Origin of the sequence: Caryophanon latum (genome assembly GCF_001700325.1) — a bacterium.
Classification (GTDB): Bacteria; Bacillota; Bacilli; order Bacillales_A; family Planococcaceae; genus Caryophanon; species Caryophanon latum.
Window position 1 is genome coordinate 1 of sequence record NZ_MATO01000022.1, and the last position, 57,671, is coordinate 57,671.

General features: G+C 43.4%; 50 protein-coding genes and 2 other annotated features (1 of these 52 running past the window's edge). Of the genes, 44 read left to right on the top strand and 6 right to left on the bottom strand.

Translation table 11 applies throughout. The features are described from left to right. Nucleotides 1-60: 60 nt before the first annotated feature. Nucleotides 61-657: a class I SAM-dependent methyltransferase gene (locus A6K76_RS05310; protein ID WP_066463007.1), complete on the top strand. Its 597-nt coding sequence runs from the start codon at nucleotides 61-63 to the stop codon at nucleotides 655-657. Between the two features lie 17 nt (nucleotides 658-674). Here A6K76_RS05310 and A6K76_RS05315 read toward each other — a convergent pair whose 3' ends face one another. Further along, nucleotides 675-1,583 (bottom strand): MerR family transcriptional regulator, encoded by a 909-nt coding sequence (locus A6K76_RS05315; protein ID WP_066462845.1) that lies wholly within the window; start codon nucleotides 1,581-1,583, stop codon nucleotides 675-677. 243 nt (nucleotides 1,584-1,826) lie between these two features. Between A6K76_RS05315 and A6K76_RS05320 the strand changes: the two genes are divergently transcribed. The 7 genes from A6K76_RS05320 (at nucleotide 1,827) to A6K76_RS05350 (ending at nucleotide 10,647) form a co-directional block, all read left to right on the top strand. After that, complete coding sequence (locus A6K76_RS05320) at nucleotides 1,827-3,419, top strand: phytoene desaturase family protein (RefSeq protein ID WP_066462846.1); 1,593 nt, start codon at nucleotides 1,827-1,829, stop codon at nucleotides 3,417-3,419. 21 nt (nucleotides 3,420-3,440) lie between these two features. Then, on the top strand, nucleotides 3,441-5,654 hold the full coding sequence (locus tag A6K76_RS05325) for an MMPL family transporter (protein ID WP_066462848.1): 2,214 nt from the start codon (nucleotides 3,441-3,443) through the stop codon (nucleotides 5,652-5,654). Between the two features lie 394 nt (nucleotides 5,655-6,048). Next, a complete protein-coding gene (locus A6K76_RS05330) occupies nucleotides 6,049-7,248 on the top strand; it encodes an ABC transporter substrate-binding protein (protein WP_066462850.1) in 1,200 nt (399 codons plus the stop codon). Between the two features lie 93 nt (nucleotides 7,249-7,341). Further along, a complete protein-coding gene (locus A6K76_RS05335) occupies nucleotides 7,342-8,217 on the top strand; it encodes a branched-chain amino acid ABC transporter permease (protein ID WP_066462851.1) in 876 nt (291 codons plus the stop codon). Nucleotides 8,218-8,228: 11 nt separating this feature from the next. Continuing rightward, nucleotides 8,229-9,167, top strand: a complete 939-nt coding sequence (locus A6K76_RS05340; RefSeq protein WP_066462852.1) for a branched-chain amino acid ABC transporter permease — start codon at nucleotides 8,229-8,231, stop codon at nucleotides 9,165-9,167. Next, on the top strand, nucleotides 9,164-9,940 hold the full coding sequence (locus A6K76_RS05345; RefSeq protein ID WP_066462854.1) for an ABC transporter ATP-binding protein: 777 nt from the start codon (nucleotides 9,164-9,166) through the stop codon (nucleotides 9,938-9,940). Before A6K76_RS05340 ends, A6K76_RS05345 begins: the two co-directional genes overlap by 4 nt. Then, nucleotides 9,940-10,647, top strand: coding sequence for an ABC transporter ATP-binding protein (locus A6K76_RS05350; protein ID WP_066463008.1), 708 nt, complete (start codon nucleotides 9,940-9,942; stop codon nucleotides 10,645-10,647). The genes A6K76_RS05345 and A6K76_RS05350 overlap by 1 nt, the downstream gene beginning before the upstream one ends. A 298-nt stretch (nucleotides 10,648-10,945) precedes the next feature. Here the strand turns inward: A6K76_RS05350 and A6K76_RS05355 are convergent, their stop codons facing one another. Beyond that, complete coding sequence (locus tag A6K76_RS05355; protein ID WP_066462856.1) at nucleotides 10,946-11,644, bottom strand: pseudouridine synthase; 699 nt, start codon at nucleotides 11,642-11,644, stop codon at nucleotides 10,946-10,948. Between the two features lie 311 nt (nucleotides 11,645-11,955). Here A6K76_RS05355 and adh point away from each other — a divergent pair, with 311 nt between their 5' ends. The 3 genes from adh (at nucleotide 11,956) to A6K76_RS05370 (ending at nucleotide 15,699) form a co-directional block, all read left to right on the top strand. After that, nucleotides 11,956-13,476 (top strand): aldehyde dehydrogenase, encoded by a 1,521-nt coding sequence (gene adh / locus A6K76_RS05360; RefSeq protein WP_066462857.1) that lies wholly within the window; start codon nucleotides 11,956-11,958, stop codon nucleotides 13,474-13,476. Between the two features lie 19 nt (nucleotides 13,477-13,495). Further along, nucleotides 13,496-13,855, top strand: coding sequence for a DUF779 domain-containing protein (locus A6K76_RS05365; RefSeq protein ID WP_066462858.1), 360 nt, complete (start codon nucleotides 13,496-13,498; stop codon nucleotides 13,853-13,855). A gap of 416 nt (nucleotides 13,856-14,271) precedes the next feature. Next, on the top strand, nucleotides 14,272-15,699 hold the full coding sequence (locus A6K76_RS05370) for an aldehyde dehydrogenase family protein (protein ID WP_066462860.1): 1,428 nt from the start codon (nucleotides 14,272-14,274) through the stop codon (nucleotides 15,697-15,699). Between the two features lie 288 nt (nucleotides 15,700-15,987). On the opposite strand, the gene A6K76_RS17180 is transcribed toward A6K76_RS05370, so the two are convergent. Next, entirely contained in the window at nucleotides 15,988-17,292 is a 1,305-nt protein-coding gene (locus A6K76_RS17180; RefSeq protein WP_066462862.1) for a globin-coupled sensor protein, read from the bottom strand. Between the two features lie 206 nt (nucleotides 17,293-17,498). Between A6K76_RS17180 and A6K76_RS05380 the strand changes: the two genes are divergently transcribed. Further along, the gene (locus tag A6K76_RS05380; RefSeq protein WP_066462863.1) at nucleotides 17,499-17,795 is read left to right on the top strand and encodes a hypothetical protein; all 297 of its coding nucleotides are present in this window, start codon (nucleotides 17,499-17,501) and stop codon (nucleotides 17,793-17,795) included. A 51-nt stretch (nucleotides 17,796-17,846) separates the two neighbouring features. On the opposite strand, the gene corA is transcribed toward A6K76_RS05380, so the two are convergent. Beyond that, nucleotides 17,847-18,809, bottom strand: a complete 963-nt coding sequence (gene corA, locus A6K76_RS05385) for a magnesium/cobalt transporter CorA (RefSeq protein ID WP_066462865.1) — start codon at nucleotides 18,807-18,809, stop codon at nucleotides 17,847-17,849. 260 nt (nucleotides 18,810-19,069) lie between these two features. On the opposite strand from corA, the gene A6K76_RS05390 reads away from it, so the two are divergent. The 6 genes from A6K76_RS05390 to radA all read left to right on the top strand — a co-directional run bounded on the left by A6K76_RS05390 (nucleotide 19,070) and on the right by radA (nucleotide 25,788). Continuing rightward, nucleotides 19,070-19,375 carry a DUF4870 domain-containing protein gene (locus A6K76_RS05390; protein WP_066462867.1) on the top strand — a complete coding sequence of 102 codons (306 nt, stop codon included), beginning with the start codon at nucleotides 19,070-19,072 and terminating at the stop codon, nucleotides 19,373-19,375. Nucleotides 19,376-19,537: 162 nt separating this feature from the next. Next, nucleotides 19,538-20,002, top strand: coding sequence for a CtsR family transcriptional regulator (locus A6K76_RS05395; protein WP_066462868.1), 465 nt, complete (start codon nucleotides 19,538-19,540; stop codon nucleotides 20,000-20,002). A gap of 14 nt (nucleotides 20,003-20,016) precedes the next feature. Continuing rightward, nucleotides 20,017-20,538: a UvrB/UvrC motif-containing protein gene (locus tag A6K76_RS05400; RefSeq protein WP_066462869.1), complete on the top strand. Its 522-nt coding sequence runs from the start codon at nucleotides 20,017-20,019 to the stop codon at nucleotides 20,536-20,538. Continuing rightward, complete coding sequence (gene mcsB / locus A6K76_RS05405) at nucleotides 20,535-21,629, top strand: protein-arginine kinase McsB (protein WP_483772849.1); 1,095 nt, start codon at nucleotides 20,535-20,537, stop codon at nucleotides 21,627-21,629. Before A6K76_RS05400 ends, mcsB begins: the two co-directional genes overlap by 4 nt. Next, a complete protein-coding gene (locus tag A6K76_RS05410) occupies nucleotides 21,619-24,072 on the top strand; it encodes an ATP-dependent Clp protease ATP-binding subunit (RefSeq protein WP_066462870.1) in 2,454 nt (817 codons plus the stop codon). The genes mcsB and A6K76_RS05410 overlap by 11 nt, the downstream gene beginning before the upstream one ends. A gap of 339 nt (nucleotides 24,073-24,411) precedes the next feature. Then, entirely contained in the window at nucleotides 24,412-25,788 is a 1,377-nt protein-coding gene (gene radA / locus A6K76_RS05415; RefSeq protein WP_066462874.1) for a DNA repair protein RadA, read from the top strand. A 319-nt stretch (nucleotides 25,789-26,107) separates the two neighbouring features. Here the strand turns inward: radA and A6K76_RS05420 are convergent, their stop codons facing one another. Next, entirely contained in the window at nucleotides 26,108-26,758 is a 651-nt protein-coding gene (locus A6K76_RS05420) for an acetate uptake transporter (RefSeq protein WP_066462876.1), read from the bottom strand. Between the two features lie 308 nt (nucleotides 26,759-27,066). On the opposite strand from A6K76_RS05420, the gene A6K76_RS05425 reads away from it, so the two are divergent. The 25 genes from A6K76_RS05425 to A6K76_RS05540 all read left to right on the top strand — a co-directional run bounded on the left by A6K76_RS05425 (nucleotide 27,067) and on the right by A6K76_RS05540 (nucleotide 55,989). Continuing rightward, the gene (locus A6K76_RS05425) at nucleotides 27,067-28,110 is read left to right on the top strand and encodes a PIN/TRAM domain-containing protein (protein WP_066462878.1); all 1,044 of its coding nucleotides are present in this window, start codon (nucleotides 27,067-27,069) and stop codon (nucleotides 28,108-28,110) included. A gap of 14 nt (nucleotides 28,111-28,124) precedes the next feature. Further along, the gene (gene ispD, locus A6K76_RS05430; RefSeq protein ID WP_066462880.1) at nucleotides 28,125-28,808 is read left to right on the top strand and encodes a 2-C-methyl-D-erythritol 4-phosphate cytidylyltransferase; all 684 of its coding nucleotides are present in this window, start codon (nucleotides 28,125-28,127) and stop codon (nucleotides 28,806-28,808) included. Between the two features lie 366 nt (nucleotides 28,809-29,174). Further along, nucleotides 29,175-29,651, top strand: coding sequence for a 2-C-methyl-D-erythritol 2,4-cyclodiphosphate synthase (gene ispF, locus A6K76_RS05435; protein ID WP_066462881.1), 477 nt, complete (start codon nucleotides 29,175-29,177; stop codon nucleotides 29,649-29,651). 357 nt (nucleotides 29,652-30,008) lie between these two features. Next, nucleotides 30,009-31,469 (top strand): glutamate--tRNA ligase, encoded by a 1,461-nt coding sequence (gene gltX, locus A6K76_RS05440; protein ID WP_066462882.1) that lies wholly within the window; start codon nucleotides 30,009-30,011, stop codon nucleotides 31,467-31,469. A gap of 12 nt (nucleotides 31,470-31,481) precedes the next feature. After that, nucleotides 31,482-31,697 (top strand) — a binding site (T-box leader). A gap of 412 nt (nucleotides 31,698-32,109) precedes the next feature. Continuing rightward, a complete protein-coding gene (cysS, locus tag A6K76_RS05445; RefSeq protein WP_066462883.1) occupies nucleotides 32,110-33,510 on the top strand; it encodes a cysteine--tRNA ligase in 1,401 nt (466 codons plus the stop codon). 5 nt (nucleotides 33,511-33,515) lie between these two features. After that, nucleotides 33,516-33,929 carry a Mini-ribonuclease 3 gene (locus tag A6K76_RS05450; protein ID WP_066462884.1) on the top strand — a complete coding sequence of 138 codons (414 nt, stop codon included), beginning with the start codon at nucleotides 33,516-33,518 and terminating at the stop codon, nucleotides 33,927-33,929. A 2-nt stretch (nucleotides 33,930-33,931) separates the two neighbouring features. After that, nucleotides 33,932-34,795 (top strand): 23S rRNA (guanosine(2251)-2'-O)-methyltransferase RlmB, encoded by an 864-nt coding sequence (gene rlmB, locus A6K76_RS05455; protein ID WP_066462886.1) that lies wholly within the window; start codon nucleotides 33,932-33,934, stop codon nucleotides 34,793-34,795. Further along, nucleotides 34,796-35,314, top strand: a complete 519-nt coding sequence (locus A6K76_RS05460) for an NYN domain-containing protein (protein WP_281181418.1) — start codon at nucleotides 34,796-34,798, stop codon at nucleotides 35,312-35,314. It abuts the gene before it with no gap. Nucleotides 35,315-35,381: 67 nt separating this feature from the next. After that, on the top strand, nucleotides 35,382-36,017 hold the full coding sequence (sigH, locus tag A6K76_RS05465; protein ID WP_066462888.1) for an RNA polymerase sporulation sigma factor SigH: 636 nt from the start codon (nucleotides 35,382-35,384) through the stop codon (nucleotides 36,015-36,017). Between the two features lie 36 nt (nucleotides 36,018-36,053). Then, nucleotides 36,054-36,242, top strand: a complete 189-nt coding sequence (gene rpmG / locus A6K76_RS16490; protein WP_425393865.1) for a 50S ribosomal protein L33 — start codon at nucleotides 36,054-36,056, stop codon at nucleotides 36,240-36,242. Nucleotides 36,243-36,293: 51 nt separating this feature from the next. Beyond that, nucleotides 36,294-36,479 (top strand): preprotein translocase subunit SecE, encoded by a 186-nt coding sequence (gene secE, locus A6K76_RS05470; RefSeq protein WP_066462889.1) that lies wholly within the window; start codon nucleotides 36,294-36,296, stop codon nucleotides 36,477-36,479. Nucleotides 36,480-36,671: 192 nt separating this feature from the next. Next, complete coding sequence (gene nusG / locus A6K76_RS05475; protein WP_066462891.1) at nucleotides 36,672-37,208, top strand: transcription termination/antitermination protein NusG; 537 nt, start codon at nucleotides 36,672-36,674, stop codon at nucleotides 37,206-37,208. A gap of 191 nt (nucleotides 37,209-37,399) precedes the next feature. Continuing rightward, nucleotides 37,400-37,825, top strand: coding sequence for a 50S ribosomal protein L11 (rplK, locus tag A6K76_RS05480; RefSeq protein ID WP_066462896.1), 426 nt, complete (start codon nucleotides 37,400-37,402; stop codon nucleotides 37,823-37,825). Nucleotides 37,826-37,949: 124 nt separating this feature from the next. Beyond that, the gene (gene rplA, locus A6K76_RS05485; protein WP_066462898.1) at nucleotides 37,950-38,642 is read left to right on the top strand and encodes a 50S ribosomal protein L1; all 693 of its coding nucleotides are present in this window, start codon (nucleotides 37,950-37,952) and stop codon (nucleotides 38,640-38,642) included. 63 nt (nucleotides 38,643-38,705) lie between these two features. Then, nucleotides 38,706-38,850, top strand: a sequence feature (ribosomal protein L10 leader region). Between the two features lie 35 nt (nucleotides 38,851-38,885). Continuing rightward, a complete protein-coding gene (gene rplJ, locus A6K76_RS05490; protein WP_066462899.1) occupies nucleotides 38,886-39,389 on the top strand; it encodes a 50S ribosomal protein L10 in 504 nt (167 codons plus the stop codon). Between the two features lie 72 nt (nucleotides 39,390-39,461). Then, nucleotides 39,462-39,821, top strand: coding sequence for a 50S ribosomal protein L7/L12 (gene rplL, locus A6K76_RS05495; protein WP_066462901.1), 360 nt, complete (start codon nucleotides 39,462-39,464; stop codon nucleotides 39,819-39,821). 282 nt (nucleotides 39,822-40,103) lie between these two features. Next, on the top strand, nucleotides 40,104-40,703 hold the full coding sequence (locus A6K76_RS05500) for a class I SAM-dependent methyltransferase (RefSeq protein ID WP_066462902.1): 600 nt from the start codon (nucleotides 40,104-40,106) through the stop codon (nucleotides 40,701-40,703). Between the two features lie 243 nt (nucleotides 40,704-40,946). Beyond that, nucleotides 40,947-44,540 (top strand): DNA-directed RNA polymerase subunit beta, encoded by a 3,594-nt coding sequence (rpoB, locus tag A6K76_RS05505; protein WP_245671956.1) that lies wholly within the window; start codon nucleotides 40,947-40,949, stop codon nucleotides 44,538-44,540. Between the two features lie 133 nt (nucleotides 44,541-44,673). After that, nucleotides 44,674-48,429, top strand: a complete 3,756-nt coding sequence (rpoC, locus tag A6K76_RS05510) for a DNA-directed RNA polymerase subunit beta' (RefSeq protein WP_066462904.1) — start codon at nucleotides 44,674-44,676, stop codon at nucleotides 48,427-48,429. Nucleotides 48,430-48,740: 311 nt separating this feature from the next. After that, the gene (locus A6K76_RS05515) at nucleotides 48,741-48,989 is read left to right on the top strand and encodes a ribosomal L7Ae/L30e/S12e/Gadd45 family protein (protein WP_066462905.1); all 249 of its coding nucleotides are present in this window, start codon (nucleotides 48,741-48,743) and stop codon (nucleotides 48,987-48,989) included. 100 nt (nucleotides 48,990-49,089) lie between these two features. After that, nucleotides 49,090-49,509 carry a 30S ribosomal protein S12 gene (gene rpsL / locus A6K76_RS05520; protein ID WP_066462907.1) on the top strand — a complete coding sequence of 140 codons (420 nt, stop codon included), beginning with the start codon at nucleotides 49,090-49,092 and terminating at the stop codon, nucleotides 49,507-49,509. A gap of 42 nt (nucleotides 49,510-49,551) precedes the next feature. Continuing rightward, entirely contained in the window at nucleotides 49,552-50,022 is a 471-nt protein-coding gene (gene rpsG, locus A6K76_RS05525) for a 30S ribosomal protein S7 (RefSeq protein WP_066462910.1), read from the top strand. An 87-nt stretch (nucleotides 50,023-50,109) separates the two neighbouring features. After that, complete coding sequence (gene fusA, locus A6K76_RS05530; RefSeq protein ID WP_066462912.1) at nucleotides 50,110-52,191, top strand: elongation factor G; 2,082 nt, start codon at nucleotides 50,110-50,112, stop codon at nucleotides 52,189-52,191. Nucleotides 52,192-52,319: 128 nt separating this feature from the next. Further along, nucleotides 52,320-53,507, top strand: a complete 1,188-nt coding sequence (gene tuf / locus A6K76_RS05535) for an elongation factor Tu (protein WP_066462914.1) — start codon at nucleotides 52,320-52,322, stop codon at nucleotides 53,505-53,507. A gap of 307 nt (nucleotides 53,508-53,814) precedes the next feature. Next, complete coding sequence (locus A6K76_RS05540; RefSeq protein WP_066462916.1) at nucleotides 53,815-55,989, top strand: malate synthase G; 2,175 nt, start codon at nucleotides 53,815-53,817, stop codon at nucleotides 55,987-55,989. 38 nt (nucleotides 55,990-56,027) lie between these two features. On the opposite strand, the gene A6K76_RS05545 is transcribed toward A6K76_RS05540, so the two are convergent. After that, nucleotides 56,028-56,915: a LysR family transcriptional regulator gene (locus A6K76_RS05545; RefSeq protein ID WP_066462918.1), complete on the bottom strand. Its 888-nt coding sequence runs from the start codon at nucleotides 56,913-56,915 to the stop codon at nucleotides 56,028-56,030. 407 nt (nucleotides 56,916-57,322) lie between these two features. Between A6K76_RS05545 and A6K76_RS05550 the strand changes: the two genes are divergently transcribed. After that, nucleotides 57,323-57,671 carry the 5' portion of a response regulator transcription factor gene (locus tag A6K76_RS05550; RefSeq protein WP_066462920.1) on the top strand. The gene runs 329 nt beyond the window's last position, so 349 of the gene's 678 nt are visible here — the first part of the coding sequence; it begins with the start codon at nucleotides 57,323-57,325; the stop codon falls past the right edge of the window.

The window sequence follows — 57,671 nt, forward strand, 5'->3', positions numbered from 1 at the left end:
AAATGGCACAAACCATTGATACATCAACATTTATAGAGGGAGGAATGAACAGTGATTTTTATGTCAGATGAACAACGAGACGCAGCGCTTGGCATTCACACAGTCGGCAACCAGTACGGATTCCCGCAAATGGCGCATTATCACCGCTACGAGCCGACGCCATACGAAGGATTGGACGTGTTGTTTGACAGATTTTCCATCACAGGTCGAACGTTCGTCGATATTGGTTGTGGCAAAGGGCGCGTGCCGCTATACGTATACGACCGTTTCCGTATACGCGTGACCGGCATTGATATGAAGGAGCAATATATCGACGAGGCGAATGTGAATAAAAATGCCTATTTGCGTAAAATCGGTGGCAAGCCGCAACTTATACAGTTTGTACAACATTACGCACAAGCATATGACATTGCTGATACGGACGATGTGTTCTTTTTTTTTAATCCATTTTCAGTGCAAATTTTTATGAAGTTTTTAGAAAATGTGCTCGCGTCGTATGAGCAATCACCGCGCAAACTGACGATTATTTTTTACTATCCGTCGCACGATTACGTCGAGTATATGGAGCAAACACCATTTACATTCGTTGAAGAAATTCGCATCCCAACGTTATACAAAAGTAACGAAAACGAACGCTTTTTAGTTTATGAAATGTAAAAAAACGAGTTCATCTTTTACGGTGAACTCGTTTTAAATACGTCTTCGATACGCGAAACAATTTGAATATGCTTTAGTGGGTGCTGCTTTTTAAGATTAAGCGCACCAGGACCACCTAAATAAAACGTTGAGCGTTCATGCTTTGCAGCGAATGCATCGAGCTCGTCAATCATAGCGTAATGGTCTTGAAACGGCAGCTCGGTTAATGCGGAAAGTAGCACATGCTTTGGCTTTAGTTGTTCGACGGCCGCTTGAATGGCAGCTGGTGCTGGTGATGGACCTAGCATCGTCGTGCGGTAGCCGAGAAACATACTTTGCAACAATAATAATTGCATCGGAATTTCATGTCGTTCGTTCGGCAAGCAGCTACCTAAAATGAGTGTTGCGTTCGAAGGTAAAAATAGTTGGCGACGTAAATACGCTAAATAATCTCGAATGACTAAACTAGATAACGCTTCTTGAAACTCTCCCCAAATACCCGCGCACCATAACTCCCCGACCTCGTATAAAAATGGTACGATGACGTGATCGACTGTACGTTTCACGCCGAGCGTATGATGGGCTTGCTGAAGCGTATGCAACATTTGCGTATCATCAGCATCAGTTCCTGCACGAATGAGTTTTTGAATCGTTTCATCAATATACGCTTGATGTACATCGCTTTTTGCCTCTTTTAAAATGGGCGCTTCGTTCGACTCCATCATCATTTCGGCAGCTTGTTTAACGCTGTAGCCTTCTTTCGTGAGCTGCAACACACGAGTAAGCAATGATACTTCTTCATTCGTATATACGCGGTACCCGTTATCGAGCCGCTTCGGTGTTACGATGCCGTATCGATCCTCCCACTTTCGGATTAATTGCTTCGATAAACCAGTCATTTCAGCTACTTGTTGAATGGAATAAGATGGGCCTATATTTTCTTTCATGGCTTCGCTCCTTTACATAAAGTTGATAGTGTCTAATGTACAACGTTTTGGGGAATAAGGAAATATGTTTTTGTTTTCGGCGATAGATTCCACATTTGTAAAGGGGTGAATCTATTGATTTTCTGCGGCTTCTATCGCTTTGAGCAACAAGTTTTACAAAAAATGTTTTTTTATGCTTGCTAAAGTTTGTATAATGTAAGTATAATGTTTGTACAAAGTCTATTTTGCATGGGAGGCTACAAAATGTCAAAGAAAATTATTGTAATTGGAGCAGGACCGGGTGGGTTAGCAGCGTCGATGTTATTAGCGCACAAAGGTTACGACGTACACGTTTATGAAAAGCAATCATTCATCGGTGGTAGAACGAGTCATTTACAATTAGGTGATTACCGCTTTGATGTAGGTCCAACATTTTTAAACATGACATATTTAGCGGAAGAGATGTTTGCACTAACAGGACGCAACATTCATGACTACGTGAAGCTAATGAATTTAGATCCGATGTATGAGCTTGTGTATAAAGATAAGCGCATTAAAATTACACGCAATCCTGAAGAAATGATTCGTCAAATTAACGAGCTGTTCCCAGGTAACTATGGTAGTTACGAGCGCTATTTATTAGAGACGCATAAAAAATTAGAGACGTTAGCGCCACTATTACAAAGCGATATGACAGGCTATCGCAGCTTAATGACACCGAAAGCAATGAAAGCGTTAAAGGAGCTAGAAATCGGCAACTCGTTAATGGATACGCTTGGCAAGTTTTTCAAAGAAGAGGAGCTGCGTTTAGCGTTTACGTTCCAATCGAAATATTTAGGCATGTCACCGTGGGAAAGTCCAGGCGCGTTTTCAATTTTGTCTTACATTGAACATGCGTATGGGGTGTATCATATAGAAGGTGGCTTAAATCAGCTCACAAAAGCGATGGCAAAAGTAGCGGAGGAAGAAGGCGCGGTCATTACGACAGGTAACGGCGTAAAGCGCATCGTCACAGAAGGTCGCGTCGTAAAAGGTGTCGAGCTTGAAAGCGGTGAAGTTGTATACGCGGACGATGTAGTCATTAACGGCGACTTCGCAAGCGTTATGACGAAGCTTGTCGAACCAGGCTTGCTGAAAAAATATTCGCCAGAAAAACTAGCGAAAAAATCGTATTCTTGCTCAGGCGTGTTATTGTATTTAGGGGTGAATAAAAAGTTTGATTTGCCTCATCATACAATTTGGTTTGCGGAAGATTACCGTAAAAACGTCGCGCAAATTACGAATACGCTTGAATTATCAGAGGACCCTTCGATTTACATTCAAAATGCGTGCGTGAGTGATCCGACGCTTGCACCAGAAGGAAAGTCAACGCTGTACGTGCTTGCGCCAGTGCCGAACAATTTCAGCAACATCGATTGGAATAGCTGCCGCGACGAATATCGTGACATGCTGCTTGGCTTAGTAAGCGAGAAGCTTGGCATTGACGACATTAACGACTACATCGAGGAATCGCATATGATTACGCCAGCAGATTTCGAAGTCGATTACGAAGTGTACAAAGGTGCGATTTTCAACTTAGGGCATCAGCTGCGCCAAATGATGGCATTCCGTCCGAACAACAAGTTTGAGGAACTCGACCACTGTTACTTAGTTGGTGGCGGTACACATCCGGGAAGCGGCTTACCGATCATTATCGAATCGGCGCGTATTACCGCAAACTTAATTTTAAAGCGCGACAAGCAAACGCCATATGATGTGCAGCCATTGCCACCGTATGAGTTGTATAAAGGGCAGCCAAAAGATGAAAAATCGTCAAACGTTGCGGCAATTCAAATGAAACCAGCAACGTCAATTTAAATGACGTAAGGAGTGAAAAACGTGAGTAAACCGTTACAAAAGTTTAGTGAAAGTGTGTCAGGTAAAAAATCTCGTTGGGTTGTTCTTAGCTTATGGCTCATCGCAATCGTTATTCTTACTATTTTATTCCCGCAAGTAAACGGCATGGAAAACCAAACAGGCGACGACTTACCAGAATATTCAGAGGCACGTCAGGCGAGCGAATTAATCGCTGAAAAATTCCCGAGTGATTCGGGTATTCCATTATTAATTGTATGGCAAAAAGATTACGGCTTAACGCCACAGCACTTAAAGGATATTCAAGCGCTTTATGCGAACTTAGAACAAAATCCGTTAGATGGGCAATCGACGTTACCTCCGTATCACCGCATGCCGCTACAAGTAATGTATGACGGCGTTTCAGAAAATCGAACGTCACTCGTAACGCCGATTTTCTTTGATTCAGATACGAATACCGAAACGTTGAAGGAAAACTTAGCGGTCATCGCTGAGGAAGTAGAAAGCATTACAGGAGACAATGCATTTGAAGCGAGCATGAACGGCAATGAATTAACAGCTCGCTTCTCAGGTCCAGTCGGCATTTCAGTCGATGCGACAGATTTATTCAAATCAGCGGACTTTAAATTAATGGCAGCGACGGTAATTTTAATTTTAGTGTTGTTATTAGTAATTTACCGTTCACCAATTTTAGCAGTCGTACCAATTATCGTTGTTGGGATTGCGTATTTAGTCATTAGCCCAGCACTTGGCGCATTCGTTGAGCAAGGGTGGATTACGAAGGACGCGCAGGCGATTGCAATCATGCTCGTATTATTATTCGGTGCAGGAACAGACTACTGTTTATTCCTCATTACGCGCTACCGTGACATTTTATTAGACGAAGAAAATAAATTTGTCGCATTAAGCAAAGCGTTCGTACAATCGTCAGGGGCAATTTTCATGAGTGCTGCCACAGTAATGGTCGGCTTAGCAACATTAGCACTAGCAGATTACGGGGCATTCCAGCGCTTCGCTGTACCGTTTAGCTTCGCTGTAATCGTAATGGGTATTGCGGTATTAACTGTATTACCAGCATTGCTTTCATTAATGGGTCGCTTCGCATTTTGGCCGGTCGTACCGCGTACAGAAGAAGGCGCAATCGCACATGCGGAGAAGAAAAATAAGCCTGTGAAAGTACGAAAAGAAAACCACCGCTTCATGCGAAAAATTGGTCGATTTGCAACGAACAGACCGTGGCTCGTTATTTTAACGACAGGGATCGTATTAATCGTATTAGCGTTTTATTCAACGCAAATTAAATATAGCTACGACTTATTATCTTCATTCCCAGAAGATATTCAATCTCGTGAAGGCTTTGCGATCATTGAAGAAAACTTTACACCAGGCGAGCTTGCACCAGTGCAAGTGCTCGTTGATACGAACGGTGAGCGCAACGTAGATATTACGCGAGCGTTAGAAGATTTATCGTACGTAGAAGTTGTGAAGGAGATGCGTGTAAGTGAAGTTGATTCTAACTTACAGCTGTATGAACTAGATTTAAACAAAAACCCGTACAATCAAGACGCGATGGACGATGTGCGCAACTTGCGTGAAAAGCTACCAGCGATTCTTGAAGATGAAGGAATCGACAACGCAGAAGACGCGTTTTGGGTAGGCGGCGAAACGGCGAACCAAGTCGATACAGCCGATGTACAAATGCGTGACGAATCGGTAATCCAACCGGTGATGATCGTCATTATCGCGCTCATTTTACTTGTGTATTTACGTGCGTTCTTTACGACGTTACAGTTAATGGTGACAGTTGTCATTTCATTCTTCGCCGCACTTGGCGCAGGTTGGTTAATTTTACACAACTTCTTCGGCGCAGATGCAATCGCCAGCTCAATCCCACTGTACTCGTTCGTATTCATTATCGCACTCGGTAACGACTACAACATTTTCATGATTTCAGACATTTGGAAAGCACGTAAATCAGGTGCTTCACTGAAAGATTCAATCGTTGCCGGCGTTGCTCAAACAGGCGCGGTAATTACGTCAGCTGGTTTAATTTTAGCCGGAACGTTCGCGGTACTTGCGACGTTACCGATTCAGCTTTTAGTACAGTTCGGTGTCGTAACAGCGATCGGCGTATTGCTTGATACGTTTATCGTACGACCACTTCTTGTACCAGCGATTACGACGGTGCTTGGACGTTGGGCATACTGGCCAGGCAAGCTGTTTAAGAAAGAAGACTAAGTAACGAATAATTTTATAACAGCTTTGATTGAGCGTTACATTAAGACAAAACATTCGTTGCTCGCAGCGAGAGGCGGACTCCAGCGTGAGAATATAGGCTCACGCTCACGCCCGCAGAAAGCCTGCCTCTACGCGAAGAGCAATGTCTAAACTAAAAAGTCTAAAAAGTGCTACAGAAAACGATGCTGTTTTCCGTAGCACTTTTCCTATTTCCGTGAAAAAAGCTATGCTGCAATTGCAATTTATTACACTAGTGCAACAAAAACCATTTAATGCTATGTAATTAATAATTAAGGAAAATTATACAATATTAGTTGTATGCGCGTACTGCTTCCTTTATAATTATCAGAAATATCAATATTTTAAAATTTGGAGTATAAAAGGGGAGTTTTCGATGGAGAAAATGCGTTATACGAAGAAATTTGGTTCTTTAGCTTTAGTATCATTGCTAGCAACATCTGTATTAGCAGCATGTGGTGACGGCAAAGAAGAAGGCGGCAGTTCATCAGATGCAGATACGATTAAAATCGGTGCGAACTTAGAGCTATCAGGCAACGTAGCAATTTACGGCTCGTCCGTGTTAGATGGTGCTGAGTTAGCGATTGAAGAAATTAACGCGAACGGTGGCATCGATGGCAAGCAAATCGAACTTGTGCAAGCGGACAACAAATCCGAAAACGCTGAAGCCACTTCGGCAGCACTGAAGCTAATTGAGCAAGACAACGTAGTCGCAATGATTGGTCCGGCAACGTCAGGGAATACAGCTGCGACAGTGGAGCTTGCAGCTGAAAATAAAGTACCGCTCATTACCGCTTCTGGTACAGCACCGAACATTACGGTAAACGACAAAGGAGAAGTAAATGAGTATGCGTTCCGTACGTGTTTCATCGATCCATTCCAAGGAACAGTAGCGGCGAATTTTGCATCGAACGAGCTATCAGCGAAAAACGTAGCGATTTTCGGTGACAATGCGTCGGACTATGCGAAAGGGTTAGCGTCAGCGTTTAAAGAGCAAATTCAAGCGAACGGTGGCACAGTTGTCGGTGAAGAATCGTACGTCGCAAAAGATACGGATTTCCGTACGCAGCTGACGAACTTAAAATCGAAAAATCCTGACTTCATTTTCATTCCAGGCTATTACGAGGAAGTTGGTTTAATCGTCAAGCAGGCGCGTGAGCTAGGCATTACTGTACCGTTAATGGGTGCAGACGGCTGGGATTCACCGACGCTTGTTGAGCTAGCAGGTGGCGATGCGTTAAACAACACGTTCATTACGAACCACTATTCTTCTGAAGACCCAGATGACACAATTCAAAAATTCGTACAAGCGTTTAAAGATGCAAACGGCGATACAGCACCGAACGCATTTAACGCGCTTGGCTACGATACGGTGTACTACTTAGCGGACGCAATTGACCGCGCTGATTCATTAGACGGTGAGGCAATTAAAAATGCGCTAGCGGAAACGAAAGATTTATCGCTCGTAACAGGTACGTTCTCAATCGATGAAAACCACAATCCGGTAAAATCAGCGACGGTATTGGAGTTCGTTAACGGAGCGCAAGTGTTTAACTCGAAAGTTGATCCGCAATAAAACGTAAACGATGCAATTTGAAAAGGGAAGGGCTCGTGTTTTGTGCCTTTCCCTTTTTAAGCGCTACTTTTCAAAAAGGGAGTGTGATGGAACATGGAATGGCTTCAACAGCTTGTAAACGGTATTTCGATTGGTAGTATTTACGCACTCATTGCTCTTGGCTATACGATGGTATACGGCATTATTAAATTAATTAACTTCGCGCATGGTGATGTGTTCATGATCGGCGCGTTCATCGGGTTTTGGGCAATTTCACGCTGGGATATGGGCTTCATACCGGCGCTGCTGCTGGCAATGGTCATTTGTGCGGTGCTCGGCGTCATTATCGAGCGTGTTGCGTACAAGCGTCTGCGAAATTCAACGCGAATTGCGGCACTCATTACCGCAATTGGTGTATCGCTACTTATTGAAAACTTAATGATTTTCTTCCGCGGCGCACAGTCAGCTGTGTATCCACCGACGATTGAAAACAAAACGATCGACGTATTCGGTGCGCAAATTAACTCGCTATCGCTGCTCATTTTAGCCGTATCGATTGGGTTAATGATTTTACTGCAATTTATCGTCCATAAAACGAAAATCGGTAAAGCGATGCGCGCGGTATCTCACGATGCAGAAGCGGCAAAGCTAATGGGGATTAACGTTGATAATACAATTTCGGCAACGTTTGCGATCGGTTCAGCGCTTGCAGGGGCAGCCGGTGTTATTTTCGGTTTGTACTACACGCGCATCGACCCGCTTATGGGCATCGTGCCGGGCATTAAAGCGTTTATCGCAGCGGTGCTTGGCGGTATCGGTAGTATTCCAGGTGCAATGGTCGGGGGTATGTTGCTTGGCGTCGTGGAAACGTTCGTCAGTGCGATGGGCTTCTCGTCATGGCGCGATGCTGCAGCGTTCCTCATTTTAATTATCATCTTAATCTTTAAACCATCCGGGCTATTTGGCAAAAATACCCGCGAGAAAGTGTAGGTGGAGGGGTTATGAAAAAATCGAAAGTGTTTTGGGCGTACGTTGCCATTGCAATCATCGTCTATGCGGTCGTGCAGTTTTCGATGTCGAGTGGCATGATCGGCTCGTACTATAGCAACATGCTCATCATTATGTGTGTAAACATTATACTCGCCGTGAGCTTACATTTAATTATTGGTATTACCGGGCAATTCTCGATCGGGCATGCGGGCTTCATGGCAGTCGGGGCATACATTTCCGCAATTGTCACGATGAAGCTTGATTTGCCGTTTATCGTCGCGATTGTCGCAGCGGGGGTTGTCGCATTGTTTGCTGGTTTATTAATCGGCATTCCGACGCTTCGTTTACGCGGTGACTATTTAGCCATTGCGACGCTCGGTTTTGCGGAAATTATTCGTATCGTTATCGTCAACATCGATTACGTTGGCGGAGCAGCAGGCATGACCGTTTCGCGCCAAACGACGTGGACGTACGCGTTTTTTGCGATGGTCATTACGATTATCGTCATTGCGAACTATACGAAGTCGCGCCACGGTCGAGCATGTATTGCGATACGTGAGGACGAAATTGCGGCAGACGCGATGGGCATTAACACGACGTACTACAAAGTTGTGGCGTTTGCGATCGGTGCGTTTTTTGCAGGTGTTGCCGGCGCAATTTTCTCGCATCAGCTATTTTTCATTCAGCCGACGTCATTTGGCTTTTTAAAGTCGTTTGATATTTTAATTTACGTCGTGCTTGGTGGCTTAGGTAGTTTATCAGGCTCGGTGCTTGCAGCTGTACTACTGACAATTGTGTCGACGTATTTAGCGGAGTTCCCAGAGACGCGCATGATCATTTACAGCTTAGTGCTCATTTTAGTCATGCTGTACCGTCCAACAGGGTTACTCGGCACGAAAGAAATTACGCAGTTTTTCAAGTTCGGTAAAAAGGGAGGCAAAAACGTATGACGAACCTTCTTTTAAACGTAGAGCAGCTCGGCATTCAGTTCGGCGGCTTAAAGGCGGTGCAAAACGTCGATATGCAGCTGTTTGAAGGAGAGCTCATTGGCTTAATCGGTCCAAACGGTGCAGGCAAGACGACGACGTTTAACATGTTAACGGGTGTGTACGCGCCGACGACTGGCTCGATTACGTTCCAAAACGAAAAAATTAGCGGTTTAGATCCGTACAAAGTGACACAAAAAGGCATTAGCCGAACGTTCCAAAACATTCGCTTGTTTAAGGAGCTGACGGTGCTTGAAAACGTAGAGGTGGCGAACCATTCGCTCGCTACACATGGCATTATCGCTTCCATCTTACGACTGCCGAGCTTCTTTAAAGGCGAGCAAAAAATGGAGGACGAATCACTCGCTTTTTTAAAAATTTTCGGGCTCGATACGTACAAGGACGAGTTTGCAAAAAATTTACCATATGGCATGCAGCGTCGATTAGAAATTGCGCGCGCGCTTGCGGCAAATCCGCGATTGCTGCTGCTTGATGAACCGGCAGCAGGCATGAATCCGCAAGAAACGCACGAACTAATGGAGCTGATTGCATTCATTCGAAAAGAATTTAATTTAACGATTTTACTCATTGAGCATGATATGAATTTAGTAATGGGCATTTGCGAGCGCATTTATGTGTTAGACCACGGGCAGCTCATTGCAGATGGCACGCCGGAAGAAATTCGCAGCAACCCGAAAGTAATCGAGGCGTATTTAGGTGAGGAGGTCGTTGAGTGATGCTACAAGTAAACGGAATTAACGTATTTTACGGCAACATCCAAGCGCTGCATGACGTGTCGATTCACGTTGAGGAAGGCGAAATCGTCACGCTGATCGGGGCAAACGGAGCGGGCAAGTCGACGCTTTTAAAAACATTGTCAGGACTGCTGAAGCCAAAAACAGGCGAAATCATGTATTTAGGTAAGCCGATTCATGGTAAAGCGGCACAAACGATCGTAAAGGATGGCATGTCGCACGTACCAGAAGGGCGCCGCGTTTTTGCGAACTTAACGGTTGAGGAGAACTTGGAGCTCGGCGCGTACATTCGAAGCGACAAAGCAGGCATCGCAAAAGATATGGCGCATGTGTATGAGCTATTCCCGCGCCTGCTTGAGCGTAAAAAGCAGCTGTCCGGTACGCTATCAGGCGGTGAGCAGCAAATGCTTGCGATGGGACGTGCGCTCATGGCAAAGCCGAAAATTTTGCTCATGGACGAGCCGTCGATGGGATTAGCACCACTCATGGTAAAGGCGATTTTTGACATCATTAAAATGGTGAACGCTGAAGGCACGACCGTATTACTCGTCGAACAAAACGCGCATATGGCATTATCTGTTGCAAGCCGCGCATACGTGCTTGAAACAGGACGCATCGTGCTAAGTGGCGATGCACAACAGCTGAAAGAAAGCGACGAGGTGCGTGCGGCGTATTTAGGTGGGTTGTAAATGAAGAAGGGAAGTACGAGCGTCATGGCGACGATGCGTACTTCCCTTTGTTTTTGCCATTTTTTTATTTTGTTTCAACGGTGGAGATTGTGACAAGTATTAATGGCGTTGCTTGTAATGAGAGGCGGACTCCAGCAGGAAAAGCGTGAGACTTGAGACCCCGCAACCGCGCGCGGTGAGGAGATTCAAGGAAGGCGATAATCGTCACGTCCATGTGACATCGCCTTCATGACTAACATCGTGTTAGCCGCCACGCTTGCGGAAAGCCTGCCTCGATGTGTAGATCAACGCGACAGCATCACTTTTTATAGTTCAATAAACGAAACAGCTCTTCACGCTCCGTCGTCGTTAAGTTGCGCCATTGTCCGACCTTCAAGTTACCGATTTCGATGTTCATAATGCGAATGCGCTGTAGTCGCTTCACGTTATAACCACACGCCGAACACATGCGGCGAATTTGGCGGTTTAGCCCTTGCTCTAAAATGATGCGGAAGACGTGTGACGAAATGCGCTCCACTTTACATGGAAGCGTCGTCGTATCTAAAATGTCGACACCGCTGCTCATTTTTTGAATGAACGCCTCGTCAATCGGCTTATCGACTTTCACGATATATTCCTTCTCGTGATGGTTTTCGGCGCGTAAAATTTCGTTCACGATGTCGCCGTCGTTCGTCAGTAGCAGTAGCCCCTCTGAATCTTTATCGAGTCGCCCGATGTGGAAAATACGAAGCGGATGATTGATGAAGTCGACAACGTTTCCTTCGATGTGGCGCTCGGTCGTGCTCGTAATGCCGACTGGTTTATTTAACACGATGTATACAAGCTCCTGCTCGCGCTTTACAACGTTGCCATCAACTTCGACAATGTCGCCGTCTTCTACTTTACTGCCAAGCGTTGCAAGTGCGCCGTTAATGCGAATGCGACCAGCGTCGATCCACGCATCGGCACCGCGGCGAGATACAATTCCTGTTTCAGCTAAAAATTTATTAATACGCATATCGTTTGTCACCTTATTTGTCAATTTTCTTTTTAGTATAACGTAAAAGCTACGCGCATGCTCGACTAAGTCATTCATTTGTAGAAATGACGCACTTCTATTTGTTATGTCAACGTAATTTAATTTGTGTTTATGCCTTTATTTTCTTTTAAATGTATTTTAAAACTCGAAAAAACATAAATGTTGTTTGTTGAATAAATGGTGGGAATGTGTGAGAATGAATGTAATGGGTTCATCATTGACGGTTTTAAGTAATTGCCGATGACGAATTATCATATTCAACACATTGAATCAAAGGGGAGATTAAAAGTATGGTATACGCATTTCCAAACACAGAAGGTTCGATTGTTCAATTTAAAGATCGTTACGACAACTACATCGGTGGTAAATGGACAGCGCCGGTTAAAGGGCAATATTTCGAGTCGATTACACCTGTTACAGGTAAGCCGTTTACACAAGTTGCACGTTCAACAGCAGAGGATATTGAATTAGCATTAGATGCCGCGCATGCAGCGAAAGACGCGTGGGGCAAAACGTCTGTTGCCGAGCGCGCATTAATTTTAAATAAAATTGCAGACCGCATTGAAGAAAATTTAGAAAAGCTTGCAGTCGCAGAAACGTGGGACAACGGAAAGCCAGTGCGCGAGACGTTAAACGCCGATTTACCGCTTGCGATCGACCATTTCCGTTACTTCGCAGGGGCAATTCGCGCGCAAGAAGGCACGCTTAGCCAAATTGATAACAACACAGTCGCATATCATTTCCATGAGCCAATCGGGGTTGTTGGGCAAATTATTCCGTGGAACTTCCCGTTATTAATGGGTGTATGGAAGCTTGCACCAGCGCTTGCAGCCGGAAACTGTGTCGTGCTAAAGCCGGCAGAGCAAACGCCCGCTTCGATTTTAGTATTAATGGAAATTATTGAAGACTTATTGCCACCAGGTGTTGTGAACATCGTCAACGGTTTCGGCTTAGAGGCAGGGAAACCGCTTGCGTCAAATCCGCGCATCGGCAAAATCGCATTTACAGGGGAGACGACGACGGGGCGCCTCATTATGCAATATGCGTCGCAAAACTTAATTCCAGTAACGCTTGAGCTTGGCGGTAAGTCGCCGAATATTTTCTTCGAGGACATTATGGATGCAGACGATGCATTTTTAGATAAAGCAGTAGAAGGCTTCGTGCTGTTTGCGCTAAACCAAGGTGAAGTATGTACGTGTCCGTCACGTGCGCTCATTCAAGAATCGATTTACGATGCATTTATGGAGCGCGTTATTAAGCGTGTGGAAGCGATCAAGCAAGGCAACCCACTTGACCCGAACACAATGATTGGTGCACAAGCATCGAATGAGCAGCTAGAGAAAATTTTATCGTATTTAGATATCGGTAAGCAAGAAGGTGCAGAGTTACTTGCAGGCGGTGAGCGCAACATGCTAGACGGTGAGCTTGCAGGTGGCTACTACGTGAAGCCAACTGTGTTCAAAGGCAACAACAGCATGCGTATTTTCCAAGAGGAGATTTTCGGTCCAGTCGTATCGGTAACGACGTTTAAAACGAAGGAAGAAGCGTTAAACATTGCGAACGATACGTTATACGGTTTAGGCTCAGGTATTTGGACGCGCAACATTCATACAGCTTATGAATTTGGTCGCGGCATTCAAGCAGGTCGCGTATGGACGAACTGCTACCATCAATACCCTGCACACGCAGCGTTTGGCGGCTATAAAATGTCTGGTATCGGACGCGAAAACCATTTAATGATGTTAAACCATTACCAGCAAACGAAAAACTTACTCATTAGCTACGATGAGAATAAATTAGGCTTCTTCTAAACAGGAAGGGGGTGCTAGTATGATACAGCGTGTACAAGCAACGGATGCAGCGCTAGCACTTATTAAGCAATTGCAACAAAAGCACGGAGACGTTATGTTTCATCAGTCTGGCGGGTGCTGTGACGGCTCGTCGCCGATGTGCTATGAGCAAGGTGATTTATTTTTAGGTGATCAAGACATTTTGCTCGGCGAAATTGGCGGCGTACCGTTTTATATGCATAAAAACCAATTCGACTACTGGAAGCATACGCAGCTCATTATCGATGTTGTTGATGGACGCGGCGGCATGTTTTCACTAGAAGGTGTAGAGGGGAAGCGGTTTTTAACGCGCTCTCGTGCATTTACAGCAGAGGAACAAGCGGAGCTAAATAATTCGTAGAAAAAATCGCTCGGGGCATCATTGCTTCGGGCGGTTTTTTATGTTTTTGAGTATGTGAGGCACGCTTTAGTGGAAGAAATGAGCGTGGTAATATTTGAAATCGTTTAGCTTATGATGTTCCTCGCAACAATCTATTGGCGTAACGCGTGAAGCGGCGACTTCTAGGGAAAAGAACGTGTCGAGAGACTTGCAATTGCAAGGCGAAAGTAGCGGCGGTTGCGCCATGTCCTTATGGCACCGCCCGCATGACCAACATCGTGTTAGCCGCCGTTCCACTAGGACTTCTACCTCGAGTCATCGCAGAGGCAAAGCGTCCGCAAACGAGCGCGGAGCCAAGATGTGAAAATAGCAAAACGACATGCGCATTTTTTCAGAAGGCGTATAATAGGGTATATACATAACGGAGGTGGAGTTTCGTGCAACAAACAAAACTTTGGATTAACGGACAATGGGAATCAACGAGCAACACATACAACTTAACGTCACCATATACAGGTGATACAATCGCGCACGTCGCAAAGGCGAGCGTACAAGACGTCGAGCGTGCAATTGAGGGAGCACACGAAGCATTCCAAACATTTAAAAAAACGTCGGCATATGAGCGTGCCGAAATGCTATACCGCGTCGTCGATATTATGCGTGAGCGCCGTGAAGAACTGGCGAACATTTTAGTGCAGGAAGCGGCAAAGCCATTGAAGGCAGCGCTTGGCGAAATTGACCGCACGATTGCGACGTACCAGTTTTCAGCGGAGGAGGCAAAGCGCTCGCACGGTGAGACGATTCCAATGGACGCAGCACCAGGCACGCAAGATCGAATCGGCTACACAAAGCGCATACCACTTGGCGTCGTTAGCGCGATTACGCCGTTTAACTTCCCGTTTAATTTAGTAGCGCACAAGCTAGGACCAGCGTTCGCAGTCGGTAACACAGTCGTGCTGAAGCCTGCGACACAAACACCGCTTAGCTCAATCGTCATGGCGGAAATTTTTAAGGAAGCAAAGTTACCAGACGGCTGCTTGCAAATTGTGACCGGCTCAGGTGGCGAACTATCGGATACGCTCGTAACGCATAAGCATGTGAAAAAAGTAACGTTCACCGGCTCAGGCAAAGTTGGGCTCAGCATTAAAGAGAAAGTCGGCTTACGTAAAATTACGCTAGAGCTCGGCTCGAATGCGGCACTCATCGTCGAGCCATCAACGCCAATCGAACAAATTATCGACCGTGCTGTCATGGGTGCATTTAACTTTGCAGGGCAAGTGTGCATTTCGCTCCAGCGTATTTACGTGCACGAATCGATTGCCAAGCGCTTTACCGAGCAATTTGTGAGCGCGACGAAAAAGCTTGTCGTTGGCGACCCGGCAAATAGTGATACCGATGTAAGTGCGATGATTCATACGGACGAGGTGGCACGCATTAAATCATGGTTAGACGATGCCGTTTCACAAGGAGCGACAATTGCATGTGGCGGCGAATTTACGGAGCGCACGTTATCACCGACAGTTATGACGAATGTGACGCAGCAAATGCGCATCGTTTGTGAGGAGACGTTCGCCCCAATCGTATCGATCATGCCGTACAGCAATTTAGACGAAGCCATTGCACTTGTCAATGATTCAGACTTAGGTTTAAACGCCGGCATGTATACGAACGTGTTAACAGATGCATTGCGCGCTGCTGAAGAAATTGAAGCAGGAGCAGTCATCATTAACGACATTCCAACGTTCCGCGCAGATCATATGCCATATGGGGGCGTAAAAAATAGCGGTTACGGACGAGAAGGGATTAAATATGCGGTTGAGGAAATGACAGACTTGAAGTTCATTACGATGAAAATGTCGTTTTAATAACAGGTCTGTTGATTAGCTACTTGTATACAGCTGAATCGGTTGTTTTCAGCAGCAAAAATGAGATGAAGGCAGTATTGTAGTGGCATGGAGCGTGCGGCGAGACTCCTTGAGGAAGGTGGTGAACGCCACGTCCATGTGGCACCACCTTCATGACAAACATCGTGTTCGCCGCCGAGCCCGCGGAAAGCCTACCTCGGCGTGAAAGCAACAAAACGTTTAGTCAAAAAGGAAAAAGCATGTACGAGCTCGTGTGCTATCACATAAGCTTGTACATGCTTTTTCATTTTAATGATTATTCAAATGCTCAATTGATTCAACGAGTGAATCAGAAGAAGAGGCAACGAGCCCAGCACCTGTTGCTAATTCCGTAATAAGCTTTGAAATTTGCGCGATGTCTTTATTCGTGTGCATGTATTGATCTTTAATGCCAGAAACCGCTTCTGCAATTGACGTGAATGATTGGGAAATACTTTCTTGCGTATCGACGCTTTTTTGAATTTGCGTATCGACACTATTAACCGAGCGTTCCATATGCTCGATGTTCATTTCTGTTTCGCTAATTAAATGCGATACGTTTTGAACTGCCTTTTTCGTTTCTTCTGCAAGCTTACGTACTTCATCGGCAACGACTGCGAAGCCTTTGCCGTGTTCACCAGCACGAGCCGCTTCGATTGACGCATTGAGTGCAAGCAAGTTCGTTTGATCGGCAATTCCAGTTACGAGCCCAACAATTTCTGTAATTTTGCTTGATGATTGACGGAGCTGGATCATCGTTTTTTCTAGCTGTTCGACGCTGTTTAACACAACCGTCATGAGCTGTTGCTGCTGGTCTAGCTGCTCATGCCCTATTGTCGAACGCCCTTCTGTTTCAGCTACGAACGTTAATCCTTGCTTCGTTGAGTTGGCGATACCTTCAGCTTGCGCGGAAATGATTTGCAAAGAAGCGGTCGTCTCCTCGCTAATGGCATTTAGCTCCTGTGCTGTTTCTTGCACTTTCACGACGATCAAATTTTTCATATCAGCTGCTTCTTTACGCAGGCGGCTACGTTCATTTTCATATGCGTCAATTACGAGCTGCTGTTCTAAGTTGATGACTTTCGAAAACGACGTTACACATTGTAAAATTTCATGTGTTAATAAATCAGTCGTCGTTAAAAACGTATTAAACGTCGTCATAATTGATTGGAAGCTATTAATGTACCATTTGGACGTTAAACCGATGCGCACGTGCGTTTCCGCGATACGTTTTCGGTCAGCAATGTAAGCGTCGTCAATTTGACCATTAAAAATATCACTAATGTGTTTTGAAAGTGTCCCTTTCAAGCGAGAGATGTGTGTTGCATTTCCTAAAATTCGTTGTAAGTCCGGGCTTTGGCTAATCGTGTCATAAAAAACATCCACAAGCTGTGGAATCACAGGCTGAATGAGTGGCTGTAGCTGCTTTAAAATGGCTAAATCACGTGTCGTAAGCTGGAGAAGTTGAATTTGAACTTGTAAATCTGCATGATTTGACACATCTAATTTAACCTTTTGTATATAAGCATCTGTATGTAAAAAGGGCTGTGCCGTATGTTTTTTAAACCAAGACATGGCGTAATCTCCGTTCTGAAATAATAGTATACTTCTTTATTGTAATGCGGTAGAACTAGAAAAGGTATAAGTTTTGAAACAATTTTTTATAATAAAGTAGCTATTTTCGACAAATTCAACGTCTATGTAGATGCGAATTGAGTTTTGTAGCAAAACAAAGTAACATAAGTAGCAAATCTATAGTAGAAGAAGGTGCTTCATTTAGTATGTTTAGACGTATACGCTGGAAGCTAATTGTGCCGATTATGGTCGTTGTATTTTTTGGTGCAATGTTTGTCGTAAATCAGTTTTACCCGACGTTTCCTGAAGAGGATCGCTTAACGATGTACATTTGGGCAGCGATGATTTCAGGTGTTATGACGCTTATCATGTTCCCGACGAAGGAGCAGGAAGAAATTATTGAAAAAGGGCACCAAGCTGAAAAAGAAAAGCTCGATGCAAAGCGTGGAAAAAAGACAGACGACGCAGAAGAGCCGACGACAAAGTTTCCATATAAACAATAAAAAGTGATCTGTCCGAGAAGTGACTTTCGGGCAGACCACTTTTTTTATACGTTAAAACTTAAAAAAATCAAGCCATCCTTTTAGCTTAAACCAAACGAGCATCGCCGCGCCGATGAACAGCATGACGCCGAGTACGAGAAAATAATTGTACTTGCCATTGAGCTCGGGCATATGTAAAAAGTTCATGCCGTACACGCCCGCAATAAACGTAAGCGGAATGAAAATGGTCGACACAATCGTAAGCAACATCATAATGCTGTTCATGCGGTTGGAGTTGAGTGCCATATAGCTGTCGCGCATATCGGCAGTCATTTCGCGATTGGATTCAATCATATGCGTCAGTTTCACTAAATGGTCATGAATATCCTCAAAATATGCGTGCTCGGTCTTTGTGAGACGGAAGCGGTACGAGCGAATGATGCGATACAATAAATCGCTCATCGGCAAAATCGTCCGTCGCAGCTGCAGTAAGTCGGTGCGAAATTCGAGCACGTGCTGCATCGATCGCATATTGTTTTCATACAGTAGCACGTCTTCTAAATCATTTAAATATTCCTCGATTTTATGCACGAGCGGAAAGTACGAATCGACGATGTGGTCAATTAAATGGTATGACACAAATATCGGCCCACGTCCCCATAGCTTTTTTTCAGAGACGAGCCGCTTGCGCACGGTCGTAATTTCACGCACGGTATGCTTATGAAACGTCACGACAAATTTGTCGCTTACAAAAATGTTGACTTCTTCAGCAAACAGCGTCTCCTCATTAATCGTATGAATAACGAGAAATTGAAAGTCGTCGTAATAGTCGAGCTTCGGGCGTTGCAATTCGTGCAAGCAGTCTTCAATGGCGAGCGGGTGAAACTGAAATACCGTTTCGAGCAGCATCTCCTCGTTCTCGCTCGGGCAATCAAAGTCGACCCAAAACCATTTGTATTGTGCATCATGTAGTTCGTCTAACGGTACATCATAAACGAGCGCATTTTGCGTTGTCATGGCGAGTGTATGGATCATGTCGTCACCTTCTTTCATTATATGTAATAGCGCAAAGTAGCATTCTCGAAACAATTTTAAAGAATTTGTATGAAAAATGAAACTATCGCCGTGCTCGTTCGTACAATATAGTAACAAGCCATAGTGTTTCGAAACGTCTTGCTTGAGTAAACCGCGAGCAGGAAAATCGCGTAATGTATAGATCGTGCTTCTGATTAAATTTCGGTAGAAGCATCGGACAAGCTCGAAACGAATCGAGCAACAAACGAGGAGATGTTATGATGGAAGAAAAATGGACGAAAGTGTTGTTGCATGCGAGTGCATTCTTCATGCCGCTGCTTGTACCAATTTTAATTTTTTTAATAACGAAAGATAAAGGAATGAAGCGTTTATCGATTCAAGCGTTGTTGTTCCAATTCGTGATGGCAATACTTATCGGGATTTCATGGGCATTATCATTTTTAGTTATAGGTATTCCATTCTTCATCGGCTTCAGCTTAATGACGGTAATCGTGCCAATTATCGGTATTGTGAAAGCTTTATCGGACGACAGCTGGGAATATCCAATCGTAAAAAATTTAGTATAATGCAATGCGACCTCATGTGCCCATTTCGGCGCGTGAGGTTTTTTTCTTTTCGAGTGAGGGGAAAGAAAAAACAGAGCAAATGATTTGAAAACTTTTTCAGCCGTCATTATAATAAAGTCAAAGATAGTCAAAGTCAGTTCGTATAACGTGAGGTGAAAACAAATGGGAAATATATCAGACATTATTGAAGGATATTTGAAGCAAATTCTCGAATCAGAAGGTACAGGACATATTGAAATTAAACGTAGCGCCATTGCTGATCAGTTTCAGTGCGTCCCTTCTCAGATCAATTATGTGATTAGCACACGCTTTACAGCTGAACGAGGCTATATTGTCGAAAGTAAACGCGGTGGCGGTGGCTACATTCGCATTACCCGTGTTCGCGCGCATTCGAGGAAAGATTTAATCGAGGCGATGTTTGACCAAATTGGTGAGGCGCTTCCACAAAGCGTTTCAGAAGACATTACGTATCGTTTAATCGACGAGGAAGTTATTTCAAAGCGTGAGGCGAAATTAATATTAGCGGCAACAGACCGCTCTGTTTTAAGACTACCTTTACCGGTGCGCGATGAACTGCGCGCATCTATTTTAAAAGCAATGTTAACGACTATATTATATGAAAAGTAACGAGGTGTTCCTCTATGATTTGTGAAAACTGCCAGCAACGTGAAGCCGCAATTGTTGTAACGCAAGTAAATAACGGACATCAATTAAAAAAGCATTTATGCCATGAGTGTGCTGCCAACATTCACCCGTTTCATGTGGAGCAGCAGCACGATACATTGCACGATATGTTATCGACGTGGTTCGGCACACCGACGTGGCAAAAAGAAAAGCAGCCAACGAAAAAGCAAACGGTTTGCGCATCATGTCATACGACGTTCGAGCAATTTTTACAAGATGGCAAGTTCGGCTGTTCAGATTGCTACGACGCGTTCCGAGATCACTTGCCACAGCTGTTAAAGCGTCTGCACGGTGGTACGGAGCATATCGGCAAAATGCCTAATGCTGTAAGCGAAAAAGCGGCGCTGAAAAAACGCATTGAGCTGCTGCGCCAAACGATGCGAACAGCTGTTGAGGAGGAGCGCTTTGAAGATGCAGCGAAGCTTCGTGATGAGGCGCGCGCACTTGAAGCACAGCTTGCAGGAGGTGAAACGTCGTGACAAATATTGAAACATTTTTACAGCACGTCACACCTGCGTGGATGCGACCGGACAGCGAGGACGATATCGTCATTAGCACGCGCATTCGTCTCGCGCGCAACTTCGCTCATCAAGCGTTCCCACGTAAGCAAAATGAAGAATCGGCAAAGGCAACGAGCGAAAAAATCGCATCCATTTTACAGCCGAAACATTTCGCGTACTTTACGATGGAGCAGTTAACGCCATTGCAGCGTTTAGTGCTCGTCGAAAAGCATATGATTAGCCCGCTGCTTGCAAAGCGTAAATTCGGTAGTGTGCTGCTTCAACAAGACGAGACGATTAGCGTCATGGTGAATGAAGAAGATCATTTACGCATTCAAAGCTTGCAGCCGGGTCTTCGCTTAAAAGAAGCGTACGACGCAGCTGCAGCAATCGATGAATTACTTGAGCAGCAAATCGACTATGCGTACGATGAGCAGTTTGGTTATTTAACAGCCTGTCCGACAAATACGGGTACTGGTTTACGCGCATCGGTCATGCTTCATTTACCAGCACTAACGTTAACGAATGAAATGAAGCAATTAATTCAAACGATGCCAAGATTAGGAATGGTTGTACGGGGTATATATGGAGAAGGAAGCGAAAATTTAGGCAACATGTATCAAGTGTCGAATCAAATGACGCTCGGTAAATCAGAAGCCGACATTTTAGCTGACTTACAAGCAGTAACAGAAAAAATTATTGCTCGCGAAAAAGAAGCGAGAGAGCAGCTGTTATACCGAGCTGCAACAGCGCTTGAAGATCGCATTTTTCGATCGCTCGGCACGCTGCGTTATGCGCGTACTGTATCGAGTGAGGAAGCGGCTACATGTTTATCAAATGTACGCCTCGGAATTAACCTTGGCTACATAGAAGACGTTGCAGTCGACACAATCAACACTTGCATGATGCTTATACAACGAGGATTTTTACAGCAGTATGCCGGTTCAACATTACATCCAGAGCAGCGTGACACAGCGCGAGCAAAGCTGTTACGCGAGCATTTAATAGAACGACATACAGAAAATAATGAAACCAATGGGGAAAAAGGAGACGATTCGTATGATGTTTAATCGATTCACACAACGTGCACAAAAAGTTTTACAGTTAGCGCAAGAAGAAGCCATTCAGTGGAAGCATGAATCAATTGGTACGGAACATATTTTACTCGGTTTAATTCGTGAAGGTGGCGGCATTGCAGCAAAAGCGTTAGAAGCAATTGATGTGAGTCCGCAAATGATTGAGTCAGGCATTGAAGAGCTTGTCGGCAAAGGAACAGAAAAAGTAGGTCCAATCGTACATTACACACCACGCGCGAAGAAGGTCATTGAATTATCAGTAGACGAATCTCGCAAGCTTGGTCATAAATATATCGGTACAGAGCATTTATTATTAGCGCTTATTCGTGAAGGTGAAGGCGTTGCAGCGCGCGTATTAAACAACGCAGGCGTGAGCTTAAACAAAGCGCGTCAGCAAGTTTTATTATTACTTGGCAACAACGACGCACCACAAAACGGTACGCAAACGTCACAAACAGCGGCGACGCCAACGTTAGACGGCTTAGCACGTGACTTAACACAAACAGCGCGTGAAGGTTCACTTGACCCAGTAATCGGACGTTCAAAAGAAATTACACGTGTCATCGAAGTATTATCACGCCGTACGAAAAACAATCCGGTATTAATCGGTGAGCCAGGCGTAGGTAAAACAGCGATCGCAGAAGGTTTAGCACAGCGCATCGTCGCAAATGAAGTGCCAGAAACGTTGCGCGACAAACGCGTCATGACGCTCGATATGGGGACAGTTGTAGCCGGCACGAAATACCGCGGTGAGTTCGAGGACCGTCTGAAAAAAGTAATGGATGAAATTCGCCAAGCAGGTAACATCATTTTATTCATCGATGAATTACACACGTTAATCGGTGCAGGTGGAGCAGAAGGTGCAATTGATGCATCAAACATTTTAAAGCCATCTCTTGCACGCGGCGAGCTACAATGTATCGGTGCAACGACAATCGACGAGTACCGCAAATACATCGAAAAAGATGCAGCGCTTGAACGTCGTTTCCAACCGATTCAAGTGGACGAGCCAACTGTTGAAGAATCAATTCAAATTATTCATGGCTTACGCGACCGTTATGAGGCGCATCACCGCGTGAAAATTACAGATGAAGCGATCGACGCAGCAGTAAAAATGTCAGACCGCTACATTTCAGACCGCTTCTTACCAGATAAAGCAATCGACTTAATCGACGAGGCAGGCTCAAAGGTGCGTTTACGTTCATTTACAGCGCCACCAAACTTAAAAGATTTAGAAGAGCAGCTTGAAGCGATTCAGTCAGAAAAAGAAGCGGCAATTTCAAGCCAAGATTTCGAAAAAGCAGCTGAGCTACGCGACAAAGAGCAAAAGCTAAAAGAAGAGCGCGAAAGCACGAAGAAGTCTTGGGAAGAAGAGAAAAACCGTGAAGAATCACAGGTGACAGTAGAGGACGTAGCGCTTGTTGTCGCAATGTGGACAGGCATTCCAGTTTCAAAAATTGCCGAGGAAGAAACGGCGAAGCTTTTAAAATTAGAAGAAGAGCTGCATAAGCGCGTTGTCGGTCAAGGCGAAGCAGTCGAAGCGATTTCTCGTGCGATTCGTCGTGCGCGCGCCGGCTTAAAAGACCCGAAACGTCCAATCGGCTCATTCATCTTCTTAGGCCCAACAGGTGTTGGTAAGACGGAGCTTGCGCGTGCATTAGCAGAAGTAATGTTTGGTGACGAGGATGCAATGATTCGCATCGACATGTCTGAGTATATGGAGAAGCATACGACGTCTCGTTTAGTCGGCTCACCTCCAGGATATGTAGGCTACGATGAAGGCGGTCAATTAACGGAGAAAGTACGCCGCAAACCGTACTCAGTTGTGTTACTCGATGAAATCGAAAAAGCGCATCCAGACGTGTTCAACATTTTATTACAAGTGTTAGACGACGGTCGCTTAACAGATTCAAAAGGACGCACAGTCGACTTCCGTAACACGGTTGTCATCATGACATCAAACGTCGGCGCAGACGCACTGAAATACCGCAAGTCACTTGGCTTCAGCGCACAAGCAGCAGAGACGAAGCAAAAAGATATGAAGTCGGTCATGTTAGAAGAGCTGAAAAAAGCATTCCGTCCAGAGTTTTTAAACCGTATCGACGAAATGATCGTGTTCCACTCTTTAGAAAAAGAGCATTTACGCGAAATCGTAAAATACATGGTTGCATCATTAACGAAGCGTTTAAAAGAGCAAGACATTGTGCTTGAATTAACAGAATCCGCAATCGACAAAATTGGTGAGGAAGGGTACGATCCACAATACGGTGCTCGCCCAATCCGCCGCGCGATTCAACGCCACGTGGAAGACCGCCTATCAGAGGAATTACTGATGGGCAACATCCAAAAAGGGCAAAGCGTCTTAATCGATTACGTGGAAGAAAAGTTCGTCGTAACGCCGAAAGAAGCGGCAGTTGAAGTGTCGTTGACGAAATAACATGAACAGGCAATGGTCACACCGTATTGGTAGTGACCATTGCCTTTTCTTTTTTGAAATTTCGAGAAAATCGTATTTTGTGGATTTTTTGTATTTATATACTCCGATTTCAAAGTAGATTTTTATAATGTTCTGAAATGTAGGCGGCGACTTCTGCGGGACAAGCACGAGCCGAAAATCCATTTTTGGCGGCTTGTCCGTCAAAAATTAGTTGAGGCCGTGCCCGCGAAAAGCGTCCGCCGAAATGAAAGAACCGTCGATAACTACTCACATGAAAAGAGACAGTCGAACTGTTTACATATATAATCAACAGTAGAACAAACATTCGGAGGAGAAGACATGGCAAAGAAAAAATCAAAATTTATGTGTAGTGACTGCGGCTACGAATCAGCAAAATGGATGGGACGATGCCCAGGCTGTGGCGCATGGAACACGATGAACGAAGAAATCGAAGTTGTGTCAAAAGGTCCGCGCGGTGCATTTCAACATTCAAGCACCGTCACAAACAAAGCAGTGCCAATTATTAAAGTCGAAACGCAAGACGAGCCGCGCATCGAAACCGATTTTGGTGAGTTAAACCGCGTGCTCGGCGGCGGCATCGTACCAGGCTCACTCGTACTGATCGGCGGTGACCCAGGCATCGGGAAATCGACGCTGTTACTGCAAGTATCTGCGCTCATGTCGAACAAAGGGCATCGCGTGCTATACATTTCAGGTGAGGAATCGATTCGCCAAACGAAGCTGCGCGCTGAACGTTTAGGCGTAACGTCTGAGGAGCTGTACATTTACTCGGAGACGAATTTAGAATATTTACATCAAACAATTGAAGAAGTGCAGCCGAAATTCGTCATCGTCGACTCGATTCAAACGGTGCATCACCCAGAAGTGACGAGTGCACCAGGTTCAGTATCGCAAGTGCGTGAATGTACAGCGGAGCTTATGCGCATTGCGAAGACGAAAAACATTGCCATTTTCCTTGTCGGGCACGTAACGAAGGAAGGGCAAATTGCCGGTCCGCGTATTTTAGAGCATATGGTCGATACCGTTTTATACTTTGAAGGCGAACGTCACCATAACCACCGCATTTTACGCAGCCAAAAAAACCGCTTCGGCTCGACGAATGAAATTGCCATTTTCGAAATGCTACAAAACGGCTTAAAGGAAGTACTCAATCCGTCTGAGTTATTTTTACAAGAGCGTTCACAAGGCGCACCAGGCTCGGTCATTGTAGCGTCAATGGAAGGAACGCGCCCGATTTTAGTTGAAATTCAGTCACTTGTCACACCGACGAGCTTCAATTATCCAAAGCGCATGGCAACCGGCGTCGATCAAAACCGCGTGCAGCTGCTTATGGCAGTGCTGGAAAAACGAATGGGCATGATGCTTCAATCGCAAGACGCATACATTAAAGTAGCAGGTGGCGTAAAGCTTGATGAGCCAGCGATTGACTTAGCGCTTTTAACGTCGATTGTGTCAAGCTTTAAAGACGAAGCACCGAAGCCGACTGATTGCTTTATCGGTGAGGTCGGCTTAACAGGTGAAGTGCGCCGCGTTACACGTATCGAGCAGCGCGTGCAAGAAGCGGCAAAGCTCGGCTTCCAGCGCGTCTTCATTCCGGCTTCGAACATCGGTGGCTGGGAGTTCCCAGACGGCATTTACGTCATCGGTGTTGAAACGATTGCCGATGCGCTGCGACAATGCTTTAATGATATGTAATTAGTAGCTGGTAGCAAATCGGCGAGACTCCTTGGTTAAAAGCTCGTGACTCAAGACCCCGCAGCGAAGCGAGCCGCAATCCGCGAAATGCCAATTGAATGGCTAATCAACATGCTTGAGGTAATAATGGATTGTTGTTTTATCGTGAACTAATGCAGCGAGGTGGCGACTCCAGCAGGAAAAGCACGAACCGAAAATCCATTTTTGGCGGCTTGTCCGACAAAAATTAGTTGAGGTCGTGCCTGCGGAAAGCGTCCACCGAAGCAGAATTAGCACAACAAAAAAGCCTTTCGTATGCCGTTTACGAAAGGCTTTTTTATTATGCGCGAGACGTTTTTGTTTGTGCCGCTGCTGTTGGCTTTTTGATGATGCCAAATGGTTTGCCCACTGGTAAAAACTCGAAGCCAAAATGTTTGTTTAATACGTTTGCACCTGCGCCGTATAAAGAAAGGATTGCCACGAATAATTCAGCCCAAGCTGCTAATAAGTGCATGCCGTGTTCCATAATACCGAATGTGCTTAACGATAAACCGATGAATAAGAAGTCGATTAGTACGAAGATGAAGAATAATACTTTGTTCGTTTCTAATGCGCCGATTGTTAAAAATAAAGATAACACTAAATACCCTACATACATTGTTGCTGTTTGGTTTGCATCGACAACGAAGCCGTCACCGAATACGCCAGCTTGCATGAACCAAGTCATCGCCACACCTAACCAGAATAAGCCGTATGCGCCGAATGCTGTCGTACCGAATGTGTTGTTGTGCTTAGCATCTAAAATTGATGCGTAAATTTGTGCAAGACCTCCTAGGAAAATTGCCCAAGGAATAACTAAGCCGACCCCGTCAGTCCAGCCAAGTTTTTGTGTTGCCGCTACAAGTGTAACGATCGCTAAGCCGAATAGACCGATTGCCGATGGGTCTGCTGTTACGACTTTAATTTCTTTCACATTAGTTGATTCGCTCATGAAAGTTTGCCCCCCTAAATACTTGAAAAATTTATACTGTGCTGATTGTAAACGATTGCATGCTGTTTTAGTTCAAAATATGCACGAACAAAAAGAAAATGCGTAAATTCAACAAGAAAGGAGACGTTGCGATAGAAGAAAAACGTATGAACTAGCATTTAAATGGGAAAAAGCAGAAAAAAAGTTCATCTGTACTAATACAGCTGTTTCGTGCTGTTACATACTGTTATAAAACGCATGAAAAACAGTTTTTCAAAACGAATCGTTGTATAATAAAAATATAAGGAAGTAGGAAGAGAGGTGCATGTATGCTCAAACGTGTCATTCAAGTAGCATTCTTGTTTGTTGGTGGCGCATTAGGACTTATTTTTTTACCGATTTTGTACGACGTAATTGGCATTGCAAATTACGAATGGATTAATAATGTATACGTATCATTACTTGTAGGCGCACTTATTTTTTTCATACTGTCTTTCTTTTTAGTCGATTATTGCATACGTTGCATACGTTGGTTAGAGGAAGTTTTGTTTAAAGTGCCGGTTGCGGATTTATTATTTGGCACAGTTGGATTAATTATCGGGCTTATTGTCGCGTACTTTGCGGGCTTTGCGATTGAGCGCGTGCAGCTGCCGGTCATTACGTCGGTCGTGCCGTTTGTGCTGTCGATTATTTTAGGCTACTTAGGCTTCCAGTTAGGCTTTCGTAGACGTGATGAAATTTCGCTAATGTATACGCCGGTGAAGCCATCGCGTAAAAAGGAATTGACGACACAAAAGCTGCTCGATACGTCAGTCATTATTGACGGACGAATCGTTGATATTGCTGCTACTGGTTTTATCGAAGGAACGCTCGTCATTCCGCAATTCGTATTAACAGAGCTGCAGCATATTGCCGATTCATCGGATACGTTGAAGCGTACGCGCGGTCGACGTGGGCTAGATGTGCTACGCCGCCTACAAGACGAGTACAAGTCAGGCGTCATGATTACCGATCGTGATTTTGATGACGTAGCAGAAGTCGACTTAAAGCTTGTGCGACTAGCGAAGGAATTGAATGGGCAAATTGTAACGAACGATTTTAATTTAAACAAAGTGAGCGAGTTACACCAAGTGCATGTACTAAACATTAATGATTTAGCAAATGCCGTAAAGCCGGTCGTCATTCCTGGAGAGAAGATGACAGTGCTTATTATTAAAGACGGAAAAGAGCATAATCAAGGGCTTGCGTATTTAGATGATGGCACGATGATTGTTGTTGAAGGTGGGCGCAATCAAATTGGGCAAACGGTGCAAGTCGAAGTAACGAGCGTGCTGCAAACATCAGCAGGACGCATGATTTTTGCGAAGCTATAAGGTAGGGTGACAACGTGAAATATGAAGTAGTATTACCAGCAGCAGGTAGCGGTAGTCGCATGGGCGCTGGCATGAATAAATTGTTTTTACAGCTAAACGGCACGTCGATTTTAGTGCATACGCTCCGTGTGTTCGAAGCGGACGACAAATGTACAGGCATTTGGCTTGCTGTAAAAGATGCCGAACGCGAGCAAATCGAGCAGCTCATTCGGGAAGCGGGCATTCAAAAAGTAAAAGGTTTACCAACAGGTGGAGCAGAGCGTCAACATAGCGTGCGCTCGTGCTTAGTGCAAATGGAGCCGACCGACTTAGTGATGGTACACGATGCAGCACGTCCGTTTATTTTACAAGACACGATTGACCGCTTAGCAGAAGTCGCACTCGAAAAAGGGGCAGCGATTGCTGGGGTGCGCGTGAAAGATACGATGAAAATTGTACGCGAAGGCATCATTGAGGAAACGGTAGACCGCGACATGTTATGGAGCATTCAAACGCCACAAGCTTTTCGCTACGATGTGTTAAAGGAAGCGTCGGACGTTGCAGATAAAGTCGGCTTCCTCGGAACGGACGAGGCGATGCTTGTTGAAAACATCGGCTACGACGTTCACATCGTCGAAAGCAGCTATGAAAATGTGAAGATGACGACGAAAGAAGATTTACTTTTCGGCGAGGCGATTTTAAAAAGTCGCGAGCAATAAGAGGCTAGGACAAAATAAAGCGTTATCGGAAGTATGATTCTGGTAACGCTTTTTTGCTGTTCGACTTCGCTTCGTTGCGCAACCGCCGCTACTTTCGCCTTGCAATTGCAAGTCTCTCGGCACGTTCTTTTCCACTAGGAGTCGCCGCTTCACGCGTTCCTTCATCAAATTCGCACTATGAATATTATCTGTTAGGCGATGAGAATTTACTTTTTTCCTATCCTCTTTTTGTTTTTTAATAGAGGCATGTTTCGTACGGCATCGCTTTTTGTTGTACTTGTCGAAAAAAGATTGCGTTATACATGAAACGATACAAAATATGGTACACTACAGCTACAACATTATTCGTAAAGGTAGGTTTTACACATGTTTCGAGTTGGACAAGGATACGACGTACACGCATTTGCGCAAGGGCGTCCATTAATTTTAGGCGGCATTGAAATTCCACACGACCGTGGTTTATTAGGGCATTCCGATGCGGACGTACTGTTACATACAATTACAGACGCAGCACTTGGCGCAATCGGGGAAGGTGATATCGGTCGCCACTTCCCAGATACAGACCCAGAGTGGAAGGACGCAGATTCAGCTAAGCTGCTTGCGTACATTTGGAAAATCGTTGAGGATAAAGGGTACGTGCTAGGAAACGTTGATGCAACAATTATTGCACAACGTCCGAAAATGGCACCGTACATCGAGCCGATGAAAAACCGCATCGCTGAACTGTTAAACGCCGATCCATCACAAGTAAACGTCAAGGCGACGACGACGGAAAAGCTAGGCTTCACAGGGCGCGAGGAAGGCATCGCAGCACTAGCGACGATTTTATTAATTAAAAAATAATACACGATGATGTTCGTTTCATTCGGCTCGCTTTCCTGGGGCGTGGCTTGAGCCTCCTCGATACTCGTACCTCGTATCTGTGGGGTCTCAAGTCTCACGCTTTTCCCCAAGGAGTCTCGCCGATTCCACTCCCATCAACAGCTAGTGCAATCAATCGGCGAGCTTACTTCGTCGTGGAATGCAACGTGCGAACTGCTGATGCATGAATAGATCAACATCATACAAAACAAGCCTGTTTGTTCATGCAGGCTTGTTTTCATTTGCCCGACACTTTAATTTCCACATTGACAGTGGTAAAATGAACAAAGTTAAACGGTCCGTGCCAAAAAGACATGAGACATATTAGGAGGATTTAACATGACGAAAAAAGTTCGCGTTCGTTATGCGCCATCACCAACAGGCTTTTTACACATCGGTGGAGCGCGTACAGCGTTATTCAATTATTTATATGCAAAGCACAACGGTGGAGATTTCGTCGTTCGTATTGAAGATACTGACATCGAGCGTAACGTTGAAGGCGGCGAAGCATCACAGCTAGATAACTTACGTTGGTTAGGCATCATTCCAGACGAATCAGTAGACATCGGTGGACCATACGCACCGTACCGTCAAATGGAGCGTTTAGACATTTACAAAGAGCACGCTGACAAAATGCTAGCAGCTGGTCAAGCGTACAAATGCTTCTGTTCTTCAGAAAAATTAGAAGCGTCACGCGAAGCACAAAAAGCAGCAGGCGTTGCAGCACCGACATATGACGGTACTTGCCGCAACTTATGTGCTGAAGAAGTAGCAGCGAAGGAAGCAGCAGGCGAAGCGTACACAATTCGTATGGCTGTACCTGAAAACGTAACGTACAGCTTCACAGATTTAGTACGTGGCGATGTAACGTTCGAATCAAAAGATATCGGTGACTGGGTTCTTGTAAAAGCAAACGGCATCCCAACATACAACTATGCGGTCGTATTAGATGACCACTTTATGGACATTACACACGTATTCCGCGGTGAAGAGCATTTATCAAACACACCGAAGCAAATGATGATTTTCGATGCGTTCGGTTGGGAATACCCACAATACGGTCACATGACATTAATCGTCAACGAAGACCGCAAAAAATTATCAAAACGCGACGAAACAATTATCCAATTCGTAGCGCAATATAAAGACTTAGGCTATTTACCAGAAGCGATGTTCAACTTCTTCGCATTACTTGGCTGGTCTCCAGAAGGCGAAGAGGAAACATTCTCTCACGACGAGCTAGTGAAGTTATTTGATGAGAAACGTTTATCAAAATCACCATCAATGTTTGATAAAGTGAAATTAACGTGGATGAACAACCAATACATTAAACAATTATCGCGTGAAGATGTTGTTACATTAGCGTTACCACACTTACAAAAAGCAGGCTTAGTGCCAGCTGAACCAACTGAAGCAGAAGCGGCATGGGCAGCTGAGTTAATCGGTCTTTACCATGAGCAAATGAGCTTCGGTGCTGAAATCGTTGAATTAACAAGCCTGTTCTTTAAAGACGAGTTAACATACGACGAAGAAGCAACAGAAGTGCTAGCAGGTGAGCTAGTACCGGCAGTGATGACAGCGTTTAAAGCTGAGCTTGAAGCGTTAGAAGCATTCGATGCAGCATCAATTAAAGCGGCAATCAAAGCAGTTCAAAAAGAGACAGGCGCTAAAGGGAAAAACTTATTCATGCCAATTCGTGTCGTAACGACTGGTCAAACACACGGTCCAGAGCTTGCGGACGCAATTAGCTTAATCGGCAAAGAAAAAGTTATCGCGCGCGTGGCAAAATTCGCAAACTAATTGTACAATGAACGTAAAGCGTAGACGGGGAGAAGTATGTTTTACACGCTCAACTAGAGAGGGTCATCTTGGCTGGAAATGACCTGAGCCACTGTGTTACAGAAATGCACCTCGGAGCGTCTTGCCGAATTCAGTAGGCAGGAACGACTTGTCCTCGTTACCGGACGTTTTGAGTGGGAGCAAATTGCTTCAACCAGAGTGGAACCACGTAACTACTGCGTCTCTGTCTATATACGGACAGGGGCGCTTTTTTGTTGTACAACGGTTCTTTCATTTCGGCGGACGCTTTTCGCGGGCACGGCCTCAACTAATTTTTGACGGACAAGCCGCCAAAAATGGATTTTCGGTTCAATGCGCCTGCTGTTACTCGCCCTCTGTTCATCACCACAAACTGGAATTGACGCATAACGGTTGCTTGAAGCAAGAGGCGGACTCCAGCGGGAAAAGCGCGAGACTTGAGACCCCACAGCGAAGCGAGGAGGCTCAAGGAAGTCAGTAATCGCCACGTCCATGTGGCACTGCCTTCATGACGAACATCGTGTTCGCCTCCGCGCCCGCGGAAAGCCTGCCTCGACGCGGAAAGCAACCGATCAACATGTATGTAAAATAACAAACTCACCAAACAAAGGAGAAATTCAAGATGGGTATTCAAATTTTCAACACATTAACGCGCGAAAAAGAAGCGTTCGTGCCAATTGAAGAAGGCAAAGTAAAAATGTACGTATGCGGACCGACTGTATACAACTACATCCATATCGGTAACGCACGCCCTGTTATCGTATACGACACAGTGCGCCGCTACTTACAATACAAAGGGTTTGACGTAACGTACGTATCAAACTTCACAGACGTGGACGACAAAATTATTAAAGCTGCAAACGAATTAGGCGAGGAAACGTCTGAATTAACAGAGCGTTTCATCGCGGCATACTTTGAGGACATTACGGATTTAGGTTGCAAAAAAGCAGACGCACATCCGAAAGTAACGGAGCATATGCAAGACATTATCGACTTCATCGCCGTATTAATCGACAAAGGTTATGCGTACGAATCACAAGGTGACGTCTATTACCGCACGCGCAAGTTTGATGGCTACGGCAAGCTGTCTCATCAAAACATCGATGACTTAAAAGTTGGCGCGCGCATCGAAGCGGGCGAGAAGAAAGAAGACCCGTTAGATTTCGCACTGTGGAAAGCAGCGAAGCCAGGCGAAGTGCACTGGACATCGCCGTGGGGAGAAGGTCGTCCGGGCTGGCACATTGAGTGTTCTGTTATGGCACGCGAGCATTTAGGTGATACAATCGACATTCACGCAGGCGGGCAAGATTTAACATTCCCTCACCACGAGAACGAAATTGCACAATCAGAGGCCCACAACGACAAAACGTTTGCGAACTACTGGATGCATAACGGCTACATTAATATCGACAACGAAAAAATGTCAAAATCGCTTGGCAACTTCATTTTAGTAAACGACATTAAAAAGCAAATCGACCCACAAGTGCTGCGCTTCTTCATGTTATCGGTGCACTACCGTTACCCGATCAACTTCGCAAAAGACTTAGTCGAAAGTGCAGCGAACGGCTTAGAGCGTCTGCGCACATCGTTTAACAATACGAAGCACCGTTTATCGGTAACGGCAGAGCTAGGTGATGCAAACGACGAATGGTTAACGAAAATCGAAGCGGTGCGCGAAGCATTCGAAACGTCAATGGACGACGACTTCAACACAGCAAACGCGATTTCACAGCTATTTGAACTATCACACGTTGCGAACGTTTACTTAAATGAATCGAACACGACGACAACTGTGTTAAATGCATTACTAGATGCATTCACAAAGCTAGGCGACGTACTTGGCTTAGTATTTGAGCAGCAGGAAGAGCTACTTGATGCCGAAATCGATGCGTTACTTGAGGCTCGTATACAAGCGCGTAAAGATCGCAACTTCGCACGTGCTGATGAAATTCGCGACATGCTGCAAAATATGGGCATTATTTTAGAGGATACGCGTCAAGGTACACGCTGGAAACGAGGCTAATTCAGATGAACACACTTCGCAATGAAGATATTAAACAACTGAATGCATTAGCACTTGCATATATGGGCGACGCTGTTTTAGAGCAGCGCGTTCGTGAGCATTTGCTGCGTAAAGGTGGCGTGCGTCCAAATACACTTCATAAAGCAGCGACGCAATACGTTTCTGCTAAAGCGCAATCAATCATTGTGTTACGTATGCTTGAAGAGGGGTATTTAACAGAAGAAGAGCAGGCGATATTCCGCCGTGGACGCAACGCAAAATCAGGCTCGGTGCCAAAAAATACCGATGTCCGCACGTATCGCAACAGCTCAGGATTTGAAGCGGTATTAGGCTATTTGTTTTTATTAGAGCAACACGAGCGAACGCATGAAATTATTACGTATGCAATTGACATCGTGGAACAATCGAAAGGAGTGTAGGCATGGCAGAACGACGACAACAAAAAGATCGTAAGCCTCGTGATTTTAAAGCGCGCGACCAAAAGAGCCGCAACTTTAAAGCACCGGAGAAACAACAAGAAGTAGTAGAAGCATCACAGCCACAAGAAGAAATCGTAGGGGAAATGATCGCAGGGAAAAACCCCGTACTTGAAGCACTTCGCTCAGGGCGTGAAATTAATAAATTATTTATCGCAGAGGGCGTAAAGAAAACAGGCGTGCAGGAGCTGATGGATTTAGCAAAAGAGCGCGGTGTCCTCGTGCAATTCGTTCCAAAGCAAAAAATCGATAAATTAGCTGAAAACCATCAAGGTATTGTAGCTGCAGTAGCGGCATACGATTACGCAGAAATTGACGATTTATTCGAAGCAGCGAAAGCGAAAAATGAAGACCCGTTCTTCTTAATTTTAGATGAGTTAGAAGACCCGCATAACTTAGGTTCGATTATGCGTACTGCGGATGCGATTGGCGTGCACGGCATCATCATTCCGAAGCGCCGCGCAGTTGGCTTAACGGCAGTCGTTGCAAAAGCGTCAACAGGTGCGATTGAGCATGTGCCTGTTGTACGAGTGACGAATTTAGCACAAACAGTCGACGAGCTGAAGGAACATGGCGTATGGATTGCTGGTACAGACGCTAAAGGTTCTGTTGACTATCGTAAAATGGACGCAACACTTCCACTAGCTGTAATTATCGGTAGTGAAGGAAAAGGCATGGCGCGTTTACTGCGTGACAAGTGCGACTTCCTTTATCATTTGCCGATGATTGGGCACGTAACGTCGCTAAACGCATCCGTTGCAGCAGCGTTACTTATGTATGAAGTGTATCGCAAGCGTCAAGAAGCATAATTGAAAAAACATATTTTGCTTGTAGATGGCTATAATATGATTGGTCACTGGCCGGAGCTACGCAAACTGCGAGACGACAATTTAGAGGACGCGCGAGATCGTTTGATCGAGCTACTTGCGGAATATAAGGCGCAAAAAGGATGGGACGTAAAGCTCGTCTTTGATGCGCACTTTGCTCCAGGCGTGAAGCAAACATATAACCAGCACAATTTAGAAGTAATCTACACAGCTACGAAGGAAACGGCTGACGAATGCATTGAGCGTCTTACGCACGAGTTACGCGGACGCCATACGCAAATTATCGTGGCGACATCCGACATGACCGAGCAAAACGTCGTGTTTGGCTTAGGTGCAGCACGCATGCCGGCGAGTGAGCTAGCAGTGGAATTGAAAATCGTTCAAAAGCGCATCGATAGCTTAGCAAAGCGCACGCAAACACGTCGTTCACCTAATCGTATTGAGCCGCGCCCAGACGTAGCACGGAAGCTTGAGCAAATGCGCCGCGGCTTGAAAGAGTAATTGACTTATATTTTCCAATTTGTTTATACTAGTTCTAAAAAATTCCGGTGTAGCAGAGGTGAGGTCGTTGATTAAAAGTAATTCCGTAGAAGTAATCGCAGGCTTTGAACATTTAACAGACGAGGAGTTGCTGACGCTGATCCATATTGGCAATGCGGACGCGCTCGACTATTTAATCACGAAATACCGTTTATTCGTGAAAGCAAAGGCGAGAACGTATTTTTTAATCGGCGCAGATAAGGAAGATATTATCCAAGAAGGCATGATTGGACTATATAAGGCGGTGCGAGATTTTCGTGGCGACAAGTTATCGTCGTTTAAAGCATTCGCGGAGCTATGTATTACACGTCAAATTATTACAGCGATTAAGACGGCGACAAGGCAAAAGCACATGCCGCTGAACTCGTACATTTCGCTCGACAAACCTGTATATGATGAGGAATCAGACCGTACATTGCTCGATATGATTACGAGCGAAGTTAGTGAAAGCCCAGAAGATGTCATTATTTTGCAGGAGGAATACGCTCAGCTCGAGGCGAAGATGAACGAAGTGCTAAGTGAACTCGAACGCCAAGTGTTAGCGCGCTATTTAGATGGGCAATCATATCATGAAATTTCAGAGCAATTGAATCGCCACGTAAAATCAATCGACAATGCGCTGCAACGCGTGAAACGTAAGTTAGAGAGACATTTAGGCGTTTAAAAGCTGTTCGGGAGTTGTTGACAGCATATAATTTAGGTGATAGTCTTTAAAAGACAAAATGCCAAAAAAGGTGATAAGATGGCTAACAAAGTCGTGCTTTGCTGTGAAAAATGTGGCTCACGTAATTACACATTGCCAAAGAAGAGCGATGTCGCAACACGCTTAGAGCTAAAAAAGTTTTGTTCACGTTGCAATGAGCACACAATTCATAAAGAGACAATTTAATTACAATGTGATAGCAATATAGAAGAATTAGTTATTCGGAGGTTAAGCTGCATGAATAAAGTTACGAGTTTTTTCCGTGACGTGTTTTCAGAAATGCGTAAAACAAGCTGGCCAAAAAGTAAAGAGCTAACGAAATATACAATTGTCGTAACGTCTACGGTAATTATTATGGCTTTATTCTTTTTAGTTGTTGATTATGGCATTTCAGAATTATTCCGTTGGTATTTGGATTTATAATTAGTACAGCATTCATATGTGTCGAAAATAGCCCGTCATTGTTAAATCAACGGGTTTTTTCATTTGCTCGTGAATAAATAAAAAACAGATGCATTTCGCGTATGCTTTGTGTAGTGAACTAGAATTTGCGTAAAAATCGAGCATTCTCGATGATTTTGTAAGGGAGGGACGGACGACTAAGTCCTACTGATTATGGAAAAACAATGGTATGTAGTGCATACGTACTCAGGTTATGAAAACCGAGTGAAAGCAAATTTAGAAAAGCGTGTTGAAACGATGGGCATGGAAGATAAAATTTTCCGCGTAATCGTACCAGAGCACGAAGAAACGGATTTAAAAGATGGAAAAAAACGCTCAGTTATGCGTAAAATCTTTCCTGGTTACGTGTTAGTTGAAATTATTATGACAGACGATTCTTGGTATGTTGTACGTAACACACCAGGTGTAACAGGCTTTATCGGTTCTTCAGGCGGCGGCGCAAAGCCAACACCTTTATTACCAGAAGAAGTAGAACGATTACTAGCGCAAGTTGGTATGACGACGCAAGCAATTGGTGAAGTTGAAATTTCTGCAGGCGATGTAGTGGAAGTTTTAGATGGACCGTTTGCACATTTCCAAGGTCGTGTAGAAGCAGTCGACGTACAAAATGGACTGTTAACAGTAACAATCGACATGTTCGGTCGCGAAACAGAAGTAGAATTAGATTTCGCAGAAGTTCAAAAAATTTAGTAAATAATAGTGCTTGCTAATAGTATTTAAAAGTGGTATCATTTCAAAGGTCAGACTGTATTATGTAAGTAATAACAGTTATCGACATCCAATGATAATTTTAATGTTATCGGCAAATTAGCTGACGAACAGATATTTGAGTGGGAGGGGCAACCCAATTACCACATCACGGACTTAAGGAGGTGTGTCTCGTGGCTAAAAAAGTTATTAAAGTTGTAAAACTTCAAATCCCTGCTGGTAAAGCAAACCCAGCTCCACCGGTTGGTCCTGCATTAGGTCAAGCTGGTGTTAACATCATGGGCTTCTGTAAAGAATTCAACGCTCGTACTGCGGACCAAGCTGGTTTAATTATTCCAGTAGAAATTTCAGTATTCGAGGACCGTTCATTCACTTTCATTACGAAAACTCCACCCGCTGCAGTACTACTTAAAGTAGCTGCTGGTATCCAATCTGGATCTGGTGAACCAAACCGTACGAAAGTTGCAACAGTTAAACGTGATAAAGTTCGCGAAATCGCGGAACAAAAAATGCCAGACCTAAACGCTGCATCTGTAGAAGCTGCAATGTTAATGGTTGAAGGTACTGCACGAAGCATGGGTATCGTTATCGAAGACTAATCCCATCTTTACTTGATGATGTATTTTGTTTTTGGAGGTTGCTGCATTCATAATATTGTGAGTGCGCAACCTTTATTCGTGGGAGGATTATCCGTTATAACCACAATCAAGGAGGAAATTAACAATGGCTAAAAAAGGTAAAAAATTACAAGATGCTGCTAAATTAGTAGATCGTTCTAAATTATATGCTGCTGCAGAAGCAATCGCTCTTGCACAACAAACAAGCACAGTTAACTTCGACGCTACAGTAGAAGTTGCTTTCAAATTAGGTATCGATACTCGTAAAAATGACCAACAAATCCGTGGCGCAGTAGTGCTTCCAAACGGTACTGGTAAAACTCAACGCGTATTAGTATTCGCTAAAGGCGAAAAAGCAAAAGAAGCAGAAGCTGCTGGCGCTGACTACGTAGGCGATGCAGAGTACATCACTAAAATCCAACAAGGTTGGTTCGAGTTTGATGTAATCGTTGCAACTCCAGACATGATGGGTGAAGTTGGTAAAATCGGTCGCGTATTAGGACCAAAAGGTTTAATGCCAAACCCTAAAACTGGTACAGTTACTTTCGATGTAACTAAAGCAATCAACGAAATTAAAGCTGGTAAAGTTGAATACCGTGCTGAAAAAGCTGGTATCATCCACGCGCCAATCGGTAAAGTTTCATTTGAAACTGAAAAATTAGTTGAAAACTTCTTAGCAGTATACGACGTAGTAGCTAAAGCTAAACCAGCTGCTGCTAAAGGTACTTACATGAAGTCAGTAAACGTAACAACTACAATGGGTCCTGCAATCAAAATCGACGCATCTGCAGTTAAATAATTTTAAGTTACTTGGAAATATTTATTGACAACACTTCTCTTACTTGATAAGATGGATGCTGTTGTGAATCATCCATTTGTACCGTAGACAGTAGGAGTGACTTGTCACTTAATGATCCTACCGAGGACATCGGAATTCGGATTCTTTTTAAGATGATGACTTTCAGCCTCTATGTCTATCTTGATATAGAGGCTTTACTTTTGTCGGTATAAATGACCCATTCTAATAGGAGGTGTCATCCAGATGAACAAACCAATCATTGAAGCTAAACAAAATTTAGTACAAGATATCGCTGGTAAGTTCCAAGCTGCTGCATCAGTAGTAGTAGTTGACTACCGTGGTTTAACTGTAGCTCAAGTTACAGAACTACGTAAGCAATTACGTGAAGCTGGTGTAGAATTCAAAGTATACAAAAATACTTTAGTTCGCCGTGCTACTGAACAAGCTGGTTTTGAAGCGATCAACGAAGTTTTAACTGGTCCAAACGCAATTGCATTCTCTAACGAGGACGTAGTAGCTCCAGCTAAAATTATTAACGAGTTCGCTAAAAAGAACGAAGCTTTAGAAATTAAAGCTGGTATCATCGAAGGTAACGTATCTTCAGCTGAAGATGTTAAAGCACTTGCGGAACTTCCATCACGCGAAGGTCTATTATCAATGCTTTTATCAGTTCTTCAAGCTCCAGTGCGCAACTTCGCACTTGCAACAAAAGCTGTTGCAGAACAAAAAGAAGAACAAGGCGCTTAATCGCAATTTTTCTTCACAAATCGGCTTAACGGCCTAAAAAACTAATATTATATTCCATAGGAGGAAATTAAAATGAACAAAGATCAAATCTTAGAAGCTATCAAAGCTATGACAGTTCTAGAACTAAACGATTTAGTAAAAGCAATCGAAGAAGAATTCGGTGTAACAGCTGCTGCTCCAGTAGCAGTAGTTGCTGGCGGTGCTGCTGCAGCTGAAGAAAAAACTGAGTTTGACGTAGTATTAGCATCTGCTGGTGCAGAAAAAATCAAAGTAATCAAAGCTGTACGTGAAATCACTGGCTTAGGTTTAAAAGAAGCTAAAGAAGTAGTAGATAACGCTCCTAAAGCACTTAAAGAAGGCGTATCTAAAGATGAAGCTGAAGAAATCAAAGCTAAACTTGAAGAAGTTGGCGCAGTAGTAGAAGTTAAATAATTTTTATTTAACAGCTCACTTTTATATGGAAAGCTCGTCTCTTATTGACGAGCTTTTCTTTTTGTAGAACTTACTACAAAAGACAGAATTCCATACAACTAGTATGAAATTCTGCCTTTTTTTATGAAGTATAGTTCGCCTTTTTTATAAACAGTAACGCAATGTATCATGTCTGTTGATTAGGCGCTCAATGCAATTCAATCGCTAATCAACATGACTGGTATTATAGTTAAGAATGTTCCACGTGAAAAAAAGATGATGTTCATCAAGGAGGCGACGATTATGTCACAACATTATTATTCGAATAAGCCTCAAACGGAAAGTAAGCCGAATAAATTTAACTTCACATTGCTAGGTCATACGTTTACATTTACGACGGATGCGGGTGTATTTAGTAAAAGCGAAGTAGATTTTGGCTCCCGTGTGTTAATTGATGCATTTGCCATGCCAGACATAGATGGTCCACTTTTCGATGTCGGCTGCGGTTACGGTCCGATTGGTTTATCGATTGCTCATCAATATCCAGATCGCATTGTACATATGATGGATATTAATGAACGTGCAGTAGGTTTATGTCGTACGAACGCACAGTTAAACGGGGTTCAAAATGTACGAATTTTTGAAAGTAATGGTTTGCAGGCTTGTACTGAGCAAGATGCAGCAGCAATTTTAACGAACCCGCCAATTCGTGCGGGAAAAGAGACGATTTTCCGTTTTTATGACGAAGCATATGACAAGCTACGTGCAAATGGTGAACTGTGGATTGTGATTCAAAAGAAGCAGGGCGCACCGTCGACGATTGCGCATTTAGAAGAAAAGTTTGCAGAAGTTGAAGTCGTAGAAAAGAAAAAAGGCTACTGGATCGTCCGAGCGATTAAGTAACCTTGGTCTGTAGAAAATATTGACTTGACAAAATGGCTATGATATTATAATAAAATGCAAAATATTATTTTGCGGTCGTATGCCCATTTATAAAAAAAGTCACTTTTTAAGGCATACGTGCCAGCACAAGTTTAGTAAAACCAAAATGAGTTAACATTTAATGTACTCGTTTTCTTTTTTGTCTTTCGAAATCATACACTATTTGTAGGATTTTGCAAAGACCTATTATCGCTTTATTGAGGGGTGAATGAGTTGACAGGTCAACTAGTTCAGTACGGAAAACACCGTGAGCGTAGAAGTTACGCACGAATTAAAGAGGTGGCACAGCTTCCTAATCTGATTGAGATTCAAACAGCATCTTATGACTGGTTCCTTAAAGAAGGTTTACTAGAAATGTTTAAAGACATTTCTCCGATCGAAGACTTCGCGGGTAAATTATCTTTAGAGTTCATTGATTATAAGCTGGGCGAACCAAAGTACGATGTAGATGAATGTAAAGAACGTGACGCAACGTATGCTGCGCCTTTACGTGTTACAGTACGACTTACAAATAAAGAAACAGGCGAATTACAACCTAAGGAAGTATTCATGGGTGATTTCCCATTAATGACGGATACAGGTACGTTTATTATTAACGGTGCTGAGCGCGTTATCGTATCTCAGTTAGTACGTTCTCCGTCTGTATACTTTAACGATAAAACAGACAAAAATGGTAAAAAAGGTTTCGGCGCAACGGTCATTCCTAACCGTGGTGCTTGGTTAGAATATGAAACAGATGCAAAAGATGTTGTATACGTACGTATCGACCGCACACGTAAATTACCAGTAACGGTATTATTACGTGCATTAGGTTTCAGTTCAGATCAAGAAATCATTGACATCATCGGTGATAACGAATTTTTACGTAACACGCTTGAAAAAGATAACTCTGACGACACGAACAAAGCGTTATTAGAAATTTATGAGCGTTTACGTCCTGGTGAGCCACCGACAGTTGATTCAGCGAAGAGCTTATTATACTCTCGTTTCTTCGACGCAAAACGCTATGATTTAGCGAATGTTGGTCGCTACAAAATGAACAAAAAGTTACACATTAAAAACCGTTTATTCAACCAAATTCTAGCTGAAACATTAGTGAATCCAGAAACAGGTGAAGTGTATCAAGACGAAGAAGGTAATACGCTATTTACGAAAGGTACGTTATTAGACCGTCGTACATTAGACTTATTAATTCCTCTACTTGAGCGCGATAAAATCGGTTACCAAACGTTAACACATGTAAATGGTGTGTTAGAAGGCGATGTAACGATCCAGTCGATCAAAGTTTACGCGCCAAATGATGAGTCTCAAAAAGAAATCATTATTACATCGAATGCGAACATCGAAGAAGCTGTAAAAAATATTACACCAGCAGACATCATTGCCTCAGTGTCATATTTCTTCAACTTATTACATGGCATTGGGAACACGGACGATATCGACCACTTAGGTAACCGTCGTTTACGTTCTGTAGGTGAATTACTACAAAACCAATTCCGCATCGGTTTATCTCGTATGGAGCGTGTTGTTCGTGAACGTATGTCAATTAACGACACAACAGCAATTGCACCTGAAAAATTAATCAACATTCGCCCAGTTATTGCGTCAATTAAAGAGTTCTTCGGTTCTTCTCAATTATCGCAATTCATGGACCAAACAAACCCACTTGCTGAGTTAACGCATAAGCGTCGTCTTTCTGCATTAGGGCCTGGTGGTTTAACACGTGAGCGCGCTGGTATGGAAGTACGTGACGTTCACTACTCTCACTACGGTCGTATGTGTCCAATCGAAACACCAGAGGGTCCAAACATCGGGTTAATCAACTCATTATCATCATTCGCAGAAGTAAATAAATTCGGTTTCATTGAAACACCGTACCGCCGTGTTGATCCAAAAACAGGTGCCGTAACGGATCAAATTCATTACTTAACAGCTGACGAAGAAGATAACTACGTTGTTGCACAAGCAAACTCTCGTTTAAATCCAGATGGTACATTTGTAGAAGAAGAAGTAGTAGGTCGTTTCCGAGGAGATAACACAGTATTCAAACGCGAAAAAATTGACTACATGGATGTATCTCCAAAGCAAGTAGTATCTGCTGCCACTGCATGTATCCCGTTCTTAGAAAACGATGACTCAAACCGTGCCTTAATGGGTGCGAACATGCAACGTCAAGCGGTTCCTTTATTAAATCCAGAAGCGCCGTTTATCGGTACTGGTATGGAACATGTCGATGCTCGTGATTCAGGTGCTGCTGTTGTTTCAAAACATCACGGTATTGTTGAACATGTAGAAGCACGTTCTATTCACATTCGTCGCATCGAAGAAGTAGACGGCAAGGAAGTAAAAGGCGATTTAGTTAAATATAAATTACAAAAGTTCGTACGTTCTAACCAAGGTACATCTTATAACCAACGTCCAATTGTAAAAGTTGGCGATCGCGTAGAGCCACGTGATATTTTAGCTGACGGTCCTTCTATGGAGCGCGGTGAATTAGCACTTGGTCGTAACGTGTTAATCGGCTTCATGACTTGGGACGGCTTCAACTACGAGGATGCCGTTATCATGTCTGAACGACTTGTAAAAGATGACGTATACACTTCTGTCCATATTGAAGAATATGAATCAGAATCTCGTGATACGAAGCTTGGTAAAGAAGAAATTACTCGTGACATTCCAAACGTAGGTGAGGATGCACTTCGTAACTTAGACGAGCGCGGAATCATCCGTATCGGTGCGGAAGTTCGTGACGGTGACATCTTAGTCGGTAAAGTAACGCCTAAAGGGGTAACTGAACTGACAGCTGAAGAGCGCTTATTACATGCAATCTTCGGTGAAAAAGCTCGCGAAGTGCGTGACACATCTTTACGTGTACCACATGGAGCAGGCGGTATTATTCTTGATGTGAAGGTATTCAACCGTGAAGACGGCGATGAGTTACCTCCAGGTGTTAACCAATTAGTACGTGTATACATCGTTCAAAAACGTAAAATCCGCGTTGGTGATAAGATGGCCGGACGTCACGGTAACAAAGGGGTTATCTCGCGTATCCTTCCAGAAGAAGATATGCCATTCATGCCAGACGGAACACCAATTGATATCATGTTAAACCCTCTAGGCGTACCATCTCGTATGAACATCGGACAAGTACTTGAGTTACACTTAGGTATGGCTGCTCGTCAAATGGGTATCCACATCGCAACTCCTGTATTCGATGGTGCAAACGAAGAAGACGTTTGGGAAACAATTGAAGAAGCTGGTATGAACCGCGATGGTAAAACAGTTCTTTATGACGGACGTTCGGGTGAGCCATTTGATAACCGCGTATCTGTTGGTGTCATGTATATGATCAAACTTGCGCACATGGTTGATGATAAGCTTCACGCTCGTTCAACAGGTCCTTACTCATTAGTAACGCAGCAGCCGCTTGGTGGTAAAGCACAATTCGGTGGTCAGCGCTTCGGTGAGATGGAAGTATGGGCACTTGAAGCATATGGTGCAGCATACACGTTACAAGAAATTTTAACAGTGAAGTCAGATGACGTTGTCGGTCGTGTGAAAACATATGAAGCAATCGTTAAAGGCGAAAGCGTTCCAGAACCAGGTGTACCTGAATCATTCAAAGTATTAATCAAAGAATTACAGTCACTAGGTATGGATGTAAAAATGTTAACAATCAATGACGAAGAAGTTGAACTTCGCGACTTAGACGAAGATGATGAAATTCCAGCACCAGCTGATGCACCTCGTTTACCTCAAGTAGACGAAGGAGAAGAAACATCTCAGTCTGTTGAATAAAAAATTTCAAAGTCGGGCAGGTTTAAATGGCCCTGTCCGACTTTTCTCTTTTATAAATAAAAAAATGTATCGTTTGAGCTACGGACAAGTCTTAGCCAAGGTTAAGAACTTATACTAAAGGGAGGTAGGCTCCTTGATCGACGTTAATGAATTTGAATATATGAAAATTGGTTTAGCTTCACCAGATAAGATTCGCTCATGGTCTTACGGCGAAGTAAAGAAACCTGAAACAATCAACTACCGTACTTTAAAGCCAGAGAAAGACGGTCTTTTCTGTGAGAAAATCTTTGGACCTCAAAAGGATTGGGAGTGTCACTGTGGTAAATACAAACGCGTTCGTTATAAAGGCGTAGTTTGTGACCGATGTGGCGTAGAAGTAACTCGTGCAAAAGTTCGTCGTGAGCGCATGGGTCACATCGAATTAGCAGCACCAGTATCACATATTTGGTACTTCAAAGGAATTCCATCACGTATGGGCTTAATCCTTGATATGTCTCCACGCGCATTAGAAGAAGTAATTTACTTTGCTTCTTACGTTGTGATTGAGCCAGGGGCAACAAACTTAGAGAAAAAACAGCTTCTTTCTGAAAAGGAATATCGCTTATACCGTGAGAAATTCGGTAAAGACTTCCATGCAGCAATGGGCGCTGAAGCGATTAAACAGCTTTTAGTAAACATTGATTTAGAAGATGAAACGGTAACGTTAAAAGAAGAGTTAAAAACTGCACAAGGTCAACGTCGTACTCGTGCGATTAAACGTCTTGAAGTAGTAGAATCATTCCGTAACTCTGGTAACAAACCAGAATGGATGGTTTTAGACGTACTTCCAGTAATTCCACCAGAGCTTCGTCCAATGGTGCAATTAGATGGTGGTCGTTTTGCAACATCTGACTTAAACGATTTATACCGCCGTGTTATTAACCGTAACAACCGTTTAAAACGTTTATTGGACCTTGGTGCGCCAAACATTATCGTACAAAACGAAAAACGTATGTTACAAGAAGCAGTAGATGCTTTAATCGACAACGGTCGTCGCGGTCGTCCTGTTACTGGTCCTGGTAACCGTCCGTTAAAATCGCTTTCACATATGTTAAAAGGGAAACAAGGTCGTTTCCGTCAAAACTTACTTGGTAAACGTGTAGACTACTCTGGTCGTTCGGTTATCGTAGTAGGTCCAAACTTAAAAATGTACCAATGTGGTCTTCCAAAAGAGATGGCAATCGAGCTATTCAAGCCTTTCGTAATGAAAGAATTAGTAGAGCGTGGCCTAGCACATAACATTAAGTCTGCGAAACGTAAAATCGAGCGCATGCACAATGAAGTGTGGGACGTTTTAGAAGACGTTATTCGTGAGCATCCGGTATTACTTAACCGTGCACCGACGCTTCACCGACTTGGTATTCAAGCGTTCGAGCCTACATTAGTAGAAGGCCGTGCAATCCGTTTACACCCATTAGTATGTACAGCTTACAACGCTGACTTCGATGGTGACCAAATGGCTGTTCACGTACCTTTATCGGCAGAAGCGCAAGCAGAAGCACGTCTACTTATGTTAGCTGCTCAAAATATCTTAAACCCGAAAGACGGTAAACCAGTAGTAACACCATCTCAAGATATGGTACTAGGTAACTATTACTTAACACTTGAGCGTGCAGGCGCGCGTGGTGAAGGTTCGATCTTCTACGGTCCAGATGAAGTGTTAGTTGCTTACCAAAACGGTACAGTACACTTACACACACGTATTGCTGTAAAAGCAAGCTCAGTAAACAACCAAACGTTTACGGAAGAACAAAACGAGAAGTTCTTATTAACAACTGTTGGTAAAGTAATCTTCAATGAAATTCTTCCAGAGTCGTTCCCATATATTAACGAGCCTACAGATTCGAACTTAGAAACTGTAACTCCTGAAAAATACTTTGCAACATTAACAGTGGATGCAGAATTATTAGCACAAATTGAAGCTTCAGAAGGTTATGCTGAGTTATCTCAAGCAGAGCAAATTGAAGCGCAACGTCAAGCGGTACTTGCGAAATACTTTGCAAACACACCAGTTGTTGCACCATTCCGTAAAAAATTCTTAGGTAACGTAATCGCAGAAGTGTTCAAACGCTTCCACATTACTGAAACTTCTAAAATGCTTGACCGCATGAAAAACTTAGGCTTCAAGTATTCTACACGTGCAGGTATTACTGTAGGTGTAGCTGACATCGAAGTATTACCGGACAAAGGTGAAATTTTAGCTGAAGCACAAACGCAAGTGGATAAAGTTATGAAGCAATTCCGTCGTGGTTTAATTACAGAGGAAGAGCGTTATGACCGCGTTATCGCTAGCTGGTCTAAAGCGAAAGATATTATCCAAGGTAAGTTAATGGACTCGTTACAAAAAACGAACCCAATCTTCATGATGTCTGACTCAGGTGCCCGTGGTAACGCATCGAACTTTACACAGCTTGCGGGTATGCGTGGTCTGATGGCCAACCCGGCTGGTCGTATCATCGAGTTACCAATTAAATCTTCATTCCGTGAAGGTTTAACGGTATTAGAGTACTTTATCTCGACTCACGGTGCACGTAAAGGTCTTGCCGATACAGCACTTAAAACTGCCGATTCAGGTTACTTAACTCGTCGTTTAGTAGACGTTGCACAAGATGTAATTGTCCGCGAAGATGACTGTGGTACTGATCGTGGTTTAACAATTGGACCGTTAATGGAAGGCACGGAAGTAATCGAAACATTAGAAGAGCGTTTAATCGGTCGTCATGCGAAGAAGACAATCCGTCGTCCAAATTCAGAGGAAGTAATCGTTGAGAGTGATGCTTTAATTACGCAAGATAAGGCGCGTGAAGTAGCGCAATTATTTGCAGAATTAGAAGCTAAGAACGAAGGCGAACTTACAATCTCTGAAAAATTATTCTTAAAAGGTATTTCAATCCGCTCAGCATTTACGTGTGATACGAAACACGGCGTATGTAAAAAATGTTATGGTGTTAACCTTGCAACAGGCGAAAATGTTGAGGTTGGCGAGGCAGTAGGTATTATTGCAGCACAATCAATCGGTGAGCCAGGTACACAGTTAACGATGCGTACATTCCATACAGGTGGGGTAGCAGGTAACGATATTACACAAGGTCTTCCTCGTATCCAAGAGATTTTTGAAGCGCGTAATCCAAAAGGTCAGGCGTTAATTACAGAAATAGCGGGTAAAGTAATTCAAATCGACGAAATCCGTGAAGGCTTAAAAGAAATCACGATTCAAGGCGATGTGGAAACACGTAAATACACGTCTCCTTATAACGCACGTTTAAAAGTAATTGAAGGCGATTATGTAGTACGTGGTCAAAACTTAACAGAAGGTTCAATCGATCCAAAACAATTACTAAAAGTAAAAGGTACTTTAGCTGTTCAAGAGTACTTATTAAAAGAAGTACAAAAAGTATACCGTATGCAAGGGGTAGAAATTGGCGACAAGCACGTTGAAGTAATGGTTCGTCAAATGCTTCGTAAAGTACGTATTATTGAAGCTGGTGACACTGAATTATTACCAGATTCATTATTAGACGTACACCAATTCAAAGAAGCAAATGCCGGTGTATTAAAAGAGCGCACAGCAGTTGCATCATCTCGTCCAGCAACAGCACGCCCAGTAATTCTAGGTATTACAAAAGCTTCTCTTGAAACAGAATCATTCTTATCAGCTGCATCATTCCAAGAAACAACTCGAGTGTTAACGGATGCTGCAATTAAAGGTAAGCGTGATGAGTTACTTGGTCTGAAAGAAAACGTAATTATTGGTAAGCTCGTTCCTGCAGGTACTGGTATGCAACGTTATCGTCAAATTCGCATGGAAGATGACGATATCAATCTTGAAGAAGTAACTTCAGCAGAATAATTTTCTAGTATTGTAGCTATACATTTCATTTGAAATATTGAATGTAAATTGCTCGTAACGAGAGATAGTTCGAGGTAGAATAGCTCGTGTTTCAAGACCTCGCAATTGCTTGCGATGAGGATGCTTGAGCTAAGTCTACGGAAAGTCCACCTCGACGTGCAAAGTGAAAATAGAAGCTGAAAAACAAAAAAATCCGAGGAGAAATACAATTCTTCTCGGAAATTTTTGTGATATGTGTTGACAGTAAAAAATATGAATGATAATATATTTAAGGTTGATAGTTAACTGTCTGAACTTCGGAGGATATGCAAATGTCTTATGAAAAAGTAAAGGCTAGTCAAACAATCATTGGTACAAAGCAGGCAGTGAAAGCAATGCATGCTGGTCTTGTTAGTGAACTCATTGTTGCGCTTGATGCAGACAATTGGGTAACCGATCCGGCCATTCTTCTCGCGAAAGAAATCGGAATACCGATTGTCACAGTTGAGTCGAAGAGGGAACTAGGGAAGGCTTTCGGCATAAATGTTGGAGCTGCAATAGTTGCTATTACTGTAAGTTAGTTTTTGTATTCATAAGGATACAAAGACTTTGTTTTTACCCAAAAAATGAACCACCTGGATGTGTGGTATTACAAGGAATAAATGAAGGGAGGAAAAATCGATGCCTACAATTAACCAATTGGTACGTAAGCCTCGTCAATCTAAAATCACGAAATCAAAATCTCCAGCGCTAAACAAAGGTTATAACTCTTTCAAAAAGTCTTTAACTAATGTTAAGTCTCCACAAAAACGCGGAGTTTGTACTCGTGTAGGTACAATGACACCACGTAAACCGAACTCGGCTTTACGTAAATATGCTCGTGTTCGTTTAACTAACCAATTAGAAGTAACAGCTTATATCCCAGGTGAAGGTCACAACTTACAAGAGCACAGTGTTGTTCTTATCCGTGGCGGTCGCGTAAAAGACTTAGCTGGAGTTCGTTACCACATCGTACGCGGTGCTTTAGATACTGCTGGTGTAAACGGTCGTATGCAATCTCGTTCTAAATACGGAACGAAGCGTCCAAAAGAGAAAAAATAATAACGTCTAATAGATGATCAATATTTGAAAGGAGGAAAACACATGCCTCGTAAAGGTCCTGTTTCCAAACGTGACGTGTTACCAGATCCACTTTATAACTCAAAGCTAGTAACTCGTTTAATCAACAAATTAATGGTAGATGGTAAAAGAGGTACTTCTCAAAAGATTTTATACGGTGCATTTGAATTAGTTCAAGAGCGCACTGGTAACAATCCAATCGAAGTATTCGAAGCTGCATTAAACAACGTAATGCCTGTTCTTGAAGTTCGTGCTCGCCGTGTTGGTGGTTCTAACTATCAAGTACCAGTTGAGGTTCGCCCAGAGCGTCGTACAACTTTAGGTTTACGCTACTTAGTAAACTACTCTCGCTTACGTGGTGAGAAAACGATGATGGAGCGTTTAGCTAACGAAATCATCGATGCTTCTAACAACACAGGTGCTTCAGTTAAGAAACGTGAAGATATGCACAAAATGGCAGAAGCAAACAAAGCATTCGCACACTACCGCTGGTAATTCGACCTTCGTATTGGCTGCTTAAGCTAGCCAATACTTGGTCTTATATAAAGCAGTATATACCCAATATGGAAGGAGAAATTTCCTATGAAACGCGAATTCTCTCTAGAGAATACACGTAATATTGGGATCATGGCTCACATTGATGCTGGTAAAACAACAACAACTGAGCGTATCCTTTATTACACTGGTAAGATTCACAAGATCGGTGAAACTCATGATGGCGGTTCTCAAATGGACTGGATGGAGCAAGAGCAAGAGCGTGGTATCACAATCACTTCTGCTGCAACAACAGCTCAATGGAATGGTAACCGAATTAACATCATCGATACTCCTGGACACGTAGACTTCACTGTAGAAGTAGAGCGTTCTTTACGTGTACTTGACGGTGCAGTGACAGTACTTGATGCTCAATCTGGTGTTGAACCTCAAACTGAAACAGTATGGCGTCAAGCTACAACTTATGGAGTTCCACGTATCGTATTCATCAACAAGATGGATAAAATGGGTGCAGACTTCTTATATTCTGTAGGTACTTTACATGACCGTTTACAAGCAAACGCTCACCCAATTCAGTTACCAATCGGTGCTGAAGACGAGTTCTCAGGTATTATTGACTTAATCAAAATGGACGTAACTTACTACGACAACGAAGAAGGTACGGCTTTACGTGAAGGTCAACCAATTCCAGAATCTCACCAAGAATTAGCTGATGAGTACCGTGAGAAATTAATCGATGCTGTTGCAAGTGTTGATGAAGATCTTATGGAGAAATACTTAGAAGGCGAAGAAATCTCTAATGAAGAGCTTAAAGCGGCTATCCGTAAAGCTACTATCGCTGTAGAATTCTACCCAGTATTATGTGGTACAGCATTCAAACACAAAGGTGTTCGTAAAATGTTAGACGCTGCAGTTGATTACTTACCATCTCCAGTTGACGTTCCTGCTATTAAAGGTACTGACATTGACGGTGAAGAAGAAATCATCCGTGAGTCTTCTGATGAAGCGCCATTCTCAGCATTAGCATTCAAAGTAATGACTGACCCATTCGTAGGTAAGTTAACATTCTTCCGTGTATATTCAGGTACACTTGAATCTGGTTCTTACGTACAAAACTCTTCTAAAGGTAAACGTGAGCGCGTAGGTCGTATCCTACAAATGCACGCTAACTCTCGTGAAGAGATTTCAAAAGTATTCGCAGGAGATATCGCTGCTGCTGTAGGTCTTAAAGATACTACAACTGGTGACACTTTATGTGACGAGAAAAACTTAGTTATTCTCGAATCTATGGAGTTCCCAGAGCCAGTAATTTCTTTATCTGTTGAACCAAAATCTAAAGCTGACCAAGATAAAATGGGTCAAGCTTTACAAAAATTACAAGAAGAAGATCCAACTTTCCGTGCTCACACTGACACAGAAACTGGACAAACGATCATCTCAGGTATGGGTGAGTTACACTTAGACATTCTAGTTGACCGTATGCGCCGTGAATTTAAAGTTGAAGCTAACGTTGGTGCTCCAATGGTATCTTACCGTGAGACATTCCGTGGCGAAGCTAAAGTTCAAGGTAAATTCACTCGTCAATCTGGTGGTCGCGGTCAATACGGTGACGTAACGATCGAGTTCTCTCCAAACGAAGAAGGTAAAGGCTTTGAATTCGAAAACGCCATCGTTGGTGGTGTAGTACCTCGTGAATACATTCCGGCTGTTGAAGCTGGTTTACGTGATTCTTTAGATCGCGGTGTAGTTGCTGGTTACCCATTAATCGACATTAAGGCGAAATTAGTATTCGGTTCTTACCATGACGTTGACTCGAATGAGATGGCGTTCAAAATTGCTGCATCTATGGCACTTAAAGAAGCTGCTAAAAAATGTAACCCAGTAATTTTAGAACCAATGATGAAAGTAGAAGTTGTAATTCCAGAAGAGTACCTTGGTGATATCATGGGTAACATTACTGCTCGTCGCGGACGCGTTGAAGGTATGGAAGCTCGCGGTAACTCTCAAGTAGTACGTGCTATGGTTCCACTATCTGAAATGTTCGGATATGCAACAACTTTACGTTCTGCAACACAAGGTCGCGGTGTATTCTCAATGACATTTGATCACTATGAAGAAGTACCAAAATCAATTGCAGAAGAAATCATCAAAAAAAATCAAGGTGAATAATTGAAATTTCTCCTTGTATAAAGTATAACTAATTTATAAGCTATGATTGATTCGCTTTTACTGTATTCAGTAGGAAGTCATCAATTGTAACATAAAAAACTAACATAGAATTTAGGAGGCTTTCTCTAATGGCTAAAGAAAAATTTGACCGTTCGAAAACCCACGCTAACGTTGGTACAATCGGACACGTTGACCATGGTAAAACAACTTTAACAGCAGCAATCGCTACTGTATTATCAAAAGCAATGGGCGGAGAAGCTAAATCTTACGCTGACATTGACAACGCTCCAGAAGAAAAAGAGCGTGGTATCACAATCAATACTTCTCACGTTGAATATGAAACTGCAACTCGTCACTACGCACACGTTGACTGCCCAGGACATGCTGACTATGTTAAAAACATGATCACTGGTGCTGCACAAATGGACGGCGGTATCTTAGTAGTATCTGCTGCTGACGGCCCAATGCCACAAACTCGTGAGCACATCTTACTTTCTAAACAAGTAGGTGTTCCTTACTTAGTAGTATTCATGAACAAATGTGATATGGTTGACGACGAAGAATTATTAGAGTTAGTAGAAATGGAAATCCGTGACTTACTATCTGAATATGACTTCCCAGGTGATGATCTTCCAGTAATCAAAGGTTCAGCTCTTAAAGCTTTAGAAGGCGAGCCTGAGTGGGAAGCTAAAATCATGGAATTAATGGACGCTGTAGATTCTTACATCCCAACTCCAGAACGTCAAACTGACAAACCATTCATGATGCCAGTAGAGGACGTATTCTCTATCACTGGTCGTGGTACAGTAGCAACTGGCCGTGTTGAACGTGGTCAAGTTAAAGTTGGTGACGTTGTAGAAGTTATCGGTATCGAAGAAGAAGCTAAAACTACAACTGTAACTGGTGTAGAAATGTTCCGTAAATTATTAGATTACGCTGAAGCTGGCGACAACATCGGTGCTTTATTACGTGGTATCGCTCGTGAAGATATTCAACGTGGTCAAGTATTAGCTAAACCAGGTTCAATTACTCCACACACTAACTTCAAAGCTGAAGTTTATGTATTATCAAAAGAAGAGGGTGGCCGTCATACTCCATTCTTCTCTAACTACCGTCCACAGTTCTACTTCCGTACGACTGACGTAACTGGTATCTGTATGTTACCAGAAGGCGTAGAAATGGTAATGCCTGGCGACAACATCGAAATGACTGTTGAATTAATCGCTCCAATCGCTTTAGAAGAAGGTACTAAATTCTCTATCCGCGAAGGTGGCCGTACTGTAGGCGCTGGCGTAGTAGCATCTATCCAAAAATAATTTTTAGTACATTCGTGTAACTAAATATTGAACCCGATCTGTAAGGAAACTTACAGATCGGGTTTTTTGTTGTGTAAATTTGTACTCGTCATCTCTGGTGTAATAGGAGAAAGTGTAGTTCAACGTGAATATGCTATTTCACATTGTGGCGTAATATTTCACTATATAGCTTTTTTGCATAATGACTATGCAAAATATGTATTTTATTTATGACCCATTATTTTATTATAATAATACATAACAAAGGAAACAGATTTGTATGGGGATGCAAAATGTTCTTTTTATAAATAAAGGGGTTGTTTTATAGATGTCGAATTATGTACAACAAGGAAAATTACAAGTAGATGAGCAATTAGCGAATTTCATTAACGGAGAAGTTTTACCAAATAGCGGTGTTGAACAAGAAGCATTTTGGGATGGTTTCTCGGCAATCGTGCAAGATTTAGCGCCGAAAAATAAAGCGTTACTTGCTAAACGTGATGAACTACAAGAAAAAATTAATGCATGGCATAAAGAAAATAAAGGGACGACAGATTTTGATGCGTACAAGTCATTTTTACAAAGTATCGGTTACTTAGAGCCAGAAGTTGAACCATTTAACGTAACGACTGCAAATGTAGATGATGAAATCGCAGTGCAGGCAGGACCTCAGCTTGTAGTACCGGTAAGCAATGCGCGCTATGCATTAAATGCAGCGAATGCTCGTTGGGGAAGCTTATATGATGCTTTATATGGAACAGATGCAATTAGCGATGAAGGTGGCGCGGCTGCTGGAAAAGGCTACAACGTAATTCGTGGTGAAAAAGTAATTGCTCGTGCAAAAGCATTCTTAAATACAGCAATTCCATTAGTAAATGCGAAACATGAAGACGTTAAGTTATATGCAATTGAAGATGGCAAGTTAAAAGCGATGACTGCACAAGGCGAAACGACGTTAGTAGATGCAGATAAGCTAGTTGGTTACCAAGGTGATGCAGCTGCACCATCAGCAATCGTATTCAAGAACAACGGTTTACATATTGAAGTGCAAATTGATCGTGCGCACCCAATTGGTGAAGACGATTCAGCAGGCGTAAAAGATGTGTACTTAGAGTCAGCGGTTACGACAATTATGGACTGTGAAGATTCAGTAGCAGCAGTTGACGCAGAAGATAAAGTGGAAGTGTACCGCAACTGGTTAGGCTTAATGAAAGGCGACTTAGAAATTTCATTTGCAAAAGGTGATAAAACAGTTCGTCGTACGTTAAACCCAGATCGTGTATACACGTCGCCAACTGGTGAAGAAGTAACGTTAAACGGCCGTTCATTAATGTTCGTGCGTAACGTAGGTCACTTAATGACAAACCCTGCTGTATTAGATGAGCAAGGAAATGAAGTGCCAGAGGGTATTTTAGATGGCGTTGTAACGAGCTTAATCGCAAAGCATGAGCTACTGAATAACGGTCAATTCAAAAACTCTCGCAAAGGCTCAGTATATATTGTAAAACCGAAAATGCATGGCTCTGAGGAAGTAGCATTTGCGAACGAATTATTTAACCGTGTGGAAGATGTGCTTGGGCTAGAGCGCCATACGTTAAAAATCGGCGTAATGGATGAAGAGCGTCGTACGTCACTGAACTTAAAAGCATGTATTAATGCAGTGAAAGAGCGTATTGTATTCATCAACACAGGATTCTTAGACCGTACTGGTGATGAAATCCATACATCAATGGAAGCTGGCGCGATGATCCGAAAAGGTGAAATGAAAACATCGACTTGGTTACAAGCATATGAAAAATCAAACGTTGTTGTTGGCTTAGATGCAGGCTTACAAGGTCATGCACAAATTGGTAAAGGTATGTGGGCAATGCCAGACTTAATGGCTGACATGTTAGAGCAAAAAATTGTACATCCGAAAGCTGGTGCGACGACTGCTTGGGTTCCGTCACCAACTGCGGCGACATTACACGCAACACATTACCATGAAGTAGACGTAAAAGAAGTACAAAAAGGTATTTCAACGTCTGATGATTTCCGCGATGCGATTTTAACGTTACCAGTAGCAGCGGATACGAGCTGGTCAGCTGAAGAAATTCAACAAGAGCTTGATAACAATGCACAAGGTATTTTAGGATACGTTGTACGTTGGGTAGAGCAAGGTGTTGGATGTTCGAAAGTGCCAGATATTAATAACATTGGCTTAATGGAAGACCGTGCAACGTTACGTATTTCAAGCCAACACGTTGCGAACTGGTTACACCACGGTATTTGTACAGAAGCGCAAGTGCAAGAAACGTTAGAGCGTATGGCGAAAGTTGTAGATGAGCAAAATGCAGGTGATGCAGAGTACATCGCAATGGCACCGAACTACGAGGAGTCAGTAGCGTTCCAAGCAGCGCGTGAGCTAGTGTTCAAAGGATACGAGCAGCCAAGTGGTTACACAGAGCCGATTTTACACAAAAAGCGTCAAGAAGCGAAAGCGAAACAAAAAGTGAACGCATAATGAATGGGGGAGCTGTCCGAATTGGGCAGCTCCCTTTTTTATTGCATCGTGAACCGTTTCGATAGCTCGATAAATTCACGTACGGCAAACGGCAAGTATTTGTTTTTCTTCCATGTGATGCCGAGTTCCAGTCGAATCGGTTGCTGGTGGAAGGAGATGCGCTTAATGTCTTGGTACGGGATTTTCGCGGCGATTTTTGCAGGAAGTAGTGCGATGCCGACTTTAGCGTGGACGAGCTCGATAAATAAATCTTTTTGCGTCGTCTCACAGGCGATTGCTGGGAAGAAGCCATTTTTGGAGCACTCTTCAATAATGCGGTCGTATAGCACGAAGTCTTTGCGATACATAATGAACGTTTCATGCTGCAACTGTGCCATCGTAATGGACGATTCGTTGGCGAGCGGGTGACTTTCATGGACGATAAGCTGTAGCGGGTCCTTTAAAAATGGAATGACCGCTAAGTTTTCGTTCGTGGAGTGAATGCTGCAAACGAGCCCGATATCGAGTTCGCCTGCGTCAATGTCTTGGCGAATGCGTTTTGTGCCGACTTCATCGAGTGAAATTTCGATGTACGGGAACGCTTCTTTGTAGTATGTAATAAGCTTTGAAAAAAATTCTGCGCCGACAATAGGTGGAATGCCGATGCGAATGCGTCCTTTTTTTAGCTCCATTAAGTCAGTGAGTTCAGAGCGCATATTTTTAAACGATGCGAGTACTTGTAATGCATTGACGAGAACAGCTTGCCCAGCATCGGTTAGTTCTAGTTGTTTCGATGAGCGATAAAACAGTGGCACGCCGAGCTCTGCCTCGAAGTTTTGAATTGCTTTACTAATCGATGGCTGGGAGACGTGGAGAATAGCGGCGGCTTTTGTGAAGCTAAGCTGCTTGGCGACCTCGACAAAATATTCGAGCTGACGAAGATCCATATGAGCACTTCCTTTGTCTATATGATTGTGAATTAACAAGTGCATTGATTAGCCATTCAGCTGGCATTTCGCGTATTGCGGCTCGCTCCTGTAGTTACTCGTCGCATATAAATCTTTTAGGGTATGGCATGAACTTGTAGTTTCAAGCTCATGTTTTTATCCAGGGAGTCTCGCCACACGCGCACTGCCATACAATGCAGCATTTATTTCTGTTTTGTTACTGCATAAAGGTAGTTAATGAACAGACCTAGTTCATTATAGCTTTTCATGATAACTTAATGTGCCTGCCTTTTTCATGCAGTCGCTTTAGTTTACGTGATGAACTTTAATTATAGCAAATATGCAAAGTTTTGGACGTTCGTCTCGCGTGGTATGATGAAGAAAATGATGAACAGTAGGGGGACAATATGAAAATTTTCATAATAGAGGATGATCTATCGATTATGACGTTAATTGAGGAGCGTTTTGCCCAGTGGAAGCTTGACGTCGTCGGTGTAACAGATTTTGCGGACGTGCAGCAGCAATTTCAGCGAGAGGAACCACAGCTAGTTATTATTGATATACAGTTACCGGTGTACGACGGCTTTCATTGGTGTCGAGAAATTCGCATGCAGTCGAACGTGCCAATTTTGTTTTTATCGTCGCGCGATCACCCGATGGATATGGTTATGGCGATGCAGCTAGGGGCGGACGATTTTATGCAAAAACCGTTTCATATGGACGTGCTCGTTGCGAAAGTGCAAGCATTGCTGCGCC

Bases quoted from the DNA above. Each gene is read 5' to 3' on its own strand.
- A6K76_RS05310 (WP_066463007.1), top strand. From the start codon at position 61: ATGTCAGATGAACAACGAGACGCAGCGCTTGGCATTCACACAGTCGGC.
- A6K76_RS05315 (WP_066462845.1), bottom strand. From the start codon at position 1,583: ATGAAAGAAAATATAGGCCCATCTTATTCCATTCAACAAGTAGCTGAA.
- A6K76_RS05320 (WP_066462846.1), top strand. From the start codon at position 1,827: ATGTCAAAGAAAATTATTGTAATTGGAGCAGGACCGGGTGGGTTAGCA.
- A6K76_RS05330 (WP_066462850.1), top strand. From the start codon at position 6,049: ATGGAGAAAATGCGTTATACGAAGAAATTTGGTTCTTTAGCTTTAGTA.
- A6K76_RS05335 (WP_066462851.1), top strand. From the start codon at position 7,342: ATGGAATGGCTTCAACAGCTTGTAAACGGTATTTCGATTGGTAGTATT.
- A6K76_RS05340 (WP_066462852.1), top strand. From the start codon at position 8,229: ATGAAAAAATCGAAAGTGTTTTGGGCGTACGTTGCCATTGCAATCATC.
- A6K76_RS05345 (WP_066462854.1), top strand. From the start codon at position 9,164: ATGACGAACCTTCTTTTAAACGTAGAGCAGCTCGGCATTCAGTTCGGC.
- A6K76_RS05350 (WP_066463008.1), top strand. From the start codon at position 9,940: ATGCTACAAGTAAACGGAATTAACGTATTTTACGGCAACATCCAAGCG.
- A6K76_RS05355 (WP_066462856.1), bottom strand. From the start codon at position 11,644: ATGCGTATTAATAAATTTTTAGCTGAAACAGGAATTGTATCTCGCCGC.
- adh (WP_066462857.1), top strand. From the start codon at position 11,956: ATGGTATACGCATTTCCAAACACAGAAGGTTCGATTGTTCAATTTAAA.
- A6K76_RS05365 (WP_066462858.1), top strand. From the start codon at position 13,496: ATGATACAGCGTGTACAAGCAACGGATGCAGCGCTAGCACTTATTAAG.
- A6K76_RS17180 (WP_066462862.1), bottom strand. From the start codon at position 17,292: ATGTCTTGGTTTAAAAAACATACGGCACAGCCCTTTTTACATACAGAT.
- A6K76_RS05380 (WP_066462863.1), top strand. From the start codon at position 17,499: ATGTTTAGACGTATACGCTGGAAGCTAATTGTGCCGATTATGGTCGTT.
- corA (WP_066462865.1), bottom strand. From the start codon at position 18,809: ATGATCCATACACTCGCCATGACAACGCAAAATGCGCTCGTTTATGAT.
- A6K76_RS05390 (WP_066462867.1), top strand. From the start codon at position 19,070: ATGGAAGAAAAATGGACGAAAGTGTTGTTGCATGCGAGTGCATTCTTC.
- A6K76_RS05395 (WP_066462868.1), top strand. From the start codon at position 19,538: ATGGGAAATATATCAGACATTATTGAAGGATATTTGAAGCAAATTCTC.
- A6K76_RS05400 (WP_066462869.1), top strand. From the start codon at position 20,017: ATGATTTGTGAAAACTGCCAGCAACGTGAAGCCGCAATTGTTGTAACG.
- A6K76_RS05410 (WP_066462870.1), top strand. From the start codon at position 21,619: ATGATGTTTAATCGATTCACACAACGTGCACAAAAAGTTTTACAGTTA.
- radA (WP_066462874.1), top strand. From the start codon at position 24,412: ATGGCAAAGAAAAAATCAAAATTTATGTGTAGTGACTGCGGCTACGAA.
- A6K76_RS05420 (WP_066462876.1), bottom strand. From the start codon at position 26,758: ATGAGCGAATCAACTAATGTGAAAGAAATTAAAGTCGTAACAGCAGAC.
- A6K76_RS05425 (WP_066462878.1), top strand. From the start codon at position 27,067: ATGCTCAAACGTGTCATTCAAGTAGCATTCTTGTTTGTTGGTGGCGCA.
- ispF (WP_066462881.1), top strand. From the start codon at position 29,175: ATGTTTCGAGTTGGACAAGGATACGACGTACACGCATTTGCGCAAGGG.
- gltX (WP_066462882.1), top strand. From the start codon at position 30,009: ATGACGAAAAAAGTTCGCGTTCGTTATGCGCCATCACCAACAGGCTTT.
- cysS (WP_066462883.1), top strand. From the start codon at position 32,110: ATGGGTATTCAAATTTTCAACACATTAACGCGCGAAAAAGAAGCGTTC.
- A6K76_RS05450 (WP_066462884.1), top strand. From the start codon at position 33,516: ATGAACACACTTCGCAATGAAGATATTAAACAACTGAATGCATTAGCA.
- rlmB (WP_066462886.1), top strand. From the start codon at position 33,932: ATGGCAGAACGACGACAACAAAAAGATCGTAAGCCTCGTGATTTTAAA.
- secE (WP_066462889.1), top strand. From the start codon at position 36,294: ATGAATAAAGTTACGAGTTTTTTCCGTGACGTGTTTTCAGAAATGCGT.
- nusG (WP_066462891.1), top strand. From the start codon at position 36,672: ATGGAAAAACAATGGTATGTAGTGCATACGTACTCAGGTTATGAAAAC.
- rplA (WP_066462898.1), top strand. From the start codon at position 37,950: ATGGCTAAAAAAGGTAAAAAATTACAAGATGCTGCTAAATTAGTAGAT.
- rplJ (WP_066462899.1), top strand. From the start codon at position 38,886: ATGAACAAACCAATCATTGAAGCTAAACAAAATTTAGTACAAGATATC.
- rplL (WP_066462901.1), top strand. From the start codon at position 39,462: ATGAACAAAGATCAAATCTTAGAAGCTATCAAAGCTATGACAGTTCTA.
- A6K76_RS05500 (WP_066462902.1), top strand. From the start codon at position 40,104: ATGTCACAACATTATTATTCGAATAAGCCTCAAACGGAAAGTAAGCCG.
- A6K76_RS05515 (WP_066462905.1), top strand. From the start codon at position 48,741: ATGTCTTATGAAAAAGTAAAGGCTAGTCAAACAATCATTGGTACAAAG.
- rpsL (WP_066462907.1), top strand. From the start codon at position 49,090: ATGCCTACAATTAACCAATTGGTACGTAAGCCTCGTCAATCTAAAATC.
- rpsG (WP_066462910.1), top strand. From the start codon at position 49,552: ATGCCTCGTAAAGGTCCTGTTTCCAAACGTGACGTGTTACCAGATCCA.
- fusA (WP_066462912.1), top strand. From the start codon at position 50,110: ATGAAACGCGAATTCTCTCTAGAGAATACACGTAATATTGGGATCATG.
- tuf (WP_066462914.1), top strand. From the start codon at position 52,320: ATGGCTAAAGAAAAATTTGACCGTTCGAAAACCCACGCTAACGTTGGT.
- A6K76_RS05540 (WP_066462916.1), top strand. From the start codon at position 53,815: ATGTCGAATTATGTACAACAAGGAAAATTACAAGTAGATGAGCAATTA.
- A6K76_RS05545 (WP_066462918.1), bottom strand. From the start codon at position 56,915: ATGGATCTTCGTCAGCTCGAATATTTTGTCGAGGTCGCCAAGCAGCTT.